General features: G+C 61.0%; 50 protein-coding genes and 1 tRNA gene (2 of these 51 running past the window's edge). 21 read left to right on the top strand and 30 right to left on the bottom strand.

Features of this window, described 5'->3' with window-relative positions; all coding sequences use genetic code 11:
- Positions 1-697, top strand: partial view of an SLC13 family permease gene (locus tag HNQ65_RS20720; protein WP_184342589.1) — the final stretch only. It extends 1,067 nt beyond the left edge of the window; 697 of the gene's 1,764 nt are visible here — the last part of the coding sequence; its start codon lies off the left edge, out of view; it ends in the stop codon at positions 695-697.
- A 447-nt stretch (positions 698-1,144) separates the two neighbouring features.
- Here the strand turns inward: HNQ65_RS20720 and rnc are convergent, their stop codons facing one another.
- From rnc to HNQ65_RS20705, 3 genes are all read right to left on the bottom strand, one after another.
- Positions 1,145-1,852, bottom strand: coding sequence for a ribonuclease III (rnc, locus tag HNQ65_RS20715; protein ID WP_184342587.1), 708 nt, complete (start codon positions 1,850-1,852; stop codon positions 1,145-1,147).
- 49 nt (positions 1,853-1,901) lie between these two features.
- Positions 1,902-1,976: transfer RNA gene (locus HNQ65_RS20710), tRNA-His, on the bottom strand.
- A 379-nt stretch (positions 1,977-2,355) separates the two neighbouring features.
- Positions 2,356-4,743 carry an MMPL family transporter gene (locus tag HNQ65_RS20705; protein WP_184342585.1) on the bottom strand — a complete coding sequence of 796 codons (2,388 nt, stop codon included), beginning with the start codon at positions 4,741-4,743 and terminating at the stop codon, positions 2,356-2,358.
- A gap of 86 nt (positions 4,744-4,829) precedes the next feature.
- Here HNQ65_RS20705 and HNQ65_RS20700 point away from each other — a divergent pair, with 86 nt between their 5' ends.
- The 4 genes from HNQ65_RS20700 to HNQ65_RS20685 all read left to right on the top strand — a co-directional run bounded on the left by HNQ65_RS20700 (position 4,830) and on the right by HNQ65_RS20685 (position 8,200).
- Entirely contained in the window at positions 4,830-6,323 is a 1,494-nt protein-coding gene (locus tag HNQ65_RS20700; protein WP_184342583.1) for a GntP family permease, read from the top strand.
- Positions 6,324-6,565: 242 nt separating this feature from the next.
- Positions 6,566-6,988, top strand: a complete 423-nt coding sequence (locus HNQ65_RS20695; RefSeq protein ID WP_184342581.1) for a PIN domain-containing protein — start codon at positions 6,566-6,568, stop codon at positions 6,986-6,988.
- Between the two features lie 68 nt (positions 6,989-7,056).
- Complete coding sequence (locus HNQ65_RS20690) at positions 7,057-7,659, top strand: nitroreductase family protein (protein WP_184342578.1); 603 nt, start codon at positions 7,057-7,059, stop codon at positions 7,657-7,659.
- Positions 7,652-8,200, top strand: coding sequence for a DUF456 domain-containing protein (locus HNQ65_RS20685; RefSeq protein WP_184342576.1), 549 nt, complete (start codon positions 7,652-7,654; stop codon positions 8,198-8,200). Before HNQ65_RS20690 ends, HNQ65_RS20685 begins: the two co-directional genes overlap by 8 nt.
- Here HNQ65_RS20685 and HNQ65_RS20680 read toward each other — a convergent pair whose 3' ends face one another.
- Both HNQ65_RS20680 and holA read right to left on the bottom strand, forming a co-directional pair.
- A complete protein-coding gene (locus tag HNQ65_RS20680; protein WP_184342574.1) occupies positions 8,201-8,572 on the bottom strand; it encodes a sulfite exporter TauE/SafE family protein in 372 nt (123 codons plus the stop codon).
- Positions 8,573-8,582: 10 nt separating this feature from the next.
- Positions 8,583-9,707, bottom strand: coding sequence for a DNA polymerase III subunit delta (gene holA, locus HNQ65_RS20675; protein WP_184342572.1), 1,125 nt, complete (start codon positions 9,705-9,707; stop codon positions 8,583-8,585).
- 189 nt (positions 9,708-9,896) lie between these two features.
- Here holA and HNQ65_RS20670 point away from each other — a divergent pair, with 189 nt between their 5' ends.
- Entirely contained in the window at positions 9,897-10,397 is a 501-nt protein-coding gene (locus HNQ65_RS20670) for a hypothetical protein (RefSeq protein WP_184342570.1), read from the top strand.
- 168 nt (positions 10,398-10,565) lie between these two features.
- Here HNQ65_RS20670 and pdhA read toward each other — a convergent pair whose 3' ends face one another.
- Positions 10,566-11,651: a pyruvate dehydrogenase (acetyl-transferring) E1 component subunit alpha gene (gene pdhA, locus HNQ65_RS20665; protein WP_184342568.1), complete on the bottom strand. Its 1,086-nt coding sequence runs from the start codon at positions 11,649-11,651 to the stop codon at positions 10,566-10,568.
- Positions 11,652-12,337: 686 nt separating this feature from the next.
- Here pdhA and HNQ65_RS20660 point away from each other — a divergent pair.
- Positions 12,338-14,275 (top strand): tRNA uridine-5-carboxymethylaminomethyl modification enzyme MnmG/GidA, encoded by a 1,938-nt coding sequence (locus HNQ65_RS20660; protein WP_184342566.1) that lies wholly within the window; start codon positions 12,338-12,340, stop codon positions 14,273-14,275.
- Between the two features lie 80 nt (positions 14,276-14,355).
- On the opposite strand, the gene HNQ65_RS20655 is transcribed toward HNQ65_RS20660, so the two are convergent.
- Complete coding sequence (locus tag HNQ65_RS20655) at positions 14,356-14,781, bottom strand: hypothetical protein (protein ID WP_184342564.1); 426 nt, start codon at positions 14,779-14,781, stop codon at positions 14,356-14,358.
- Positions 14,782-14,913: 132 nt separating this feature from the next.
- Between HNQ65_RS20655 and HNQ65_RS20650 the strand changes: the two genes are divergently transcribed.
- On the top strand, positions 14,914-15,387 hold the full coding sequence (locus tag HNQ65_RS20650; RefSeq protein WP_184342562.1) for a hypothetical protein: 474 nt from the start codon (positions 14,914-14,916) through the stop codon (positions 15,385-15,387).
- Between the two features lie 990 nt (positions 15,388-16,377).
- On the opposite strand, the gene HNQ65_RS20645 is transcribed toward HNQ65_RS20650, so the two are convergent.
- Positions 16,378-20,133, bottom strand: coding sequence for a PAS domain S-box protein (locus HNQ65_RS20645; RefSeq protein WP_184342560.1), 3,756 nt, complete (start codon positions 20,131-20,133; stop codon positions 16,378-16,380).
- 667 nt (positions 20,134-20,800) lie between these two features.
- On the opposite strand from HNQ65_RS20645, the gene HNQ65_RS20635 reads away from it, so the two are divergent.
- On the top strand, positions 20,801-21,247 hold the full coding sequence (locus HNQ65_RS20635) for a hypothetical protein (RefSeq protein WP_184342556.1): 447 nt from the start codon (positions 20,801-20,803) through the stop codon (positions 21,245-21,247).
- A 25-nt stretch (positions 21,248-21,272) separates the two neighbouring features.
- On the opposite strand, the gene HNQ65_RS20630 is transcribed toward HNQ65_RS20635, so the two are convergent.
- Entirely contained in the window at positions 21,273-22,388 is a 1,116-nt protein-coding gene (locus tag HNQ65_RS20630) for a Fic family protein (RefSeq protein ID WP_221306234.1), read from the bottom strand.
- Positions 22,389-22,754: 366 nt separating this feature from the next.
- On the bottom strand, positions 22,755-24,038 hold the full coding sequence (locus tag HNQ65_RS20625; protein ID WP_184342552.1) for a family 16 glycoside hydrolase: 1,284 nt from the start codon (positions 24,036-24,038) through the stop codon (positions 22,755-22,757).
- Between the two features lie 219 nt (positions 24,039-24,257).
- On the opposite strand from HNQ65_RS20625, the gene HNQ65_RS20620 reads away from it, so the two are divergent.
- A complete protein-coding gene (locus HNQ65_RS20620) occupies positions 24,258-24,494 on the top strand; it encodes a hypothetical protein (RefSeq protein ID WP_184342550.1) in 237 nt (78 codons plus the stop codon).
- Positions 24,495-24,757: 263 nt separating this feature from the next.
- A complete protein-coding gene (locus HNQ65_RS20615) occupies positions 24,758-25,111 on the top strand; it encodes a hypothetical protein (RefSeq protein ID WP_184342547.1) in 354 nt (117 codons plus the stop codon).
- Positions 25,112-25,129: 18 nt separating this feature from the next.
- Here the strand turns inward: HNQ65_RS20615 and HNQ65_RS20610 are convergent, their stop codons facing one another.
- Positions 25,130-25,519 (bottom strand): MGMT family protein, encoded by a 390-nt coding sequence (locus tag HNQ65_RS20610; RefSeq protein ID WP_184342545.1) that lies wholly within the window; start codon positions 25,517-25,519, stop codon positions 25,130-25,132.
- 112 nt (positions 25,520-25,631) lie between these two features.
- Here HNQ65_RS20610 and HNQ65_RS20605 point away from each other — a divergent pair, with 112 nt between their 5' ends.
- Complete coding sequence (locus HNQ65_RS20605; protein WP_184342542.1) at positions 25,632-26,087, top strand: hypothetical protein; 456 nt, start codon at positions 25,632-25,634, stop codon at positions 26,085-26,087.
- 10 nt (positions 26,088-26,097) lie between these two features.
- Here the strand turns inward: HNQ65_RS20605 and HNQ65_RS20600 are convergent, their stop codons facing one another.
- The 12 genes from HNQ65_RS20600 to dnaK form a co-directional block, all read right to left on the bottom strand.
- Positions 26,098-26,802, bottom strand: a complete 705-nt coding sequence (locus tag HNQ65_RS20600; RefSeq protein ID WP_184342540.1) for a pyroglutamyl-peptidase I family protein — start codon at positions 26,800-26,802, stop codon at positions 26,098-26,100.
- Complete coding sequence (locus HNQ65_RS20595) at positions 26,799-27,317, bottom strand: hypothetical protein (RefSeq protein WP_184342538.1); 519 nt, start codon at positions 27,315-27,317, stop codon at positions 26,799-26,801. Before HNQ65_RS20595 ends, HNQ65_RS20600 begins: the two co-directional genes overlap by 4 nt.
- A gap of 202 nt (positions 27,318-27,519) precedes the next feature.
- Positions 27,520-27,948: a C40 family peptidase gene (locus HNQ65_RS20590; RefSeq protein WP_184342536.1), complete on the bottom strand. Its 429-nt coding sequence runs from the start codon at positions 27,946-27,948 to the stop codon at positions 27,520-27,522.
- A 384-nt stretch (positions 27,949-28,332) separates the two neighbouring features.
- Entirely contained in the window at positions 28,333-29,844 is a 1,512-nt protein-coding gene (locus HNQ65_RS20585) for a Gfo/Idh/MocA family protein (protein WP_184342534.1), read from the bottom strand.
- An 80-nt stretch (positions 29,845-29,924) separates the two neighbouring features.
- A complete protein-coding gene (locus HNQ65_RS20580) occupies positions 29,925-30,401 on the bottom strand; it encodes a hypothetical protein (protein WP_184342532.1) in 477 nt (158 codons plus the stop codon).
- Positions 30,402-30,528: 127 nt separating this feature from the next.
- Complete coding sequence (locus HNQ65_RS20575) at positions 30,529-31,896, bottom strand: arylsulfatase (RefSeq protein WP_184342530.1); 1,368 nt, start codon at positions 31,894-31,896, stop codon at positions 30,529-30,531.
- A 129-nt stretch (positions 31,897-32,025) separates the two neighbouring features.
- Complete coding sequence (locus HNQ65_RS20570; protein WP_184342528.1) at positions 32,026-32,535, bottom strand: hypothetical protein; 510 nt, start codon at positions 32,533-32,535, stop codon at positions 32,026-32,028.
- Between the two features lie 325 nt (positions 32,536-32,860).
- Entirely contained in the window at positions 32,861-34,483 is a 1,623-nt protein-coding gene (gene groL / locus HNQ65_RS20565; protein WP_184342526.1) for a chaperonin GroEL, read from the bottom strand.
- Positions 34,484-34,526: 43 nt separating this feature from the next.
- Complete coding sequence (locus HNQ65_RS20560) at positions 34,527-34,823, bottom strand: co-chaperone GroES (protein ID WP_184342523.1); 297 nt, start codon at positions 34,821-34,823, stop codon at positions 34,527-34,529.
- A 107-nt stretch (positions 34,824-34,930) separates the two neighbouring features.
- On the bottom strand, positions 34,931-35,533 hold the full coding sequence (locus HNQ65_RS20555; protein ID WP_184342521.1) for a hypothetical protein: 603 nt from the start codon (positions 35,531-35,533) through the stop codon (positions 34,931-34,933).
- The gene (locus tag HNQ65_RS20550; protein ID WP_184342519.1) at positions 35,530-36,114 is read right to left on the bottom strand and encodes a hypothetical protein; all 585 of its coding nucleotides are present in this window, start codon (positions 36,112-36,114) and stop codon (positions 35,530-35,532) included. Before HNQ65_RS20550 ends, HNQ65_RS20555 begins: the two co-directional genes overlap by 4 nt.
- 174 nt (positions 36,115-36,288) lie before the next feature.
- A complete protein-coding gene (dnaK, locus tag HNQ65_RS20545; protein ID WP_184342516.1) occupies positions 36,289-38,232 on the bottom strand; it encodes a molecular chaperone DnaK in 1,944 nt (647 codons plus the stop codon).
- Positions 38,233-38,577: 345 nt separating this feature from the next.
- On the opposite strand from dnaK, the gene HNQ65_RS20540 reads away from it, so the two are divergent.
- From HNQ65_RS20540 to HNQ65_RS20510, 7 genes are all read left to right on the top strand, one after another.
- Positions 38,578-38,874 carry an aspartyl protease family protein gene (locus HNQ65_RS20540; RefSeq protein ID WP_184342514.1) on the top strand — a complete coding sequence of 99 codons (297 nt, stop codon included), beginning with the start codon at positions 38,578-38,580 and terminating at the stop codon, positions 38,872-38,874.
- Between the two features lie 66 nt (positions 38,875-38,940).
- Positions 38,941-39,396: a hypothetical protein gene (locus tag HNQ65_RS20535; RefSeq protein ID WP_184342512.1), complete on the top strand. Its 456-nt coding sequence runs from the start codon at positions 38,941-38,943 to the stop codon at positions 39,394-39,396.
- A gap of 75 nt (positions 39,397-39,471) precedes the next feature.
- Entirely contained in the window at positions 39,472-40,008 is a 537-nt protein-coding gene (nuoB, locus tag HNQ65_RS20530) for an NADH-quinone oxidoreductase subunit NuoB (protein ID WP_184342510.1), read from the top strand.
- Between the two features lie 43 nt (positions 40,009-40,051).
- Complete coding sequence (locus tag HNQ65_RS20525) at positions 40,052-40,624, top strand: NADH-quinone oxidoreductase subunit C (RefSeq protein WP_184342508.1); 573 nt, start codon at positions 40,052-40,054, stop codon at positions 40,622-40,624.
- 255 nt (positions 40,625-40,879) lie between these two features.
- The gene (locus tag HNQ65_RS20520) at positions 40,880-42,142 is read left to right on the top strand and encodes a PQQ-binding-like beta-propeller repeat protein (protein WP_246438492.1); all 1,263 of its coding nucleotides are present in this window, start codon (positions 40,880-40,882) and stop codon (positions 42,140-42,142) included.
- Between the two features lie 173 nt (positions 42,143-42,315).
- Complete coding sequence (locus tag HNQ65_RS20515) at positions 42,316-44,037, top strand: LptF/LptG family permease (RefSeq protein WP_184342504.1); 1,722 nt, start codon at positions 42,316-42,318, stop codon at positions 44,035-44,037.
- A 31-nt stretch (positions 44,038-44,068) separates the two neighbouring features.
- A complete protein-coding gene (locus tag HNQ65_RS20510; protein WP_184342502.1) occupies positions 44,069-44,881 on the top strand; it encodes a hypothetical protein in 813 nt (270 codons plus the stop codon).
- 55 nt (positions 44,882-44,936) lie between these two features.
- On the opposite strand, the gene HNQ65_RS20505 is transcribed toward HNQ65_RS20510, so the two are convergent.
- A complete protein-coding gene (locus tag HNQ65_RS20505; RefSeq protein WP_184342500.1) occupies positions 44,937-45,905 on the bottom strand; it encodes a S16 family serine protease in 969 nt (322 codons plus the stop codon).
- 539 nt (positions 45,906-46,444) lie between these two features.
- Complete coding sequence (locus tag HNQ65_RS20500; protein ID WP_184342498.1) at positions 46,445-48,529, bottom strand: S16 family serine protease; 2,085 nt, start codon at positions 48,527-48,529, stop codon at positions 46,445-46,447.
- A gap of 118 nt (positions 48,530-48,647) precedes the next feature.
- Between HNQ65_RS20500 and pyrE the strand changes: the two genes are divergently transcribed.
- The gene (gene pyrE / locus HNQ65_RS20495) at positions 48,648-49,217 is read left to right on the top strand and encodes an orotate phosphoribosyltransferase (RefSeq protein WP_184342496.1); all 570 of its coding nucleotides are present in this window, start codon (positions 48,648-48,650) and stop codon (positions 49,215-49,217) included.
- A 67-nt stretch (positions 49,218-49,284) separates the two neighbouring features.
- Here the strand turns inward: pyrE and HNQ65_RS20490 are convergent, their stop codons facing one another.
- The 5 genes from HNQ65_RS20490 to HNQ65_RS20470 are packed head-to-tail and all read right to left on the bottom strand — an operon-like array spanning position 49,285 to position 56,126.
- Positions 49,285-50,253 (bottom strand): ABC transporter ATP-binding protein, encoded by a 969-nt coding sequence (locus HNQ65_RS20490; protein ID WP_184342494.1) that lies wholly within the window; start codon positions 50,251-50,253, stop codon positions 49,285-49,287.
- Positions 50,250-51,251, bottom strand: a complete 1,002-nt coding sequence (locus HNQ65_RS20485; protein ID WP_184342492.1) for an ABC transporter ATP-binding protein — start codon at positions 51,249-51,251, stop codon at positions 50,250-50,252. Before HNQ65_RS20485 ends, HNQ65_RS20490 begins: the two co-directional genes overlap by 4 nt.
- Complete coding sequence (locus tag HNQ65_RS20480) at positions 51,251-53,311, bottom strand: extracellular solute-binding protein (protein ID WP_184342490.1); 2,061 nt, start codon at positions 53,309-53,311, stop codon at positions 51,251-51,253. The genes HNQ65_RS20485 and HNQ65_RS20480 overlap by 1 nt, the downstream gene beginning before the upstream one ends.
- On the bottom strand, positions 53,308-54,828 hold the full coding sequence (locus HNQ65_RS20475) for an ABC transporter permease subunit (RefSeq protein WP_184342488.1): 1,521 nt from the start codon (positions 54,826-54,828) through the stop codon (positions 53,308-53,310). The genes HNQ65_RS20480 and HNQ65_RS20475 overlap by 4 nt, the downstream gene beginning before the upstream one ends.
- On the bottom strand, positions 54,828-56,126 hold the full coding sequence (locus tag HNQ65_RS20470; protein WP_184342486.1) for an ABC transporter permease subunit: 1,299 nt from the start codon (positions 56,124-56,126) through the stop codon (positions 54,828-54,830). Before HNQ65_RS20470 ends, HNQ65_RS20475 begins: the two co-directional genes overlap by 1 nt.
- Before the next feature lie 177 nt (positions 56,127-56,303).
- Between HNQ65_RS20470 and HNQ65_RS20465 the strand changes: the two genes are divergently transcribed.
- Positions 56,304-56,409, top strand: the start of a protein-coding gene (locus HNQ65_RS20465) for an aspartyl protease family protein (RefSeq protein WP_184342484.1). It continues 812 nt past the right edge of the window; the window shows 106 of its 918 coding nt (coding positions 1-106); the start codon lies at positions 56,304-56,306; the stop codon falls past the right edge of the window.

Genomic DNA, 56,409 nt, shown 5'->3' with positions numbered 1-56,409 from the left:
CGCTGGTGACGTGCTGCTGCTGCAGGGGCCCAGCGACCGCTTCCGTGCCTACGAAGAGGGCAATGACATGCTCGTGATCACCCAGCATCAGTTCAGCGCTGAGACACGCCGTCGCGGCCTGATGCTGCTGGCGGCCTTTGTGATGGCGGTGATCTGCAGCAGCTTTGAATGGGTCCCGGACACCGTGGCCTTTGTATTGGTGGCCATTCTTGCCGTCGTAACAGGCTGCATCAAGCTGGAGAACGCCTACACGAACATCGACTGGCGGCTGCTCATCCTGATCGGCGGCATGATGGCTTTTGGAGAAGCGATGAAGGTCTCCGGTGCTGCACAGATGACGGCGGATTTCATCACCGGCTGGCTGCAGCCGCTAGGGCCCTTTGCCGTGTTTGCGGGCTTCTGCCTGCTGACAATCCTGCTCACGCAGCCCATGTCCAACGCCGCAGCCGCCCTCGTGGTGCTGCCGGTGGCGCTGCAAGCTGCGGCTTCCATGGGGGCCAATCAGCGCGCCTTTGCCATCGGCGTGATGCTCAGCGCCTCTGCCTCCATGCTCACGCCTTTCGAACCCAGCTGCATCCTCGTCTATGGTCCTGGCAAATACCGCTTCTCCGACTTCATCAAAGTGGGCGGTGGCCTGACGCTGGTGATGCTCATCGTCATTCTGGCCATGGTGCCGGTGTTCTGGCCGCTGAAGTAGGAACACGTCCAAGTACGAACGGGTCTGATGACGAAGGCATGAGCCCGACGGAGTGGGATCATCTTGATCCCCCACCTGTAGCATGTTCGCGGATGTGCGAGGGAGCTGGACGATCCCACTCCTCCAGAGCACTGGCTGGCGTCATGGTGCCTGCAGTTTCTCTGTGCTGCCATCCAGATGCGTCTTCAGCAGGATGGCTTCAGGCCATGCGCTCTCATGCGGCTCAAGGCGTGAGTTGTTCCCAGCTCTTATGATTGGATAAGGTGGAGGTTCCTTGAAACTCATATCCGTAAGTACTGCGAACAACTTCAACAAGTGTGTTCCGCCTTTGATTTATCAGGGTTCCACGTGCAGCCGGCCTGTGAAGCAAACCGGCAGAAATTGTGAGCGGGCTGGAACAACCCGGACTTTTCACGGTTGCTCTCAGACTTGGCGGTTTTGTTCATCCTATTGTTCACGAGTTGTTCGCAGCAGTCCTCCCAGGGCGGGGTTTTGCAGGGCGGCGTGAGCGGCCTGCACTTCAGCGTCCTTTTTGCTGCGGCCGCTGCCTTCTCCAAGGCGGCATCCGCGCCAGGATACGGCAGCCACAAAGTTTTTGGCGTGGTCCGGCCCTTCAGAGCCCACGATCTCATAGTGCGGCGGCTCGGTGCCCACGGCCTGGATGAGCTCCTGGAGCTGGCCCTTGGGATTGATGTCCAGTGGGCCACGGTTCAGGGCTTCCAGCTCCTCGGCAAAGAGGCGTGCGGCAAAGGCGTGCGCAGCGGCGGTGCCAGCGTCGAGATGGACGGCTCCGGCCACGGCTTCGAGGGCGTCGGCCAGGTTGGACTCGCGGTCGCGGCCGCCGTTGGCTTCCTCGCCACGGCCAAGCAGCAGGTGGGCTCCCAGTCCGATGCGGCGGGCGATGCGGGCCAGCGCCTTGGTGGAGACAAGCTGGGCCCGTGACTGGGTCAGCACGCCTTCATCGGCCTGTGGGAGGCGCTGAAAGAGCAGGTCTGAGAGTGCGAGCTGCAGCACGGCATCGCCGAGGAACTCGAGACGCTGGTTGTCCGCCTGGGCGCGCTGGCTCTCGTAGCCAACGCTCCCATGGGTGAGGGCGAGCTGAAGCAATGAGGGATCGCGAAAGATGTGACCGATGACTTTTTCCAGCTCTGACATGCGTGCCTTGTTTGTAACCGGAAGTCCGGTGGCACTCCACGAAAAAAAGTGGGGTGATCGACGGGACTCGAACCCGCAACAACCAGAATCACAATCTGGGGCTCTACCGTTGAGCTACGACCACCATTTTATCAGGGGCTGACCATAGTAGTCGGCAGAAGCGATTGCGCCAGCGAAAAATCAGGGTGCGGGGGGTGGAGCTGCCTGGGAGGGGCCGAATGTGACCAAAAAGTCAGTGAGCGAAGTGTCACCGCACAGTTTTTGAGCTGGTTCGCTCTGCGGGCCACGGTGTCTGGAAATGGAGACGCTCATCCGGTTTTTCAGCGCCATTCTGGACTTCTTTGCGGCGACGGGTGCCTTTTTAGGCAAGCTCAACAAGCCGCTGGAGGAGCTGTGGAGCTTTGAGCTTCTTTTCCTGGTGATCCTCCTCATTGCGGCAGCATGCGGGCTGGCGGCTTTTGGCCCTTGGACCCGCAGACGCAGGCGCTCGAATCATCTCTCAATCAGCCCTTTCTTCGGTACCATACCCAAGGGAGCGCGAAGGCGGCAGTGACCAACACGGTGAGCACCCCGATCATGGCCGTCATGCCCAGAGTGATGAGGCCGCGATTGCTGCCCACGGCCAGCGCCCCAAAGGCGAGGCCGGTGCTCAGCCCGCAGTAGGCCAGGGAGCGGCCTAGGGAGGCGATGCGCTCGCGGCTCATGCCGGGCTCCCGCAGCGAATGCATGACGTGGATGGTGAAGTCCAGCCCCAAGCCCAGGCAGAGCGGCACGGCCCCTACGCTCATGAGGTTCCACGTGAGACTCCAGGCCGACATGCCGCCCAGCAGGATCCAGCCGCTGGCAGTGAGGGTCAGCAGGGCAAAGACGCGCTCCCGCCAGCCATGAAACACCAGTAGAAAGAGCACGCAGGCGATGACCACCGTGGGCACGCACACGCGCAGAATCTCCTTCTTTAAAAGAGGCTCCAGCGAGGTGCGTAGAAAGGCCCATCCGGCGGCATGGGCTCCGGGGATTTTTTCCACCGCGTGCAGCACGGGTGCGGTCTCCAGGGTGCGCCCCTGCGCCAGCCTCACAGAGCCTACGGCCATCATGCCGTGCTCCACATGCTGCGAGACGATGTCGCCCAGGTTTTCCAGCACCACAGGCTTGGGCCAGAGCGGCAGCGCTGGCTTGGCAGCGGCCCATTCTCGCCACTGGCCGAGGACACGTTGCGTCAGGGCAAAAGCCACCTCGGTGAATCCGGCGGCATCGATGGCTTGCTTCAGTAACTCTTCACGTGTGGTCAGGGACTGCAACGCAGAGAGATTGGCCTTTTGAGCTTCGGCATCAGGCACCAGTGCAAGCGGCAGCAGGTGGGCTTCGACCTCCTGGCTCTTGAGCGCCTTTTGCGTGGCGACGATGCTCTGGCGCAGGGTGCTGGCATCCTTGGCAGCAAAGACCAGCGGCATATTGCGGCCGGGCTCGCTGCTGCTGTTGAGCATGCGCTGCTCCACGGCCTCAAAGACATCAAAGGCCTCGCTCTTTTCAGGTCGCAGCACAGCGGAGCCGAAGTCCATTCGCGGCAGGCCTTTCCATCCGATGACAACCGTGGAGGCCACCAAGGCCGCAAGCACTACGCCGACCATGACGCCCTGCATCTTGAGGGCCACACGCACGCTGCCATGATGCTCCTCCAGCTTTCCTGCCTTCATGCCCAGCGGCAGAAAGCCGAAGATCATCACTGCCGCACCGATGAGCACGCCCAGCGCCGAGAGGATGCCGAGCTGTGCCACACCGGGAAGCTGGCTGAGGCCCAGCATGGCAAAGATGCCTGCGATGCTGATGGCCGACCACGCCACACTGGGCAGCGCACGGCGGCAGATGCGGCCAAAGCCCTCGCCGGGATGCTCGCGCGCCACGTGCAGGCCCACCACACCAAAGTCCTCGATCAATCCGGTGAGGATGGCGGCAAAGCCCATGGACATGACATTGAGGGAACCATAGATCGCGCCCGCCGTGCCGAGGGTGATGAGATTGGCGCAAAGGATGGCCAGCATGAGCCAGAGCAGCGGCTTCACGCTGCGGTGCAGCAGCCAGAAGAGAAAGCCCACGATGAAGGTCACTGCGCCGATGGACTGCCGCATGTCCCCTTCCATGCCGGTGGCGATCTCCGCCTGAAACGCGGGATCTCCGGTGAAGCCGATCTTCACGCCCTTGAGCTCGCCCTGCTGCGGCAGCCATTTCTCCCGTACCTCTGTCTTGATCTGTGTGAGCCAGGCATTGGCGGCGCGGTAGTCTGCCAGTGCCTGTCCCGGAGGAGTGACAAAGAGCAGGCGCAGTGTGCCGTCGGCGCTGCTGAATTCATCGCCCATGAGGCTGCTCATGTCTCCGCCGCTGGTGTTCATGAGGCCCAGCGCCCCACGCGCCAGGCCTAGGGGATCGTAACCTGCGAGCGTGGCATTTTGCAGATCCAGCGATGATCCGGCGGCCTCTTTCGACTTGGCCAGCAGGGCTGCGATGGATGCGGGATCGAGTGAGGCGATGAGCTTCTGCACCTCCTCTGGTGGCGCATTGAGCCACAGATAAGCCACCACCTCGGCGATGATGGCGGGGTCTGACTGCAGCAGGGACTTGCTGCGCACGCTGGCGCAGAGCTCAGGTCTGGTGCTCAGATGCTCGGCCAGCGCCTCGGCGGTGACTTCCACGAGGGAGGGATCCTCGGCCTGCACGGAGATGATCAGCAGGTTGCGCTTCTGCTCTCTCAATAGGCGCGTACCCTGCAGCCCCGGCAACCCCTGCGGCAGCAGGCTCAGCGGGTCCACATCAAAGTCCAGCCGCGACACCCCAAACACTCCCGCCACGATGACGAGCAGAAGGAAGGAAAGGCGGAGCAGGGCGGGTTTCTTCATGCGTGGCGGAAAGAAGCGGAGCCCAATTGGGATGTCCACCGTCGAATGTCTTGACGCACCCCCGGCCTCCCGCCAGCATCGCGGCCATGTTTCTTCTCGCCGCCACCTCGGCCAGCTACTGGCCTTTCGTCGTTCTCGCTGTCAGCGTTGCTTTCATCATCATTGGCATCAGCAAGCTGCGCATGCATGCTTTTGTGGCTCTGATCCTCGCGGCCATGCTGGCAGGGCTGCTGGCTGGCAAGGACTCCTGGGATATCGTGCAGAAGGACGGCAAGGTGAAGGCGATGTCCTCCATGGTGGGCGTGGTGGAGATGGTGTCCAAGGGGCTGGGAGACACGGCGCGAGACATCGCGGTGTCCATCGCTCTGGCGGCCATCATCGGCATGTGCCTGATGGAGAGCGGCGGTGCGGACAAGGTGGTGCGCCGCTTTCTGGCTTTCTTTGGCGAGAAGCATGCGGGCTGGGCGCTGCTGTGGAGCACCTTCATCCTGAGTGCGCCGATTTTCTTTGACACCATGTTCATGCTCATGGTGCCGCTGGCCATGGCGCTGCGCATGCGCACGGGCAAGGACTACACGCTCTACATCATGGCCGTGTGCTGCGGTGGCACGGTGACGCACTCCATGACAGTGCCGCATCCAGGCCCGGTGGCCGTGGTGGATGACCTGCATCTCAATGTGGGCGAGTCCATCATCGGTGGCATGATCATCGGCGCGATCACCTGTGTGTTTGGCTTTTTCGTGAGCCAGTGGCTGAACCGCCGAACCGATGTACCTCTGCGTGCCACGGGTGGTGTCTCCCTGGAAGACATGAAGGGTGCCAGCACCAAGCCTGAGAGCGAGCTGCCGAGCTTTTTCTGGAGCATGACGCCAGTGCTGCTGCCAATCATTCTGATCAGCCTGACGACGGTGTTTGAGCTGGCGCATAAGAGCGCGGCCACGGGTGCGGGCTGGGGAGCGTCGCTGGTCAGTGCTCTCGGTGGAGAGAGCGGCTTCAACGGCGTGCGTGCCTGGGTGGACTTCATCGGGCACAAGAACATCGCGCTGCTCATCGGTGCCGCCATCGCACTCTGGGTGCTGGCCAGGCAGCGTGGCCTCAGCCTGAAGAAGGTGGAGGATCTCGTGGGTCCGCCGCTGGAGACGGCCGGGATGATCATCCTGATCACGAGCGCAGGCGGTGCCTTTGGTCTGGCGCTGCGCAGCGCAGGTGTGGGCGATGCGGTGCAGTCGCTGGCGCAGGGCTACAGTCTCAATCTGGTCCTGCTCGGCTGGGTGGTGGCCGCCGTGGTGCGCGTGGCGCAGGGCTCTGCCACCGTGGCCATGCTGACTGCCTCCTCCATCATGGCACCGATGCTGGCCAACACGCCGCTGGGCTGCCATCCGGTGTATCTTTTCACCTCCATCGGCTTTGGTGCCATGTGCTGCTCCTGGATGAACGACAGCGGCTTCTGGGTGGTGAACCGCCTCAGCGGCATGACTGAAAAAGAAACCCTCCGCACCTGGACCCTGCAGCTCACTGCAGACTCTGTCATCGGCCTGCTGGTGACGCTGGTGCTGAGCAAGCTGGTGCCGATGGTGTGATCGGCTGCTTCGTAGTTGCCACTGCCGAATGACTGATGCATGTTTGCTTTATGAAAGGTCATACGGAATCCGAGACCAACGCCTCTGGTGCTGCGCCCCAGCCCAAGCAGCGCTATGTCCCGAAGCCAAAAGGCTCCTGGATGAAGCTTTTCGGCAGGGCCAGAAATGATGATCTTTCTCCTGATGCTTATCGGCTTGGCGCTGAATGGCGTGAGCGCATGAACCGTGAAGGTCGTTAAGGCGTGTTCGTTATTCTTGACACCAATCACTACCGTGAGTTTCTGCATGAGTCAGAAGCGGGCCATCGTCTCAGGCAGCGCCTGATTGATACTGCTGCAGATGCTTTCATCACGGTCGTGACTGTGCAGGAAGTTACTCAGGGCTGGACAGCTGAAATCAATCGCAGGACGGCGGGACAGGAACAGGTGCATGCCTACCGGCAGTTTCAAAACGCCATCCATGACTTTGCCGATGTCACTATTTTACCTTTTGATGATGAAGCCGCCGATGAGTTTCAACAGTTGCGCGGGTTACGGCTGATGGTCGGTACCATGGACCTGAAGATTGCCGGCATTGCACGATCTCACGCTGCTCTGCTGCTCACACGCAATCTGGTGGATTTTTCCAAAGTCCCCGGCTTGCTGGTGGAGAACTGGCTCGATTGATGGAAGCACAAACCCGTCGCTTCAAATGTTGAGCAAAGAAGGAAGGATGGTGTAAGGCTGCCGCATTCATGGCAGATCTCCCCTCCCCTTCCCAGCTCAGTGCGCTCATGCGTCATCGTCGGTCCATCAAGCCGGTGGACCTGGATGCGGCGCGTGGGGTTGAGCGGGCGTTGCTGACGCAGATTCTGGAGGATGCAACGTGGGCTCCCACGCATGGACTGACGGAACCGTGGAAGTTCATCGTGCATCAGGGCGCGGCGCGGCAGCGGCTGGCGGAGACGATGCAGCGTGTGTACCGCGACACCACACCGGCGCATGAGTTCCGCGAGGATAAGATGAAGAAGATGAGCGAGAACCCGCTGCTGGCTCCGGTCATCATTGCCTGCGTGATGGAGCGGCGAGGTGGGGCAAAGATTCCTGAGATCGAAGAGATTGAGGCCGTGGCCTGCGCGCTGCAAAACCTGCAGCTCTCCGCCACGGCGGCGGGCCTGGGCTGCTACTGGTCGTCCCCTCCCCTGCTGGGCACGCGTGAGTTTGCCGACTGGCTCGGCATCGGCTCCGAAGACAAATGCGTGGGCCTGATCTATCTCGGCTGGCCGCGTGCCGGACTGAACTGGCCGCGCAGCGTGAGGCAGCCGGTGGAAACCAAAACCCTGTGGCGAGATGACTGAGTGGCTGACCCATTCCTGGAATGCGGTGACGCATTTCTTCACCACCATGCCGTGGGAGATGTGGAGCGTGTGGACGCTGACGATCTGCCTGCTCATCGTGGGTGTCATTGGTTCGGTGGTGCCGTTTCTGCCAGGGCCGATGCTGATCTTTGCCGCAGGCATCGTGCACACGGTGCTGCGCTCTGAATCCGGCATGAGCACTTGGGGCATCGTGTTTTTATCTCTGGAGCTGGTGCTTTCCTATGTCGTGGATTTTGCCAGCGGAGCGATGGGTGCGCGCTGGTTTGGCGCGAGCAAGTGGGGCATCGCAGGCGTGTTCATCGGTGGCATCGCGGGCATGTTCTTCATTCCCTTCGGCCTGGTGCTGGGGCCGCTGATAGGCGGTGTTTCCTTTGAGCTCGTCTTTGCCAAAAAGCAGCTGCAGCCTGCGGCGAAGTCAGCGTGGGGTTCTCTGCTGGGCACGGGCGTGGGCCTGGTGCTGCGCCTCATCGTGGCGCTGCTCATGGTGGCCACGTTTCTGCTGGATGCGCTGGTGTGGTGATCACGCCTTGCCCAGCAGCAGCATGCGCGCGCCGAAGGTGACGAGAATGATGCCGAAGATGCGGGTGAGGGTTTCGTTGCTCAGCGTCTTGAGCCAGCCTGCGCCGAAGTAGGCAAAGGTGGAGGCGGAGATGGCGGTGATGATGACCACCTTCCAATCCACATAGCCGTGCTTCGCGTTCTGCGTGGTGGCCATAAGCGCGGTGGGAATGATGATGGCAAGCGAGGTCGCGACGGCGGTCTTGTGCGGCAGCTTCAGAAAGGTGACAAACGCAGGCACCATGACCACACCGCCTCCTACGCCACACAGCGCGGCTACCACGCCGCTGAGGATGCCGATGGCGAGACAGGTGAGTGCGGTGGAGATGGACATGAAAAAAGAATCAGCGGGCGGGTTTGGAAAGCAGGCCGATGAGCAGACGCTCCAGCACCAGCTTGGGATCCAGCGATGAGGTGACGAGCTTGGCATTGGCGGCAAGGCAGGCTTTGAATCCTGCATGCAGTTCTTCGAGCGTGTAGTTGCCCGCCTCGGGCAGTGCCAGGAACATCGGGTACGCGTTGAAGCCGGTGCCGTCTTTCTTGCGCGGCAGGTGGGAGGTGGCGGTGGATGGCAGGGCTTCCAGCGAGGCGCAGAAGCCGTTGTAGTTCATCTTGTTGAGCTTGTGGCGCGAGCCGAGGTCCTTGATGAGAAGCAGGCTGCGCACCCGTGGCACGATGGCGGCCAGCAGCAGGCCGATGGCGTTCTGCCCCTGATACAAAAGAGTGCCCAGCAGTTCCAGCGCACGAGGCAGGTCGCGCTTGCCGATGGCGTTGCCCAGATCCCACAGCACCCCTGCCCTGCTCATGGAGACCATGTTTTGCACGGTCTTGAGTCCGGCGCGGCGGCGCTCTCCGAGATAGAGGTCGATCTTTTCCAGCTCGTTCTCCATCTGGCGCGTGTCGTCGCCCGCCATCTGCACCAGCAGCTCCAGCGCACCGCTTTCAAAGGTGATGCCCATGTCCCGTGCCTTCTGCGAGGCCATGGCGATCACGGGTCCCTCCCATCCAGCACGCGAGGTGTCAGGCTTGTCGAAGACTTCGATGTTGGCGATCTTGGAGATGCGCTTGTAAGCGCTGCGGCGCTTGTCGATGCTGGTGGTGCTGATGACAACGCGCACGTCAGAACCGAGGCCGCGCTCGATGACATCAATGATGCGCTCAAATCCGTTCACGGCATCCTGACCACGGCCTGCGCCGGACTCGCCGAGGAAGTTGGCGTTCTTGAGCCACACCACCTTGGAGCCGCCAAAGAAGGGCAGCGTCTGCAGCGCCATGCACACATTGGAGCAGATCGTGCCGGCGTGCTCGGAGTTGTCAGCCGTGCCGTCGATGATGTCGTTGCTGAAGTCTCCTGCGTCCGGCGGCGTGAGGCTGCGCACGAGCATGAGCGCGGTTTCCTTCACGCGCGCTTCATCGCTGCCCAGGATGACATTCACCTGGCTGGCGTTGGGTTTTTTAGGCGGCGGCATTCATCACCGATGCAACAGAATGCGCTCTGCTTCAAGGCCTCGTGCTGCCGGACCGGGTGCAGTCTTGACATCCGCACGGCGATTTGGTGAAATCATTCCGAATTCAACCTCCTTCCTATGAAAACATCATTGATTGGGTCTAGGGTTTCGACGGCGGTCAAGGTTTTGACGACTGCCTTGTGCATCTCAGTGAGTGGCCTCCCAGCGCAGGCCGAAGATCTGAATGCCCTGTATCAACAGGGACGCGCCGCCTACTACCGTGGCGATCTTGAAACGGCCCATCGTCTGCTCTCCAGAGTGGCGGCGGTGAATCCCCAGCATGCAGACACGAAGAACATGCTGGCCTACATCCGCGCCAATTATCAGCCGAAGGACATGTCGCTGAAAAATCAGTACGCCTCTGTGACTCTGCCAAAGGTGGATCTGAATGACGTGACTGTGACTGAGGCGATCGAAGGTCTGCGTGCGCTCTCCAAGAATGCCAGCGGTGGCAAGGTGGTGCCGAATGTGATCGTGAAAGGGAACGAGCTAGCCCAGCGCAAGCTCTCCCTCTCGCTCGCCAACGTGCCGCTCTCGGAAGCCCTGAACTACCTGACCCAGCTCGTGGGTGCCAAGGCGACGTATGACAAGCACGCCGTGATCTTGAGCGAGGTGGCCGATGTGATCACCTCGACGGCGGACGCGAAGTAGGAAGCTTGCCACGTCCTTTTTCCACACCTCTGCTGCCGAAGTGGTGGCAGAGGTGTTTTATTTTATTGTGGATGAGTTGATTAAGGTGGTCTCTGCCAAGAAAAAGCCGGAGACTTGCTGAGCAAGCTCCGGCTTTGAAAAGACTCCGTGGTGGAATCGGACTGTGGATCAGTCGTTGAAGAAGTGGCGTCCGGTCTGGCCGGCTTCGGTCTTGTTGTCCACTTCCCAGTACACATCTTCGAAGATGGTTTCCGGTTCGGGATAGGGGCTGCTCTTGGCGAACTCGGCTGAGTCTTCCGCTTCCTTCTGAGCTTCCTTGTCGATCTTCTTCAGCTCTTCTTCGGTGGCCACACCTTCGGTAAGGAGGTTGCGCTTCCACACCTGGATCGGGTCGTGGTCGTTCTGGAACTTCTCCACCTCCTCCTTGGTGCGGTACTTGAACTTGTTGGCGTCAGCGACGGAGTGGCCTTCCCAGCGGTAGGTGGCGATTTCGAGGATGCTGGGCTTGGACTCGTTGTGAGCGCGGGCGATGGCGCGGCCTACGCCGGCGCGAACTTCATAGACGTCTTCGCCGTTGAACTGCTCCCAGGCCATGCCGTAGCCTTCGGCGCGCTTGGCCAGGAAATCCTGATAGGCCGAGGAGCGCTGCTGGCTGGTGCCCATGGAGTAGCCGTTATTTTCGATGACGTAGATCACCGGCAGGTCCCACAGCTCGGCGAGGTTGAGGGATTCATGGAAGGCACCCTGGTTCACGGCGCCGTCGCCGAGGAAGCAAAGAGCGGCACCTTTGAGGCCGCGATACTTCAGGCCGTAAGCGAGGCCGAGACCCAGCGGGGTCTGACCCGCCACGATGCCGTGACCACCCCAGTAGTTCTTGTCGGGGGCGAAGTAGTGCATTGAACCGCCCTTGCCGCGGGAGCAGCCGGTGGCCTTGCCGAAGAGCTCGGCCATGCACTCGTTCATGCCCATGCCGACAGCGAGCGCGTGGCCATGGTCGCGGTAGGCGGTGATGACGTGATCGTTTTCGCCCATCACGGAGACGGTGCCGACAGCCACGGATTCCTGGCCGATGTAGAGGTGGAGGAAGCCGCCCATGCGACCGGCTTGATAGTGCTGCAGGGACACCTGCTCGAACTTGCGGATGCGGACCATCTTGCGGTAGAGCTCCACCTTGTCGGCGGCGGTCAGCTTCTGATTGATGGGATCGGCGGCGTGTTTTGCCAGGGCGTTTGAGGGGGCGGTTGCAGTGGCCATGTGATAGGGTTCGATACTAGCTGGATGCATGCCGGAAGCAAGTGGGGTGTTTAGGCGGCGGGATGGGATAAGGGGTGTCCCTTGTGTGGGTGGGCAAAGTAGGCCCGGCAAGTGGGTAGGACGCCTTGTCCTCGGGTCGCCGTGGTCTATCGCGCCGAAGGCTGCAATGTCATGGCGCAGCTGCCTTGTTCCTCTTCCTCTTGGAAAGGGAGGAGGAGTAAGAGCAGGAGGAAGAGGAGGAGTGCTGGCTCGTAGGGCGGGTGGGTTTCAAGCACATGTGTGGCTCCTGCGGAGGAGGCTGGAGGGCCAGCCTCCCTACCCTGCGCTACGCTTCTCGTAAAGCTCACCGCAGGTAGACCCCGCCAAGGGTAGCGCGGACTGTCCTAAGCCTGTCGTGACTGTGGCGCTGAATGACTCCAAGGACGAATCGGCTGCTCCTGCGGCTATGGACTGCGCAGCCATCCAACCCATTCCGCGCTCTACTCCACTCATGGCGGAGGCTTATTGCCCGCCTTCCCTACCCCGCGCTGGATGCTCGGAGCGTCCTGCACCCCGCCTTTTCTCCCCATCTCCCTGTCTGATTGTCCCCTTATCTCTGCCCTTCCCCACCCCTGTGAAACGCTACCCGCGATTCCCATTTGTTCCACATGGAACATTTTAGCGGCCTGTGCTACCCTCTCACCCCCATGTCTTCCAGCCTCTTCACCTTCCCCAAACACTATGACGTCATTGTCTGCGGAGCCGGCCATGCCGGTGTGGAGGCGGCGATGGCTGCCGCGAGGCTGGGCTGCCAGACGGCCATCCTCACCCAGAACCTCGACACCATCTCCCAGATGTCCTGCAACCCCGCTATCGGTGGTCTGGCCAAAGGGCATGTGGTGCGGGAGATCGACGCCCTCGGCGGAGTCATGGGTAGGAATACCGACGCCACGGGCATCCAGTTCCGCATGCTGAATGCCCGCAAGGGGCCCAGCGTGCAGGCTCCCCGTGCCCAGTGCGACAAGAAGGCCTACCAATTTCGCATGAAGTGGCTGCTCGAAAACCAGCCCAATCTGGACATGCATCAGGGCAATGCCGCCGAGATCTTGGTGGAAAACGATGCCGTTGTCGGCGTGCGCACCAGCCTTGGGATGGTCTATCGGGCCAAGGCGGTGGTCATTTCCTCCGGCACTTTCATGCGTGGACTGCTCCATGTGGGGCAGCAGAATCAGGCTGGCGGGCGCATGGGGGACAGTATTTCGACCCTCTCTGACAGCCTGCGCGCCCTCGGTTTTGACGTCCAACGCTTCAAAACCGGCACCCCCTGCCGCCTGAACAGCCGCAGCATCGACTTCTCCAAGTGCGAGCTACAGCCCGGAGACGAGCCTGCTCCGCGCTTCAGCTACCTCTCTGGCACCCTCCCTGAGGACGAACCGGAGGCCCAAACCGAGGGTGCTACCCCCCTTCCTGGCACCGGCCCCAGCCAGTTTACCCTCAACTCCTGGGGGCCTGTAACGTTCCACGTGGAACAAATTCCCTGCTGGATCACCTACACCACCCCCCAAACTCACGACATTATCCGGGCCAACATCCACAAGTCGGCCATGTATTCCGGCAAGATCGAGGGGGTGGGACCTCGCTACTGCCCCTCTGTGGAGGACAAGGTGGTGCGCTTTGCGGAGAAGGAACGGCACCAGATTTTCCTCGAACCCGAGGGCCGTCATACCCGCGAATTCTACGTGAACGGCGTCTCCACCTCCCTGCCCTTCGAGGTGCAGTATGACTTCATCCGTTCCATCCCGGGACTGGAAAAGGCCGAGATCATCCGCCCTGGCTACGCGGTGGAGTACGACTACTGCCCCCCGACCCAGCTTCATCCCACCTTGGAGACCAAACGCGTCTCCGGCCTCTACTTCGCCGGGCAGATCAATGGCACCTCCGGCTACGAAGAGGCCGCCGGACAGGGCCTTATCGCGGGGGCGAATGCCGCCCTCAAGGCCCAGGGCCGCCCCCCTTTCCTGCTCCAGCGCAGCCAGGCCTACCTGGCCGTGATGATCGACGACCTCGTCACCAAGGGCACCACCGAGCCCTACCGCCTCTTCACCTCCCGCGCCGAGTACCGCCTGCTCCTCCGCCAGGACAACTGCGACCTCCGCCTCACCCCGCTGGCCGCGCAGGCCGGGCTCGTCTCCCCCTTCCGCATCCGCCACACGGAGGAAAAAATCGCCGCCATCGCCGCCGCCCGCACTCTTCTGCAGGAGGCTCGTATGGGCGATGTGACCTTGGAAAAATGGCTGCGCCGCCCCGAAAGCACCCCCGCCCAGCTCCCCGCCGAGATGTATTCCAAGTTCACGCCCGAGGTCTGGAGCCTGGTGGAAAACGACGTCAAATACGCCGGCTACATCACCCGCCAGGAGGACATGGTGGCCAAGACCTCCCGCATGGAGGAAAAGATGATCCCCGCCGACTTCGATTACCATGCCATCCCCGGCCTCAAGACCGAAGCCAAACACCGCCTCACCGCCCTCCGCCCCGCCACCCTCGGCCAAGCCGCCCGCGCCCAAGGCGTGAACCCCGCCGATATTGCCCTGCTGGCGGTGATGCTGAAGCGCGGGAGCAAGGAACCTGAGGGTGCGGAAGCATAGCTCTTCCTTCTCGTCAGACTCCTGCTCACTCCCTTGTTGGAATTGCCCGGTTAGCCTTGGTCAACGGGTGTCCATCTTGTTCAGTCTTCCGTTAAGCCCGCGTAGTCTTCGGGTACGTGTCCTATATAGCCCTTCGGCAGACTCCGCCCCGCTAGCCATGGAGACAGACCTTTCAACTCTCGCCGTATCTCGGCAAGGAGGTTGAATGGCAGAACAAAAGACGCGAACCACGATTCATCGTCATGGCCGATGAGGATCGATAAAACCTCGTCCTCAGCGCTCCAAAAAACCTTGCTCTCATCGCAATGTCCAAGCCGCAGAGACTGCCGGTCGTCCCAATTGCCAGGATCATTCTGCTGTAGCTGATCCACTTCGTTGGCTGTCAGCAAAATGACCAGCCCATAGTGTTCGGTCATCACATTGAGTGATGCGCTTTGCAGCCCAGTCTCGCTCGTCGTGGGATTGGCGAAAATCTGGTATTTGAGAGCAGGGCTTGGAGATTTCATTGGCTAGCTACGTTTCGCGGCAGGGAACCTATTTTGGAACGTTGAAACGGAAGACGAAAGACAATCCTTGTTTCAGCATTCCGAGGTGCAGAGCGAAGATTGATTTCCGGCTCCATTGCAGCAGCTTGCACCATGACCTCCCTTGCCTGCCTGGCACTGGCTGCGCTGCTCTGTCTCATGCTATATTTCGGCATGAGAGCGCTTGGTTCGTGGCTGGCAGATCGTGCAGTGGCGCGTGCCCTGGCCCGGTCTGTGGACGCACCTCAGGCCCGGCTCATGCCGGAGAGTCAGTTCGTCGTCCGCCTCAGCGAGTCGGAGGTTTCCTGCCAGCGGCCCGATGGCGGCATCGAAACAGTCCGCTGGGATGAGCTGGAGCGGGTCGTGATTCATACGACGAGCGATGGTCCCCTGCTGCCGGATTGCTTCTGGCTGCTCATCGGCTCCGGAACCAGCGGCTGCTGCATTCCGTGGGGAGCTAGCGGAGGAGCTGAGCTCCTGGCCCGCCTGCAGCAGTTGCCGGGCTTTGACAACCAAGCCGTGATCGGGACCGGAACTCAGGAGGCTGTTGTCACCTGCTGGCAGCGTCAGACGAACGCTGGCGAATAACGCGACCACACAGCCGCTCCCCTGCCCCGAGGTATCCAAAGCCTAACTGCAAAGCCTATTAGATCATGTCATTTAATAGCATGATCTGTGATGGCATGGCATGGAGCCACTGGCCAGATGCAAAGGGGGGCGTGTCACAGCCCGGTACTCCCAGGAGAAACTTCCGCAAATTCCCCAAATTCCTCGGGGGGGTATGCACGCAGGACAGCCTCGCCGGAGGGCCTGAGTGTTCGCCCTGGATCGACTCGTCCTCCAAGGGGTAAGCCAGGAGGTGAAGTACAGGCTTGCAGGCATGGTCGCAGGATGAATGTGGCGACAGCTGTCGTGGTCGGATTCCGGCGGGTGCGTGAAGTCCCTCTGCGAATACGCAGGAAAGCAGGTCATTGGGAGTGGGGGCGCGCAGATGCTTGGGCGGAAGACAGCATCGCGGCTACCGCTTTCGAACGTTTCCTGCCGGCTGTAAACACAGGAGCTGACCTTGCCCTGGGTGGTCCTGTGCTCGTTTGCTACATGGCCTGCTCAATATCTTCCTGCCTGCGAAAGCGGTAGCTGCGGTCGTTCCTCCCTCCGCGACCGCACTCCAAATCGGCGCAGGGCGCACGCAGTCCCAATACAGGTAAGGCGGCTTTGTCCTCAGTCCGCCGTCGCCGTAAGCCCAAGGCTTTCTCTACTGGGTGTCAAAACTTTTGAGGCAACAGGTCAGTTACCTTATATTAAACATTGGAATTCAATCATCTATGCTGAACTGCTAAAATAATGCCTGGCATTTAGTACGTCTAGTTCGCGTCCGCGTGATGGGAGAGCTTGCGCCCTCTTTCTGCGCATACCCCCCCGAGGAATTTGGGGAATTTGCGGAAGTTTCTCCGCTGGCAGGCATGGTAGAAACTACTGGCTTATGGTATGAAGAAAGGTGTTCTAGACGCAGGGCTTGATCGTGCAAAGCCCCTCCCAAAAAAGCGGAGCTGGGACGGAGGGCTGAGGGGGCGGGCGTCAGTTCAGCGCCCCTTTCAGCGCGTTGAGCAGTGTCTCGGCAGTGTAGGGCTTGGGCAGGAAGCGGGTGGCTCCGGCGCTGCTGGCGCGGGCCACGTGGTGCTCGGTGCTGATGCCGCTGGCGGCGATGATGGGCAGCCCCGGGCTCATGTGCCGGAGCACCTGGATGGCGGTGGGGCCGTCCATCACGGGCATCATGAGGTCCATCAAAATAGCGGCCACCTGCTCCTTCTGGCTGCTGTAAAGCGCGATGGCATCGACACCATGATTGGCTACCACGACCTGGTAGCCAAAGGTTTCCAGCGTGTGCCGTGTGATCTCCCGCACGGCCTCCTCGTCATCCACCACGAGCACGAGCTCGCCGTTGCCTTGCGGCAGCATGCTCGGGCCGGGGGAGTCCGTGCCGGCGGCTGTGGAGGTCTGCGCGGGCAGATAGAGGCTGAAATTGGTGCCCCGCCCCGGCTCGCTCTGCACCCGGATGAAGCCGCCGTGGTGTTTGATGATGGAGAGCGTGGTGGAGAGGCCGAGGCCGGTCCCCTTCCCCACCTCCTTGGTGGTGAAAAAGGGCTCAAAGATGCGCTCCACCACCTCTGGCGGCATGCCGGTGCCGGTGTCTGCCACCGTCACCTGCACGTGCGGGCCGGTGGTGGCCTCGATGTTCATGCTCGTGTACTGCTCGTCGAGCATCACGTTTTTGGCGCTGATGGTTATGGTGCCGCCAGCGCGCATGGCATCGCGTGCATTCACGCAGAGATTCAGCAGCACCTGGTGCAGCTGAGTGGGGTCTCCCTTCACCATCCAGAGATCCGCCGCCACGTCCTGCTGCGCATGGATGTGCTGCATGAAGGTCTCATTGACGATCTTGATGATTTCATCAATCAGGTGCCCGAGGTGCACCTCCAGGTTCTGGCCCACCACGCCGCGTGCAAAGGAAAGCACCTGCTGCACCATGTCCGCACCACGCCGCGCACTGCCTTCGATGGTTTCCAGCATCTCCAGGCGCTGAGGATTGGTCTCCCGCAGCCTCAGCACGTCGATGGACATCATGATCGGCGCCAGCACGTTGTTCAGGTCATGGGCTATCCCGCCCGCGAGCGTGCCGATGCTCTCCATGCGCTGCGCGCGTAAAAACTGCTGCTCCAGCTGCCTGCGGCCGGTGATGTCTGTATTGATGCACAGCAGGGATTTGGGGCGGCCGTTTTCTTGGCGGATCAGCGTCCAGCGCCCCTGGATCGTCAGCGGCCTGCCGTCTTTGGTCCACTGCTGCAGCTCGCCCACCCACTCGCCCTTGGTCATGCTCTGCTCCCAGGCCACATGAAATTCCGTCGCATCGCGGTAGAGCAGTTCTTCTGCGGCGCGCCCCATGGCCTCGGAAGCGGTCCAGCCGTAGAGGCGCTCGCAGCTTTTGTTCCAGTAGAGGATGCGGTCCTGCAAGTCGCGCACCATGATGGCGTCCTGCGCGCTGTCCAGCAGCGTGGCCTGCTCCCGCAGGATCTGCTCGGCATGCTTGCGTTCATCAATGTCCAGCACCACGCCGATGATGTGGGCGATGCTGCCGTCCGCATTCCGTACGCAGCCCACGCCGATGCTCGCCCAGACCACGCGGCCGTCTTTGCGGATGAAGCGCTTCTCCATCTCATAGCTCTGGATGGTGCCTGCCAGCAGCTGCTCAAACTGGTGCTGGTCAGCCGGCAGGTCTTCGGGGTGCGTCAGCTCCGGCCAGCTCAGTTTCATGAGCTCCTCGCGCTCATAGCCTAGAATGGAGCACAGCCGGTCATTCACCTGCACCCAGCCCTTCTCGGGTGTCGTCACTGCGATGCCATGCAGGCTGAGCTCAAAGTAGCTGCGGAAGCTCGCCTCGCTGTCGCGCAGTGTCTGCTCTGCGCGTCGTTGCTCCGTCACATCCATCGCCAGTCCGCCGATCATGGGTGCCTGCCCGGGTGTCAGGATGGGAAAGCACACCACGTGAAACTCCCCCTGGGTGCCGTCCACACGCCTGCCTGGCATCACACGGGTGATGGCGCGCTGCTCCTCCAGCACCTGGCGGTTTCGGCTCTGGTAGGCTTCCGTCAGTTCGGGGCCAAAGACCTCCAGCGCGGTCAGGCCGGTCAGGTCATTTCTTCCCAGCGTGTCAAAGACACGGTAGTAGCCGGGGCTCACGTAATGATAGCGGCACTCCTCATCCACGATCCACCCCGCCACGGGGCTGTGGGCCATGAAGCTGCTGAAGCGCTCTTCGCTTGCCTTCAGCGCCTGCTCCGCCTGTCTCCGCTGCTGCTCCCGCTGCCGGGACTCCACGGCATAAGAAAGGTTTTCGGCGATGGCATTGAGAAACTGGCACTCATCTGTGGAGAAGTAATGAGAAGCATCCCCATAGACGGCAAAGATGCCGATGGGCCGCCCCTCCACCCGCAGCGGGAAGCACGCGCAGGCGTGGTAGCCGCGCTCCAGTGCCGCCTGCCGCCATGGCTCCATCATCGGGTCTGTGGCGATGTCCTGACAAAACACGGCTTCATTCTCCCGGTAGGCACGGCCGGAGGGGCCCAGCCCGCGAGGCACTTCTTCCAGCGAGACATTGGCATTTTCCAGGTAGCCATCTTCGCAGCCGTGACTGGCCACGGGCACCAGCCGCTGACTGGCCACATCTGCCACGCCTACGCAGGCCATGAGCAGTCCGCCCTCCTCCACCGCGATGCGGCAGGCCTCCTCGTAGAGCTGCTGGGTATTTGTCATGCGCACGATGGCCGCATTGATGCCGCTGGAGATCGCATAGAGGCGGTTCAGCCGCTGAAGGCGGTGCTCCGCCAGGATGCGCTCTGTCACATCCTGGCTGGTGCCGATGGCCTGGTAGGGCTCCCCGTTCCCGTCCCGCATGGCCTGCCAGCGCTGCTCGATGTGCCTCACCCGTCCGTCCCGCATCACCATCCGGTGGATGTAAACACGTGGCAGGCACTCTTCGATGGACTGCCGGAAGATCTCGTTCACCACCTCCACATCCTCCGGGTGCACTCGCTCTTCAAACGACGCGTAGCACTCCGGTGTGGTCTGCGGGTCAGTGCCAAAGACGTAATGCGTCTGCTCAGACCATTCTGCCTGAAAGGTGCGCAGGTCCACCACCCAGCTGCCGATGCCGCCAGCCTCCTGCGCGGCCTCCAGGCGCTGCGCCAGCCTGCGCTGCTCCTCTTCACTTTTGCGCAGTGCCGCCAGCGTCAGTTCGCGCTCCAGCCTGATGTGTTCCTCCTCCTCACGGAGGTGCTGCAGCTCCATCACCGAATGCCGCATCAGCATCAGCCGCATCACCTGCCGTCCCAGCACAGCCAGCGCCGCCTGCTGTTCCGTGGTCAGCTCACGCGGCACGCGGTCGATCACACACAGAGTGCCCAGCACGGCACCCTCCGGGGTCCGCAGAGGTGTGCCGGCATAAAAGCGGATGTGCGGCTCCCCCGTCACCAGCGGGTTCTGCGCAAAGCGCGCGTCCTGCAAAGCATCCGGCACCACCAGCATCTCGGTGCCTTCCAGCGCATAGGCGCAGAAGGCCCAGCTTCGCGGGGTCTCGCTCACCTCCACGCCCACCTTGGATTTAAACCACTGTCGGTTCTCATCGACGAGGGAGACCAGGGAGATCGGCACTGCGCAGATCTCCGCCGCCAGCTTGGTCAGCTCGTCAAACATCTCTTCCGCCCCAGTGTCGAGAATGTCATAGGCGCGCAGGACATCCAGACGCTGGGTTTCGCACAAAGACGGGGTCGGATTCATTCAAAGGCACGTCGGAAAATGGCAGCAATCAACGCCCGTTGTCGCAGATGGGGCACAAGATTTCTGTTGGGGAGAAATCGTTCACAGACAGCTTGGTTTATATCGCAAGCTAGTAAATGTTTACTTGTTCGGTCTTAGGCTATGTCCCTTTCGTAACAGACGATCACATTTCAATACAACGAAGCTCGGTGCTAAAACGAAACAAATAGCCCAGATTGTTGAGACGTGATGGACGGAATATGAGCTTGCCTGCAGGGGCACTGTTTTGGTAATCATCCTTAATGCTAGGTCACATTCTCATAAGCATGGATACACCCGCGATGAGCCCGGAGTACTCGCGCTTTCTGAATGCCGCCTTTTATCTTTGGGGTGCTGTCCATTACACGTTCGGACAGCGGCTGTATGGGCGTGCGCCGCTCTGGCCTTGCCCCTGGAGGCTGTATCCCATGTCCGCGTTTTCGCGTTGGGCGCTGTTTGTCATTTTTGTGTTGCAAGCGGTTTGGCAGATCGTGCGCGGCCTCTACCACGTGCGGTCATCTCAGTTTATGGGTTTCGCATTCCTACCCTGCCTGCTCTTGCTGGTCGTCTCCTTCCTGCAGGACCGCCGCCGTGAGCGCGCGCGGGGTGTCTGGCGGCTCCCGGAGTTCCCACCTTACAAATCCAGACCATGACTCGCTTCCCACAAATGCGGCGGCTGATCCGCGCCACGGCCATCGCCGCGCCCTGTCTGCTCTTTCTCTCGTTCTTGCTCTTTGCCCGGGGGTTGAGGCTCTGGAGCGGGCTGGTTTTCTTGCTCGCGTTCATTCTCTTCTTCGCCTTTCCGCCTTTCCTCACGGTGCCTCAAAACACGCAGCCTGATTCCGCACCTGGCGGCTGGATCGCAAGGTTCTCCAAATATGCGGTGTTGATGTGGGTCATCAGCCAGCCGGAGTTTACCGCCTTTGAAAACCGCGTTATGAAGGGTGGTGCGCTGTGGGACTGGCGGCTCATCACACCGCTCGCGGTGCTCACCGGCTACGTCATCTATCTCGGTCTCAGCCGCGTGTCCGGGATCACCGATCGGGCTATTTATCACTACCTAGATGCGGCAGCAGTGCCGAAGCAGGAGGGGTAGGCGATAGTCCATACTGAGCCGCAAGTTATGCCCAGTTCGCTTTCCAGGCTCGGAACTCCGAGGGTCGAATTTGGAACCGCGCGAAATTACCTTCATGCAGTGCGGCGAGCTCACTTTCCGCCAGTTCCATGAACCGGGTTTTGTCCCGGGCTTCCACTAGCTCCGGAATGCGTTTTTTCAGAAAATCCACCGCAGCTTTTTGGTTTAGCCCCTCACGCACAACATGGCCCACCACCTCCGCTAGCGCTCCTCGATGCCGCAGCCTGAAGGGATCTGGTTCTCCCAGGGACTGACGCACGGCCGCATAACGTGCGCAGGAGCGCTCGTAGGCCCAGACATAAACCTCCCGCAAATACTCCACCCGGTTCAGTTCATACACCACCAGCGTCGCGCTCTTGTAGTCGTCTTCAGGCACATCCACAAAGGAGAGCGGTCCCAGATTGTGCTTGATGAGAGGAATGTTTGCCGCCAGCCGTGAAGTGCGTTTGTTTACATCCTCAAATGGCTGGAGATAAGGCAGGTGCACCATGATGAAAAACGACTGCTCAAAGGCGTCCTCGATCTGCTCTGCTTTTGTCAGCATCTCCGCAAATTTCTCCTCGATCCGTTGTGGCATCTCCAGCGGATGAAACACCGAGGCCCCAATACTCACCGCATGGTCGCGCAGCCGTCCGCCAGCGGCTGGATCTGGCAGCAGGTTGTCGGACAACAGCGCGTGTAGGCTGCAAATCGTATAGCGGTTGAATCCGATGTCATCGGATGGCTCCGCGAGCAATTCGATGGCCGCCTTGTGATTCAGGATCATCTGCGTCTCCTCCGCCTTTCTGCCGTCGGCGCTTTCCCCCAGCGACAACAGACGATGGGTTTCCAGGAGAGAGTAAGTGTTGCCTTCCAAACGGCTCGAATTCCAAGAAAGGTCGATGAGCAGACGGTCCAGCACCTTCCTCAAATGGGTTCCGGCAGGCAGAGGTTCGTCCATTGTCCGACCCATCGCCGCCAGTTTCTGCCGCAGTGCTTTGGAGAGGTAGCTGGATACATTGGGCACGTAGTCGTCTAAAAAGCCCGGCTGGTAACCCACTGGCCGGCGCATGGCCTGCGGGCGTTTGATCTGGTCACGCAGTTCCAAAACTGCTTGTGGCAAGGGGATGATTTGTTCTGCTTGTGACACTCCCACGCCGGTGGTGGCAGAACCTCCTGAACTCCTCGGCAACGAGAAGCGTCTCGCCCGTGTTGCGCCCTGTGCCTGCACTCTCCCGGTAGAAACGAGCAAGGAAAGCCTGCGTTGCAGGGTCCTTCTGGGTGGGCAGCATGCCAGTAGTTTGCTGATTTCTTCTTGTGAAAGCGGATGCGTGCCTTCCCGGAGGACTTCCAGTATAGGTGCAAGTTCTGTTTCGGTGACCCCCTTTGGCATGGGATATAGTGGCGCAAAAGCCGAATTCGCGCCACCAAAACCCGTGTTAGTGGCGCAAATGCGCTTTTCGCGCCATAAAAAGCACTCCGAGCCTCCTCACTTCCCCACCTGCACCTGCACCTTCCGCACCTCCACCTGCTCTCCGGGCCGGAGTTTGAAGCAGAAGTAGCCGCTCATGCCGTTGATGTTGCCGCTGCTTTGCAGGGGCAGCTCGCCGTCTCCCACCCATGAGGACTGCTTGCCCTGCCAGCGGCTCAGCATCAGTGTGCGCCATTCTGCACCCTGCGGTGGTTTGGCGCAGGTAAGACGGCGGCTGCCACCATCGGCGGCCTGAAGGTCAAAGGACTCCAGCTGTCCGCGATATTCCGCCGAGACGATGAAGTCGCCCTCAAACCGTGACTGGTGGTAGAGCAGGATGGCGCGCTGCCAGTTGTCGTTGGTGGTATTGCGTGCAGTGAGGACGCCGTTTTCGATCTTCGCCGTCATCTTGTCCAGCGGGTGCTCGATCCAGCGGTTGTCGGCTTTGGACCAGCACCACACACGCCAGTCGCTGGCCTGCATGGCGAGGCTTCCCGAAGCGGTGGCCTGCGTGGTTTTGGCGGGCGCTGCGGCAGGTGCCACCACTGCGGCAGGTGTGGCAGCGCGGCTGGCATCTGGGCTCAGCTCTCGCAGTTTCAGATTCCGATAGGCCACCTCGGTACCATGGTCCTGCAATGCGATCGCGGTGGGGCGCTTTACGCCCACGCCGTTGTAGTACTTGTACTTGCTGGTGGCGATGATTTGCTGCAGCGCGGGGCTGCCCAGCTCACACTCCGCCACCTTGCGGCCATTGAGCCAGTGTTCCACGTGGTTGCCATCCACCACAATGCGTCCTTGGTTAAACTCACCCACCGGGCGCAGCATTTTGCCGACAGGGGTGATCAGTGAGTAGATGGCGGCCGAGAGCCGGTTTGCCGCATTGCCACCATGCGCCGTGTCATCCAGCACCTGGTATTCAAAACCCACCGGGCTGTCCCCGGTGTCGCCAGGGTAGAAATTGGCAGCGCGCTTCTCGCCTTCGGTAAAGAGGTACTCCACACCGCTGTTTGCTGCGGCGCCCACGCGCCATTCGAATTCAAACTCAAAGTTGGTAAACTTGGCGTCCGTCACCAGATCTCCGCCGTGTCCGTTCGGGCGCCCGTTGCCTTGGGGCAGGACGAGACAGCCATCCTTGATGCTCCATGAGCCGTTGGCCACGTGCGTCTTGCCGTAGGTGTGCCAGTTTTTGGTGCTGCGCCCATCAAACAGCAGCCGCCAGCCAGCCGCCTGCTCCTGCGGAGTGAGCGTGTTGGGTTCAGCGGCGCTGCTGCTGGAGGCCAGAAAGAAAACAGCAGCAGACACTGAGGCTAGGTGGGAAATAAGCGGGGAGGTCCGGTACATGGCCTACGAGGTTTGCGGAGGTAAGCGGAAGGTTGTCAAAAAGGCAAGCACAGACGCCCGGCCAGCGGCTTCAAGGCTCCGGAGACAGTTTGTTGCCTTCGGCGTGAGCGGGGCTGAAAAACATCGCGGCGCGATATTTTATTGCATCAATGTCCTCAGCGCACACGTTCCTTGCCAACCATGAAGTGCCCAAACCTCGCCTCAATCACACTCACTGTCAGTGTACTGCTAGCGGTTTCCTGCAGCCATGTTCCGGATGAAACCGGAAGCCACAATGGCCGGCCAGTGGCGGCCCGCTCCAGCCACCCGTCCGGGGCAGCCACAGCACCAGCCAAAGGCACCTACCTCGGCCGACGCTACTTCACACCACCAGGGTCCAAAGGCGGACTGCAGTGGACCGATGTGTATGCGCAGTGAAGGGACTGAAACCGTGAAGCAGTCTTGGTCACCTGAGCTGCTGAATGTGCCTCACGAAACAAGATCCTAGTGATTTTCCTGCAAGCCAAGCTTAGCCTGGCATGGGACTTTCTGCATTGATCTGGGCAAACTCCACGCAGCTGCAATTCCTTGAGGTTCAAAATTTGTCCATCCACATCTGAGGAGATGAAAAAGTACTGACAAACATCCCTGTTTTTAGGAATATCGGTCCAGACCATCCAGAAATCAGGAAAATGTTTGTCATGAAGAGCGCCTCAATCGTCCATGCATTGATCACTGCCGCATTCCTCGCGCTGGCAGGCATGTCGTCTGCCAATGAGCCGACCACTGATCCTGACAGCAGCTACCTGCGTGCAGGCGCTCTTTTTGAAGCAGGCATCAAGGCAGTGCATGCCGGGCGCGTGGAAACCGCCATCGGCAACCTGCAGCTGGCACGCTCCCTGATGCAGAAGATCAGCCAGAGCCAGCCCGGCTGGCAGCCAGCGCTGGTGGCCTACAAACTTCAAAAGATCGAAAACACACTCAAAGACCTGGCTGCCTCTCAGGCTTTGCAGCTGGTCGTGGATGACGATCAGCCGGAAGTGACCGCCCGCTAGAAAGCGGCTGTCAGAACCTCACTCGGCATCAGCATCGGCGACATCGCTCCAGCGGATGTTCCGCCGCACGCCCATATTGTGAAAGTGAGTGTCGGCACTTTGGATGTAGCCGTCTTTGCTGATGCGCAGACCCTCCGCATTGAGCCGCCGACGTTGCTTGCGCGAGAGCGCGGCGTCCATGTTGGGGCTCAGGCGTGCCTCTGCAGACACCACGCGGTGCCACGGCAGGGCGGCAGATTCCTCGGGTGTCAGGCGGCTGAGCACCGTGGCTACATGCCTTGCCATCACATTCATATGAATGGCGATGCTTCCATAGGTGGTGAACTTCCCCTCAGGGATCAGCGCCACCAGACGGATGACCTCCGCGCGGATGCGGGCAAAGGCGACGGATTTTCCACGGGCGGCCATGAGATGAGGCAGGCAGCATGCGCAGCTTGGGTCCTTTGTCGATGGAGACAAGAGATGCTGAATGAATGGAGAAGGACTGCCGTCCAATCCGGTGAACCAACCCCTCAATCGTATGAAAGCGACACTCCTCAGCCTTCTAGCTGCGTTCAGTGTGTTTGGTGGCGTCACTTCTGCCTCAGCCCAGATCGTTACCCCGCTGCCGATGGGAGTGCAGCCGTATCCCGGCGAGCGCCGCATTGTGAGCTACCTGACCAACGGCACGCCTGTCTATGCCGTGTATCAGGCAGTGGGCTTTGATGCCATGGGCTACCCCATCTACCAGTGGGTCACTCAGCCCTTCACCACCTATGTGCGGCCCTATTACGGCGGCTATGGCTACCGCAGCTATCACTACCGGGCCCCCGTCTATGTGAGACCTACTTACGTGAGGCCCAATGATGTCATTCTGCATCCGGGCTGGCATGGAAGCCCTCCGGTGCACCATGGCGGTACAGTGCCTCATGGCAGCATGCACATGGGGCATAGCGGCGGCGGCCATTCGGGGCATGGTGGTGGCCATCATCGCTGATGCCGCCTTTTCAAGGCGACGTCGCAGGCAGCAGTTCCAGCTTCTTCATCGAAGCCAGGAGTTCCCTGCCAAAAGCCTGCAGCCAGGCCGCGTCCACTTTCTGCTGTGAGGCCGGGAGCTTCACCGTTTGTCCCAGTGTCGGCACGTGGATGAAGAGCGCCAGCTTCAGTGCTTCGGGCTGCTGTTTCTGCACATGCAGCAGGGAGTAAAGCATCTCCTCGCACAGGTAGCGCCCGGCGCTCTCGGACACATGCGTGGGAAATCCCGCCTGTGTCAGCGCCTGTGCCAGGCCTTCCACTTTCGCCGTCTGGCGCAGTTCACGTTCTGCGTCCTTCACGACCTCGGGTGTCGCGGGCTTCATGCCGGTGTTGTCCGGGTAGCGGCCGCGCAGATTGTGTGCCACGATCTCGATCTGAAACTCCGGCGTGCCTTCACCAAAGGCGATCCACACTTTGGGCAGGGGTTTCTCCTTGTTGATGGACTCCAGCGGCGCGCCCCAGATCACCGGGATCTGGAGGGTCCGAACCTCATTCGGGAAGGCTTTCCCGATCTCTTGAGCCAGCACCCATGAGGCGTTTTCCGAGCGCCCGCCAAAGGCCTCGAAACCGCTCACGAGTACGTCAGATGCAGCGGGCGCAGGCGAGTTTTGCGCCCTGAGTGTGGGGCCTGTCAGGCAGAAGACTGCCAGCCAGACGAGCATGGGGGTTGCTTTCATTGAGCATGCAGATTGCTGATTTGAAACATTCCACTGTCGCTTGTCTTGTCCGGAAAAAACCAGGTGCCCGTGAGCAGCGTGGAGCCGGGTGGCAGGGAGCCGCTGTAGCTCACGGAGGGGTGCTTGAAGTAGCGGTAGCTTTTGGTGAATTTAAGATGGATGTAGCCGTTCTCCTCCTCGCAGGTGCCCGTCAGATCCGCCCACAGGAAGCCGTTCTTCATCGTGCCAAAGCCGGTGTAGGCTTCCTTGATCACGCCTTTGATCTTGTTGGAGCCGCGCGCCTGCTGGATGGCGATCTCAAAGTTCATCGCCTCACCGGCCAGCTTATCATAGGAGCTGCCGTAGCTGTACGAGCCCTGGTAAATGCCCTGTACATTCGGGATGCGGTCGCCATGGAGGCCGCCGGTTCCCTGCATGTCTGAGCAGGAGGCCAGGAGCAGCATCAGGCCCACGCCGCAGAGCCATGTCCAGAAGCGCTGGAGGGAAGATGAGCTCGGCAGGGACGGCTGGTTCATGTGTGCGCAGTGTGTCCGTTGTGGAGCTGCACTGTCAATTGGCAGAACCCCTATCTTCTTTAGACCGGGCGCAGATGTGAAGACGGTATATGGCTGAAGCGGGGTGTATGGCAGGTTCATGGCGGGGAAATCATGGCATAGATCAGGTGCGGGCGCTCTGCACGTCGTGACATCTGTTTTGAAAAACAGAGGCTCGTTGAAATCATAACCAAGCCGGATGCCGGGCATGGAAGCCCGCATAGGAGCGGCTTGCCAGCCGCCAGCGAGGTCCCTCTCCGGCGTATGAGCCCGAGGTGTCAAACCGCAGGCCGCAGATCTGAATGAAGACATGGTGGCCCGGATTTACAAAGAGAGTCACATAATTGCCCGGCCCAGCCAGGGCGTAGCTGGCAAAGGCGGTGGAGCTCAGCGGCCTGGTCAGGAGTCGTGCGCGGTAAAGCACATGAGAGACCGAGCCTGAGCAGTCAAATCCGTTGTCAAAGAGGTATCGGTGGCCGCCGCCCCACTTGTAGGGCTTGCCTACAAGTTCATTGGCGGCGGCCACCAATTGATGAACAATGGGTGGATGGCTTTCGTGGGCGTAGGCGTAAAGCCCGTTGAAGTAGAGCGGCACCACGGCGGGAGTGGTCATGAAATAACCCAGCCCACCGCCAACAGCCCCCAAGGCACCCCACATACCGAGTTTCAGCCAGCGCCTGCGCCCGTCCAACAGCCGCACACATTCAGCTTCGGGCGTTTCACTCAGAGAGTTCGGTATGGGGGTGTCAGCCTCATGCTTGTCCACGCAGGTACCCTAAGGCGCAGTCTGAGTTCCTCCTCTAAATGGGCGCTTAAATGAATCCCAAGCAGTGTTTAGGCATGGTAAAACATTTAGCAGGGGGCGGGGCTGTTGTCTTCACTCAGCGGACAGGTGCCGCTCAGCCGTCCTCGCAGTGTCGTCACGCTCATTGTAGGGCACAAAAAAACCGCCGCCCGGTGAGGGGCGGCGGTTGGGTGGACAGTGGGTACTTGAGCTTTAGGCCTTCTTGGCTTCCGGCTTCTTCGCAGCGGGCTTTTTGGGGCGCTCCGGCGGGGAGAGAGGTTCGGGGGCGGCTTCCGGCGGGAACTGGATGAGCGGGAAGGGATTGGCCTGCGGCTCCATGGCGTACTCGCGGTCCTTGAACTGACCGGCTTTCGGGAAGGGATAGTTGCCATCCTTGTCGGCCACGAGCGGCGGCGGGCCGTCGAGCGTGAGCTGATCCACGTTCGGAGAGAATTCGAACGCGCTGTTGATGTAGTCGTTGTAGCGCACGACTTGGCCGGTGTGTGCGGCGGCGCGGCCCATGGCGGTGGTTACGCTGGACTTGATGCCGCGCTCCACTTCATTGTAGGGCTTGTCCTTGATGATGGCCTCGATGAGGTCCTGCCACTCCAGGTCATACGGATTGGGCTCAGGCTGCTTGCCGCGCCAGATGATGTTGGAGCGCACCATGTTCTGGCCCTTGAAGGTCATGGCCTTGGAGGGGAAGTGGCCGGCGGTGGAGACGATGGCGCTGCCCTTGGTGCCATGCACCTGGGTGGCAAACTGCGTGTGCGTGTTCAGTGCGGTGCGGCCTTCCAGGTAGAGCTTGGCGCCGTCCTTGAAGGTGTACTCGCAGGAGTAGTGGTCAAAGTTCTGGTCCACATTGTCGCCACGGTCGCTGCGGCCGCCGCTGGCCTGCACTTCCACCGGCCAGTCGTTCTTCATCCAGCAGGCCTCGTCGATGTTGTGGATGTTGAAGTCGCTGAAGCCGCCGCCGGAGGCCCAGAGGAAGCTGTGGAAGTTTTTGATCTGCCAGAGCAGCTCGTTCGGATTGCGGGTCACATCACGGCGCGGGGTGAACACGCTGCCGATCACGCCCTGCATGCGGTAGGCGCGCATGAGCATGAGATCGCCGATTTCGCCGTCCTGGATGCGGTTGAAGAGCTCGCCACGCACGCGGCAGTGGCGGCACATGAGACCGACGCCGACTTTCAGATTCTTCTTCTTGGCTTCTTCATTTAGCGCCAGCAGGCGGCGTGCGGTGGGGCCGTCGGTGCAGATCGGCTTTTCCATGAAGATGTTCACGCCCTTCTCGATGGCGTACTTGAAGTGCACCCAGCGGAAGGCCACTGGCGTGGTGAAGATGGCCACGTCTCCTTTGCGCAGGGTGTCGATGGCGTGCTTGTAGGCGTCAAAGCCGATGAACTTGGAATCTTCAGACACGGACATGCGGTCCGGGTGCTTTTTGGAAAGGCCTTCAAAGCTGGCGTCGAGGCGGTCTTTGGAAACATCTGCCATCGCCACGAGGCGGGTCACGCGGGACTGCACGCCCATCGCATTGCTCGCAGCGCCGGTGCCGCGGCCACCGCAGCCGATGAGGGCCGTGCGGATTTCATCACTGCCAGCGGCGTGCACGAAAGGAAGGTTGATGCCGGAGAGAACAGACAGACCGGCGACTGTCTTCGTGGTGGTTTTGAGAAATTCGCGGCGGGACGCTTCGAGAGGGTCGGTTATAATGGTATTCATGAGGAGCACTTTTGTACGTTGCCTCAGCAGCATAGCTTGCCGAAGAATCTTGCACCAGTCTTGTTGTTACCTGCTTCTGTTTAGCAGGCTTCGCGGTCCAGCATGCCACCGCGTGCGGAGATCTCCGCAAAGGCGCGTGAAAGAGCATTGTTCAGCTCGTGCAGCGTGGCCTGCTCCAGCTCTGGATCCAGAGAGGCTGTCAGCGTGGGCTGCAGCACAAAGGTCTGTGGAATGACAGGCACTGTTCTGGGCGCAGGTGGAGGCATGACCGTGGCCTGGGCCTCATGGGCGGGGGCGCTGCTGGCAGTCAGCAGCAGCTCAGGGTGCGGCTCTTGAAACAGCATGGCTGTGGACAGGCCAGCGGCAGCCTCTTCAGTCCTGGTTGCAGCGCAGAGTTTTTTAAGGCGGGCGAGTTGAGCATCCAGCTGGTGATTAAACCATTCGCGGGTGCGCTGAATTTCCTGTGCCAGCGCTGTCAGCTCATTGGCAAAAAGTTCGTCGGAATGAGCAGGCAGGCCAGGAGGCGGCAGAGTGGCGTGGGACGATGGAAAGCTCATGCAGGTCTAAACCTATTAAAAATTTCATAGATTATCAAGCCCTCTTCACTCTCAATCTCACGGAATTTCAAAATATACCGTTTTTGACACTCTAAAATTTAAATTTTATCGTATTTTAAATATAGGTTCAGGGTTTCTTCTTCCCCTTCCCCGCCCTTTTCTGCACCAGCGGCCAGTCGGGGTCGGCGGTGCGGGAGGATGTCATGAGCTCTTCGGCCTTGGCCACCAGATCGGGACGCTCTTTGGCCAGATCATGTGCCTCGGCAGCATCGGTCTTGAGGTCATAGATTTCGATGGGTGTCTCCGGTCCGTTGCGCACGGCTTTCCAGTCGCCCCAGCGCACGGCCTGCAGCGAGGCAGCCTCGTGCAGCTCCCAGTAGAAATGGTCGCGCTTGGGAGCCGGACCGCCTTTGAGAAAGGACACGAGAGAGAAGCCGTCCGGTTTGCAGCCTTCGGGGATCTTGGCACCAGCCAGCTCGGCGGCGGTAGGCAGGAAGTCCCAGAAGGCCCAGGGCTCGTCCGTCACACGTCCGGCGGGCACTTGGCCGGGCCAGCGCGCCAGGGCGGCCTGCCTCAGCGCTCCTTCATACAGGCCGCGCTTGTAGCCGCGCAGACCGTTGGAGGCTTGGTCAAAGATCCTGCCCATTTCTGAGGTGGGATCAAACGAGGAGCCATTGTCGCCAGCGGTCATCACCAGCGTGTTGTCATCAATGCCGCACTCCTTTAGCGTGGCCAGCAGCCGGCCCACATCGCTGTCCAGGCGCGTGACCATCGCCGCATAGTTCTTCTGCAGCTCGGTCCACGGCTTGTCCTTGTAGATGCCCTGGTCGTCGATCTCAAAGCTTCCATGCGGCAGCGTGATGGAGAAGTAGAGGAAGAAGGGGCCGCCTTTATGCTCGCGTACCCAGCGCACCACTTCATCAGAGATGAGCTGCTGCGCATAGGTCTGGCCCACGCCCTTGCCGGTGTTGCCGGGCAGGTTGAAGGGCTTGTCGTCGTTGTAGAGATAGGTGGGGAAGTAGCTGTGCGCGTGGCGCTGGCAGTTGTAGCCGTAAAAGTGGTCAAATCCCAGCTTCAGCGGGCTGCCCGTGGTGTCGAACATGCCCATGCCCCACTTGCCCATGCAGGCGGTGGCGTAGCCCGCATCGTGGAGGATCTGCGCCACAGTGATCGTGCCCGCAGGCAGCGGCTTCTGTCCTTCCTTGCCGATCTCGCGGTTCGCACGGATCGGGCAGTGGCCGGTGTGCAGGCCCGTCATGAGGCAGGAGCGCGAAGGGGCGCACACGCTGGTGCCGCAGTAGCCCTGCAGGTAGCGCGTGCCTTCTTTCGCCATGCGGTCCAGATTCGGCGTCTGGATCAGCTTCTGGCCATAGCAGCCCAGGTCTCCCTGCGCCAGGTCGTCGCTGAGGATGAAGATGATGTTTGGTTTCTGCGCCGCAGAAGCGGAAAGGGAGAAAGCGCAGGCGGTGAGGAGCAGAATGAGAGAGCGGAACATGGCTGGGAGCATGGGAACGCACGCGGCGTCGGCTTCTTCACGCCATTGTCAGCACAAGCCCGCAGGCAAACAAAACGGCCCGGAGTTTCCTCCAGGCCGCCTGTGGTTTTGAAGATGCAGGATGAGCACTCAGCGCACCTGGCACACAGTCTTGGCTACAGCCTGCGCAAAGGTGTTGGCGATCGTGTTCATGTTCACCGACACACCGTAAAGGCCGCCGATCATGAAGGACTTGTTGATGATGAACTCGCCCACCTTTTCGCGCTTCGGCATGCGATAGACGGACACCACGCCATCCAGCTGGATCTGCCCCATGCCCGGCAAGGCCGTGCGCACCAGACCATTGCCACGGGCATAACGGGTGATGTTCACCTCCAGCAGATAACGATGGGCGATGCCGGAGCCGGGCTGCGCCAGCGCCATCACATCCTGGGTGATCCTGTCTGCCAGCACCGCGCGGTCTGCTTCAGGCATGCGTGCGTCCGTGGTGGAGACAGTGGTGCTTACGCGGTCGCCTTGCGCGATGGCCGCCGTGAGAGGCGTGACGTAAACGGCATTCGGCGTGCGCGTGGCACAGCTGGCCAAAGTGAACGCAACAGCGAGAACGGAGAGGCGGCGGAGGATTTGTGGGATGTTCATGAGAGGAGAGCGTGGAGAGCAGACAGGACGCTTTAAGATGCCTTAGCCTCGGATGTTATTCAAACGGTGTCCCAAATTCCGTGAGCAGGCTTTTGAATGCGGCCTAGGCTGAAAGCCTGCGGAAGGAAGACCAAAGTGGAGGAGGGAGCGAAGCTGCCGCTTTCGAGCATCTTCTGGTATTCGCCTGCGTTCCAGCCTGCAAAAAAATGCGGCCCGGAATTGCTTCCGGGCCGCGGTGGGGGTTTTGGGTTTTCTGAGCCGCCGGGTGGGTTGGGTCACCCGACGGTTCAAAAGGGATGAAGGGACAGGAATGTCCCGACGAAGATTACATCATGCCGCCGTGGTCGTGGCTGTGACCGGCGTCAGCTTTTTCTTCCTTGGGGATGTCTGCGATGAGGCATTCCGTGGTGAGGAGCAGGCCGGAGATGGAAGCGGCGTTCTGGAGAGCGCTACGGGTCACCTTGGCAGGGTCAACGACGCCAGCCTTGATGAGGTCCACGTATTCGCCAGTGGCGACGTTGTAGCCGCTGTTGCCCTTGCCCTTCTTGACTTCGGACACGATCAGCGCGCCTTCCACGCCTGCGTTTGCAGCAAGCTGGCGGAGGGGGGCTTCGATCGCACGGGCGATGATTTCAGCACCGGTCTTCTCGTCGCCGACGAGCTTCAGATCGCCAACGGCGGCCTGAGCGCGGATGAGAGCGACACCGCCGCCAGGGACGATGCCTTCTTCCACGGCTGCACGGGTGGCGTGCAGGGCGTCTTCCACACGGGCTTTCTTTTCCTTCATCTCGGTTTCGGTGGCAGCACCGACGTTGATGACGGCCACGCCGCCGGCCAGCTTGGCCAGGCGCTCCTGGAGCTTCTCGCGGTCGTAGTCGCTGGTGGTTTCGGCGATCTGGTTCTTGATCTGGGAAACGCGTCCGGCGATCGCGTCGGAAGAGCCTTCGCCTTCGACGATGACGGTGTTTTCCTTGCCGATGGTGATGCGCTTGGCACGGCCGAGGTCGGAGAGCTCGATGTTCTCAAGCTTGATGCCGAGGTCTTCGGTGATGCAGCGGCCACCGGTGAGGATGGCGATGTCTTCCAGCATGGCCTTGCGGCGGTCGCCGAAGCCAGGAGCCTTGACGGCCACGATGTTGAGGGTGCCGCGCAGCTTGTTCACCACGAGGGTGGCCAGGGCTTCGCCTTCCACGTCTTCAGCGATGATGAGGAGGGGCTTGCCGGAGCGGGCCACCTTCTCAAGCAGAGGCAGCATGTCCTTCAGGTTGCTGACCTTCTTCTCGTTGATGAGGATGTAGGCGTTCTCGAGGTTGCACTCCATCGTTTCCGGATTGGTCACGAAGTAGGGGGAGAGGTAGCCCTTGTCGAACTGCATGCCTTCCACCACTTCCAGAGTGGTTTCGATGCTCTTGGCTTCTTCCACGGTGATGGTGCCTTCCTTGCCCACTTTGTCCATGGCTTCGGCGATGATGTTGCCGATGCTGGCGTCCCAGTTGGCGGACACGGTAGCGACCTGGGCCACTTCCTTGCTGTCCTTCACGGGGGTGGAGATTTCCTTCAGCTTGGCCACGATGGCCTCGGTGGCCTTGAGGATGCCGCGCTGCAGGGAGGTCGGGTTGGCGCCGGCGGTCACGTTGCGGAGACCTTCGGAGTAGATGGCTTCGGCCAGCACGGTGGCGGTGGTGGTGCCGTCACCAGCAGTGTCGGAGGTCTTGGAGGAGACTTCCTTGATGAGCTGAGCGCCCATGTTTTCATAGGGGTCCGGAAGCTCGATTTCCTTGGCCACGGTCACACCGTCCTTGGTGATGGTGGGGGAGCCGAATTTCTTTTCCAGGATCACGTTGCGGCCGGCAGGGCCGAGCGTGGCCTTCACGGCCTTGGCGAGCTTGGTGACGCCGCGCAGAAGGGCCTGGCGTGCGTTTTCGTCGAAGTTGAGTTGTTTAGCCATAACAGTTTAAGAGGTGGGTTTGAGGATGGGTTTGTGGAGGGGATTAGCCGATGATGCCGAGGATGTCGGTCTCGTTGATGATGAGGACGTCTTCGCCGTTGAGCTTCACTTCCGTGCCGCCGTACTTGGAGATGAGGACCTTGTCGCCCTTCTTCACGGTGAAGAGGGTGGAGACGTCTTTGCCTTCGTCATCCTTGCCGGTGCCGAGGGCGAGCACTTCGGCCTCCTGCGGCTTTTCTTTGGCGGTGTCAGGAAGGAAGATGCCGCCAGCGGTCTTTTCTTCGCTGCTGGAGCGCTTCACGAGGACACGGCGTCCGAGGGGTGTGATGGAGTTGGCCATAGTTGGTCTGCTTTATGCTTTTAGGGTTTGCGGTTCTGGTTTGGTTTCGGGTTGTCTGCCCGGCCTGCTGTCACACGGTTGGGTGTGCCGGCTGGCCGGGCGGAAATTCATTCGGGGTCGCTGGGGGGCGCAGTCGAGGCTGCGGGAAGGGTGTTGGGTACGATCGCCACTCCGTTCGGCGCGCGGTCCAGGCCGCCGTAGCTGATGTCCGGGGTGGCTTCTCCGATCTCGGAGACGAGGAAATCGACGATGCGTCCTGGCTGCTCGGAGAGCACGGACTGCAGCATGCGGGAGGTGCGGCTGCGGTCATAGCCCTTCATGTCCAGGTCCAGCTTGGCAGCGCCTTCCAGGCCTTTGACCTGGGCGGCCAGCTCCACGGTGGAATTCACGCGCTTCATCAGCACGGGATCAACGGCCAGCTTCTTCATGGCGGCGGCCAGCTTGTCCTTCACCTCCGGGGTGTTCAGCAGTTCGGTGGCGGTCTTGCCGGGGTGGCGGGAAATGATCTCGTCAGCCTCGGCCTTGAGCGCCTCGTCACCCGTCGCCTTCGCGGGCTCGGGTGTCAGTGCGCTGGAGATCTCGGACTGAAGCTGCGCCTCACTGACAGCAGGCTTGGCCGCAGGCGCAGGGGCGGCTGTCTTGGGGGCTTCGGATTTGCCGCAGGCGCTGAGGGCCAGCGCTGCGACGAGGGGCAGTGGGCTGGTTTTCATTGGGCGCGTGGGGCTATGGCAGCGTTGGAGATTTCACGCAGAGCGGTCTTCACCGCCTGGTCAAAGGTCGTGAAGGATTCATACGGTGCGCCCAGCAGGCCGGTCATGCCGCGCAGCTCGTTGGGGTTTTCCAGGCGGCCCATGACATACCACTGGTCCGCCGCATGGCTGCTGATCAGGGACTTCAGGTACTCGATCTCCAGCTTCTTGTTGGTGATCTGGTCGTTCGTGTCGGAGCTCTGGTTGGCAAACTGCACCATCGGCTGGCGGCACAGCAGGATGCCGTAGGCGTGGTTCGGGGCCAGGGAGCAGGTCACCGTGTACTTGGCCTGGGAGTCCACCAGGATGTGGGAGGGGTCCGTGCAGCTGATCGCCAGCTCCGTCTCGGAGAGGCGGGCACTGGCACCCATGGGATCGCGTTTGATGATGAAACCCTCCGCTTCCGTCGTCATGGCAAAGCACTCCACGATCTGGTGCAGAAACCGCCTGCGCATGGCGAGCAGCTGCTCGTCATGACGCTGGAGCAGGGCCTTGGCCTCTCCATCGAGTGCAGACAGTTCTTTGAGGGCTTCGAGACTCATCGGGAAAGTGGGTTGAGGTTGAATTTGGCACCCACAGATGTGCTGGGGGGGAAAGACAGAACGCCGCTTGGCGACGAACCGTACAGGCTCGCCACCAAGGCGGGAATCATTCTGGCTTTCGGAGACAACATCAAAACAGCTTGATGAGTTGAGGTTCGTTAGCGTGAGGTCGGATTACTTGTCCTTGTCCACGACTTCGAAGTCGGCATCCACCACCTTGCCTTTGTCCTGGGACTTGGCTTCGGAGGCGGAGGCTCCGGCGGCGCCCATGTCGGGCATGCCACCTTCGGCTCCGGGGGCACCGGCAGCTCCTGCAGCGGCAGCGGCCTGATAAGCGGCGGCAAAGAGCTTCTCGATCTCCTCCGTCTGCGACTTCATCTGGTCGATGTCGTTCGCTTCGATGGCGGACTTCAGGCTGGCGAGCTTGTCGGTGATCGGCTTGGTCTGCTCGGCGGGGACTTTGTCTCCCCACTCCTTCAGGGTCTTCTCGATCTCGTAGCTCAGGCTGTCGGCCTTGTTCTTCACTTCCACGCCTTCCTTGCGCTTGCGGTCTTCCTCGGCGTGCTCTTCAGCGTCGCGCTTGGCCTTCTCGATCTCGTCCTGGGTGAGGCCGGAGCTGCCCTGGATAGAGATGCGCTGTTCCTTGCCGGTGGTCTTTTCCTTGGCGGAGACGTGCAGGATGCCGTTGGCGTCGATGTCAAAGGTCACTTCGATCTGCGGCACACCACGGGGCATCGGCGGGATGCCGTCGAGCTTGAAGGTGCCGAGGGTCTTGTTGTCGCGGGACATCGGGCGCTCGCCCTGCAGGACCACGATTTCCACGCCGGGCTGGTTGTCGCTGTAGGTGGAGAAGGTCTGGCTGTGCTTCTTCGGAATGGTGGTGTTGCGCGGGATCATCGGGGTGGCCACACCGCCGGCGGTCTCGATGGCGAGCGTCAGCGGGGTCACGTCCAGCAGGAGCACGTCCTTCACGTCGCCTTTCAGCACACCGCCCTGGATGGCAGCGCCGATGGCCACCACTTCGTCCGGGTTCACACCCTGGTGCGGGTCTTTGCCGGCCAGCTTGCGGGCGGTTTCCACCACCTTGGGCATGCGGGTCATGCCACCCACGAGCACGAGTTCGTCGATCTTGCTAGCGTCCAGCTTGGCGGCGGCCAGGCAGTCACGCACAGGCTTCATGGTGCGCTCAAAGAGGGAGTCGCAGAGCTGCTCCATCTTGGCGCGGGTGAGGGTCTTCATGATGTGCTTCGGCCCGGTGGCGTCGGCGGTGATGAAGGGCAGGTTCAGGTCGTAGCTCTGGCTGGAGCTGAGGGCGATCTTGGCCTTCTCGGCTTCTTCCTTGATGCGCTGCAGGGCGTCCGGCTGGCCGCTGAGGTCGATGCCGCTGTCGCTCTTGAACTCGTTGACGATCCAGGTGATCAGCGTGTTGTCCCAGTCGTCACCACCCAGGTGGGTGTCGCCGTCCGTGGCCAGCACTTCAAAGACGCCGTCGCCGATTTCGAGGACGGAGATGTCGAAGGTACCACCGCCAAGGTCATACACGGCGATCTTTTCGTCGGACTTGCTTTCGAGGCCGTAGGCCAGGGAGGCGGCGGTAGGCTCGTTGATGATGCGGCGCACGTTCAGGCCGGCGATTTCACCAGCAGCCTTGGTGGCGTTGCGCTGGGAGTCATTGAAGTAGGCGGGGACGGTGATGACAGCGTCGGTGATGGTTTCGCCCAGCTTGGCCTCAGCGTCGGCCTTCAGCTTGGAGAGGATCATGGCGCTGACTTCCTGAGGGGAGTAGGTCTTGGTTTCGCCGCCGACTTCCACCTGCACGTGGGCGTCGCCGTTGCTGGCGGCCACGATCTTGTAGGGCATGCGCTTGTCGGCTTCGGTGAGTTCAGCAAACTTGCGGCCCATCAGGCGCTTCACGGAGAAGACGGTGTTGCGGGGGTTGGTCACGGCCTGGCGCTTGGCGGCCTGACCGACGACGCGTTCGCCGCTTTTGGTGAAGGCGACGATGGAAGGCGTCGTGCGTGCGCCTTCGCTGTTTTCCAGCACCGTGGCCTTGCCGCCTTCGAGGACGGCCATGCAGGAGTTGGTGGTGCCGAGGTCAATGCCGAGGATTTTGCTCATGGTTTTGGGGTTGGGGGAAAAGGGTGTGACTGAGGGTTTTGGTGGTTATTCCTTGGCTAGAGCCGTGCCAAGTGGGGTTTTGGAGATGCAAAGCACTGATAATCAGCGATTTGATCGGCTATCTCGAAAAGTGACACAGAGCCAAAAATTGTGCCAAACTGTGCCAAAGTGCCAAAGCGTGGCACAATTGCGCTGGCATTTGGCACATTTGGGGACATGGAGCGCACGCGTCCCGCGTGCCGTTTTCCGCGTCCTCGCGGGAAACAGGCCCAGGGAATGCGCAGGGTTTGTCGCTGCGCAGAAATCAGCTTTCCAAACCACAGGCATGTTTGCATGGTTCACACCATGGGAATCTGCCGTGCCGCAGCCAAGATTGAAAACGTCGTGGATCGTGAGCAGGCGGCAACGATCCCGAAGATGCTTGTGGACACCGGCAGCGAGTCCACCTGGGTGCCTGCGACCACGCTGGAAAAGATCGGCGTGAAGCGGGAGAAGAAGGATCTGGCCTTTGTGATGGCGAACGGACAGCAGATCACCCGCAGCGTGGGCTTTGCCAAGGTGCGGGTGGACAAGGCTGTCACCGTTGATGAGGTCGTCTTTGCTGAGAAAAGGCGATCTGCTGCTCGGAGCACGCAGTCTTGAGGGGCTGAATCTGGCGGTGGATTCGCGCCAGAAGAAGCTGGTGGCCGCCGGGCCGCTGCCTGTGGCGTGAATCCAGATTTCGATGTTCCTGGGCAACGGTCTGACCTTGTGAAAGAGGAGGTGAGGGGCATCATGCGCGGTATGTTTCTCCTCAAGACAGCTTTGGGTGGCGCGGTTATGATGCTCTGTGCCTGTTCCTCCATCGGCGGCTGGGTGGGGAAGGTCGGGGGGCGTGCGGATGCGCGAAGAGATTTGAGAGCTGGCAAACTGGTGTTGGAGGTCATGGGACTGCCTACTCCGTGGGACAACACCTACAGCAGGCTCTTGAAGGAACGGTATGGCATCATGCAACGTGGGGTGGGCGGGTGCATGGTGGGCAGTCGTGTGGCAAGCCACGCGCAATATTATAATGAAATCATGGAGGCCGAGATTACCCGCCGGTTTGGGAAAAATGTCTTTGAGAGAACACTCCATGAAGCCGTGAAGATGACCCCCCGCCGTCGCCCTAACCCTCCTTTGTGAAATATTTCACAATCTGTTTGCCGCCCCTGCGCCGGGGGCGTAATTCTCAAGGTCCCAAAATCTCCCCTGACTCCCATGGTCGCCCCTGCTGAATCCACCGTTGCTGCCTACGATTCCAAAGTCGAAGGCAATGTCATCTTCACCAAGATGGACGCCGCCATCAACTGGATGCGCAAGAACTCCATGTGGCCGATGCCGATGGGCCTGGCCTGCTGCGCCATTGAGATGATGGCCGCCGCTTGCAGCCGTTATGACCTCAGCCGCTTCGGTGCGGAGGTGATGCGCTTTTCCCCCCGCCAGGCCGACGTGATGATCGTGGCCGGCACGGTGACTTACAAGATGGCCCTGGCGGTGAAGCGCATCTGGGACCAGATGCCGGAGCCCAAGTGGTGCATCGCCATGGGTGCCTGCGCCTCCAGCGGCGGCATGTACCGCAGCTACGCCGTGCTGCAGGGCATCGACCAGCTTATTCCGGTGGACGTTTACATCTCCGGCTGCCCTCCGCGCCCCGAGGCGCTGCTGGAAGGCCTCATGCGCCTGCAGCACAAGATCGAAACCGAGCACTCCTTTGTGGAGCAGAAAAAGGAGCTCATCGCCGAACTGACGGCCTGATCTGCGCGCCGGAACGACGAACCCCTTTCCTTTTCATCCACTCATGAATGCCGCCCAAATGGTCGAAGCCCTGAAGCAAAAGTTCGGCGATGCCGTGCTGGAGACGAAGGAGTTCCGCGGAGAGCACACCCTCGTGGTCAAGCTGGCCAGCGCCAAGCCCCTGCTCTGCTACTGCCATGACGAGCTGAACTTTGACTACCTGATCGACGTCTCCAGCCTGGACTACATGGGCAAGGAGCCGCGCTTTGAGATGGTGTATGAGCTCTATGGCTACGGCCACCTGCAGTACCTGCGCGTACGCACTCCGGTGGCTGAAGACGTGGAAGTGCCCACCGTGAGCGACATCTGGCCCACCGCCAACTGGCACGAGCGCGAGGTGTACGACATGATGGGCATCAAGTTCAGCGGCCATCCCGACATGCGCCGCATCCTGATGTGGGAAGGCTACCCCTTCTTCCCGCTGCGCAAAGACTTCCCCCTGGAAGGCAAGCCGAGCGACATGCCGGACGTGGGCTTCACCCGTGTGGCTCCGATGGCCGACGGCCCCTTTGTCACCACCGCCGGTGCTCCCGACACCCAGGCCCGCGAGCCGCGCTCACGCAAGCCGGTGGAGTGATGCCGCTGCTTCGCTGACCTGATTGGCGAGGAAAGTACTAAGGCACGAGTCTCATACAAGCAGCAGGGCCTCCTGCCGCGAATGACGAGGCATACCCGTGAATTTTCACGAAGATCGCTGGTCGTCTGCGCGCTCACTCGTGGACATTCGCGCTCGTTCGCGTTTTAATACAAATCTTCCGCAGCCTTGTTCATTCTTGTGACGATGCTGCACGATAGAGCCGCACCACCTCCCCCGTTCCCCTTTTTTCCTCGCATGACACGCACCCACATCACCACCGTACTCGGTCTGGCCATGGCCACGACCGCCTTCTCCGCCGACTCCTCTGACTGGGGCACCTTCCGCGGACCTTCCGGCAACGGCATCGTGCCCGCCGTGGCTAATTCCAAATGGAGCCTCAAGCAGGTCTGGAAATCGCCCACAAACAATGGCTTCAGCTCCTTTGCCGTGGCAGGCGGCAAAGCCTACACGCTCGTCACTGGCGAGAGCGATGGCAACAGCGGGGAAATGCTCGCCTGCCTGGATGAAAAGACCGGCAAGCAACTCTGGAGCAAGCCCCTGAGCGTGGTGCCCAAGTATGACGGCGGCGGCGACGCCGGCACGCCTGATAACAAAGGCGGCGACGGCTCCCGCTCCACTCCCGTGGTGAATGGCGGCAAGGTCTATGCCATCGATTCCATGCTGGGCGTCTTCTGCTTTGATGCCGCCACCGGCAAGGAAGTTTGGAAGCACGATGTGATGAAGGAAAACGCCGGCGTGCAGATCAAGTGGGAAAACGCCGCCTCTCCGGTGATCGATGGCGATGTGCTGCTGCTGGCCGGCGGTGGTGCAGGCCAGGCGCTGATCGGCCTGAACAAGAACACCGGCAAAGTGGTGTGGAAGGGCGAGGACGACAAGATGACCCACGCCACCCCCGTGCTGGCAGACATCCTGGGCGTGCACCAGGCCATCTTCTTCACGCAGACCGGCCTCGTGGCCGTGAATCCACAGAAGGGCGATGTGATCTGGCGCGCCGCCTTCCCCTACAAGGTCAGCACCGCCGCCTCCCCCGTGGTGTTTGAAGACATCGTATACTGCTCCGCCGGCTACGGCGTGGGCGCTGGTGCCTTCAAGATCAGCAAGAGCGGCAGCAAGCTGGAGGCCACTCAAATTTGGCGTCGTGAAAACCAGTGCTTCAACCACTGGAGCACCCCGGTGGTGAAGGACGGCTACCTCTACGGCATGTTCAGCTTCAAGGAATACGGCGCGGGCCCCCTGGCCTGCGTGGACATCCGCACTGGCGAAGACAAGTGGGCAGAGAAGGGCTTTGGCCCCGGCCAGGTCATTCTGGCAGGAGACAAGGTCATCGCCACCAGCGACAAGGGCGAGATCGTCGTCGCCGAGGCCTCCCCCGCCGGCTACAAGGAAGTGGCCCGCAAGGACGTGCTGGACGGCAAGGTCTGGAGCTACCCCATCCTGGCCAATGGCAAGATCTTTGCCCGCAGCACCGTCGAAGGCGTTTGCCTGGACCTGAACTGATCTGGCCGCATCCGTACAAGATCCAACTCATCCGAAGCCCGGAGCACCGCGAGGTCTCCGGGCTTCTTTTTAGATTCATTCTCAGGGGAAGAATCCGCACCAGAACCACTCATGGCAGGACCGTGCAGCTTGACGCATCGGGGGCTTTAAACGACTCTCCGGGCTCCCTTGGCATGAAGCAGTGGCTGCAAAAGATCAACGAGGCCTGGCAAAAGGCGCGTGAACTCCCCTACATCGGGCGGAGCTCGTTTGCGGTGGCCATCGTGCTGCTGGTCATCTCCATGATGACGGGCTGGCACCGCACACACCCGGATGACGGTGTGGACATGGCCATGCAGCAGGCCCAGCAGGCGCAGATGGATGTGCCGGAGGGCATCCTGGTGCTGTCCCGCGTGCTGCCTTACCTCAACCTGTGGGTGCAGCTGGGCGTGCCGGTGCTGCTCTTGGTGGTCTGGCGCCGCTGGGGAGATCTGCGCCGCCTCATGCTGCCGGCCACCATTTCCTCCGTGTCCATCGCGCTGTGGTCCATCGCCAGCGAGCTGGTCGATTACATCGCCCATGCGCACATGACGGAGATCGGCGAGCCGCCGGTGCCGGTGGCCTTTGCGTTCAAGCTCGCGTGCATCGCGCTGGTGTACCTCTCGGTGCCCTTTGTGCTGCACTACTACCGGCGTATCGGAGTGCTGGAGCGCTACACGCTGCGTACCTTCCTGCACCCGCTGGTGTTCTGCTTTGTGTCCTTCTTCACGCTGTGGATCATCATGGATCTGCTGGACAACATGAAGGACTTCCAGGAGTCGAAGGTGGGCCCGCTGCGGGTGATCTCCTTCTACCTGAGCATGATCCCCTTTGTGTACACGCAGATCCTGCCGGCGGCGTTGCTGCTCGCGGTGCTGTACTCGCTCACGCGCATGTCCCGCGCCAATGAGCTCATCTCCATGCTGGGCACCGGGCGCAGCCTGCTGCGCGTGCTCAGCCCCATCTTCCTGTGCGGCATCTACGCCTGCCTGCTGAACATGGCGGCCAACTACTACTGGGGCCCGCGTGCGGAGGGAAACCGGGAGGCCGTCTTCCGCGCCATGAGCGTGCATGCGGCTGACTCCATCATGGCCTCCCAGATCATGTTTCATGACGAGCAGAGCCACCGCACCTGGTATGTGGGCACCTTCCCCTTCTCCATGCGCAGCGGGGCGGAGCGCATGCACGAGGTGCAGATCCGGGAGGAAACCAAGGACGGCCAGCCCCTGCGCACCATCATCGCCCCCTCGGTAGGCTGGTCCTCGCGCAACGGCTGGCGCTTCTACGACGGCAAGGAGCTCATCTACGAAAACGGCAGCGTGGTGGACATCCGGACCTTTCCCAAGGACCGAAACGGGCAGCCTGTGCTGCAGGTGCCGGGCATCGAGGAGACTCCCTGGAGCCTCGTCAGCTACGCGCTGCGGCCGGACTTCATGGGCGTGCCTGAGCTGCTGTCCTACCTGCGCGCGCACCCCAAGGCCGCAGACGACAAGCTGGCCCCCTTCCGCACGCACCTCTGGCACCGCTTTGCCCTGCCTTGGCAGCCCATGGCGCTGCTGCTGGTGGCCGCGCCGCTGGGTGTGGCCTACTCCCGCCGCGGCTCAGTGGGAGGCATCGCCGTCAGTGTCTTTCTCTTCTTCATCTTCATGTTTACCAACAATCTTTTCCTCAACCTGGGCAAAGGCGGGCATCTGCCCACCTGGCTGACGGTGTGGATCCCGCATATGATCTTCGGTGGCCTGGGGCTGGTGCTCTTCTACTACCGCTCCGCCAACCGCGATCTGCCCAGCTTCAAGCTGCGCCTCTTCAAAAAGAAGTCCGCCCCGCAGATCGCCCGCCCGCGCAACCGCCGCACCGCCGGAGCCTCCGCTACTTGAAAGTCCGCGCCTGAAACTTTAAAGAAAGCCGATGCAGCAAAACTGGTCCATCCGCAGCCGCGCCCACACCTGCGCCGTCACCCAGCGCCCCTTTGAGGACGGCGAGCTCTTCCACACCTCCGTTTACTTTGACCCCGAGGAAAACGGATACGTGCGTCGCGACGTCTGCGCCGAGGCCTGGGCTCAGGAGCAGGAGCAGCGCAAGCCCATCGCCGCCTGGAAGACGCGCTACCAGAAGGTGCTGGCCGAGGCCAAGCCCGAGATCGCCCCCAAGGAGAGCGCCCAGGCCCTGCTGCAGCGCTTCATCGAAGAAGGCGACCCCCGCACCGAAAACGCCCGCTACATCCTAGCTCTCATGCTGGAGCGCAAACGCCAGATCACCCAGACCGCCGAGAAGGAGGTGGATGGCGCCAAAATGCTCTTCTACGAAAACAAGAAGACCGGCGAGATCTTCATCGTGCGAGATCCCGAGCTGCGCCTCGACGAGATCGCCGACATGCAGGATGAAGTTGCCACCCTCCTCGCCTTCGGTGGTCCTGCGGCCGATGCCGCCAAAGCTGTAGGTGTGACCCTGACCGTGGACGGCGTGGTGCCTGCTGCTGATCCCGCTGCGCCTGCAGATGCTGCTGCCGAAAGCGTCGATCCTGTCCCAGAGGAAGCTGCTGCCAGTCTGGCAGAGGCAGAAGAATCTGAAGCCAGCGAGGAAGCCGCAGAAGATCAGACCACCGACGAATCCGCTGCGGAGGCGGCGGCTGAATCAGAAGGCGCGGAGGCACCGGCAGATTCCGACGCCGAGACGGCAGCTGCTGCGCAAAGCGACGACGGCGAGCCCCAGGCGGAATAATACCACGATCCGTGAAAGCAGGTCTGAGGGCGTAGGCTGGAGCCGAGGAAGAAGGCTACAGTCCGAGCTCTTCTCTCACTTGCGGATCATTCATCAGCTTTTCATGAGCGGCCTTGGCACCGCCAGCCGCGCTACGCACACGGCTCACCATGTCAAGGAAGCGGGCGCTGCCCCGAGTGGGCGGGTTGCTCATGGAGGTGCGGATGACGTCGGCAAAATTGATCATGTGATCCACATAGGGCCATACCCGCGAATCAAGCATGGGCCGCAGACGGCGGAGCTTGTTCAGGCTGCCGCCAAGCTCGTCTCCATTCAAGCGGCTGATGCCATTGCCATCGATGTCATGACTGATGGCTGTGATGATGAACTTGGCGCTGTTTTCCGCAGCCTCGATCGAGCCAGCAATGGACAGACTACGGGGTGTGTTTCCCTGCAGATACATCAGCAGATATTTGGCGGACAGGCAGTTTGGCGCTGCCGCGTAGAGCGCCTGCAGGCGTTGCACTGCGTGCGGATTGCGCAGAAGCGGCACGAGCTGCTGCGGATTGCGCATCATCACCGCGCGCATGCTGTCAAAGTTGGCCAGCGCCGTTTGCAAAGCCGCGGGGCGTTCGGGATTGGCCAGCGCCAGGGCATCGTCGAATTTTGACAGGCTGAAAACGGCGATGGCCACCAGCGGTGTCGGGCCGTCTGTGACAAGGACATCTGCCACGGCCTTTTCGTTTTTTGCGGGCACTCCCACGATTTTGCAGGCGCCCTTCGTTGCGCCACGGATTTTGGCGGCCACGCCGCCGATAGGCTGCACACTGCCGTCGGAGTTCATGTCTCCCGTGACTGCAAAGCTCGGATCCCACTCCTTGCCGGTCAGGGATCCTTCCAGCAGCAGAGCGCAGGCTACCGCCGCAGAAGGTCCGTCTTTGGGCACATACTTGTCATCAAAGCCGATCTCAAGGACATGGCCCAACGGCCAGCCGTTGTGGCGTAGCTTGGAAAACCTGCTCACCTCATTCAGGGCTTTGAGCATGTCATTCCCCACGTCTTGGTTGAACCTCAACGTTGAATTTGCGTCACCCAGGGTAGGCAGGGCCGTGAGATTAATTCGCGTAAGTTGTCCCGCCTCTCCGCCGCTCAGCTGGGCAATCAGCAGTCCATTCACGCTCGTCTGGCGGGAACGAAAAGCGGGCACTCCCTTCTCAGCTGGAGCAGGGGTAGGAGCAGGGACCAGGGGCTGAGGTGATGCCAAAGCCTGGCTGGCTGGCGCAGGGGTGTTCCCTCCTCCAGTAGCAGGCGCTCCATCCGTATGAGCTCCTACGGGATTCCACTTCCGCAATGACTCGGGCAGCATGTCCCTCTTCCAAGCCAGCATCAATAAAAGAACTAAAGCGAAAAGAATAAATCCAATTTTCATGCGGAACGCGCATTAGGCACTTCTGTGAAATAATCGTCAATCTCAAAGAATGGCCAGTTTGCGATCAAATACGAAATCTCAGGCCACGGCCACGGCGGTGCACCAGCAAAGGATGCCGCCAAGATCTCACCGCCATTTCTTGCCAGAGCCGGAGCCTACAGCCCCAGTTCCTCACGCACCTGCGCGTCGTTGATCAGCTTGTCATACGCGGCCTTGGTGGCCCCTGCGGCTTTGTTGGCCTTGCTGACCAGGTCCGTGTAGCGGGCTCCGGAGCGCACCGGGTTGAGCAGCGCACCACGGATCACCTCGCCATAGGCTATCAGGCCATCCACATACGGCCACACGCGTGCATCCAGCAGCGGGCGCAGCTGGCGCAGTTTATTCAGGCTGTTGCCGAGTTCGTCGCCCTTGAGGCTGGAGACGTTGGAGTCCACGTCATGGTCAATGGCGGAGACGACGGCCTGGGCGTTGTTCTGCGCCGCCTCGATGGAGCCGCCGATGGAGAGCGTGCGCGGGGTGCGGCCCTGCAGGTACATGAGCAGGTACTTGGCGGAGTAGCAGTTGGGGGCGGCAGTCAGCAGAGCCTGCAGGCGCTGGGCGGCATGCGGGGTGCGCAGCAGCTGGGTGATCTGGCGCGGGTCCCGCATCATCACCGAGCGCATGTTGTCAAAGTCGGTCAGCGCATTCTGCAGAGCCAGCGGCTTCTCGGGATCGGCCAGAGCCAGGGCATCGTCAAAGGTCTTGATGCCAAAGACGGTGATGCCCACCAGCGGAGCCGGGCCCTGCTGAACCAGGATGTCGGAGACGGCGACCTCATTCTTCACAGGCACAGCCACGATCTTGCAGTCGCCCTTGGTGGCGCCGCGGATCTTGGCCTGGACGCCGCCGATGGGCTGGACGCTGCCGTCGGCATTCATGTCTCCGGTGACGGCAAAAGCAGGATCCCATTTCTTACCGGTGATGGCCGCTTCGAGAAGCAGGGCGCAGGCCACGGCAGCGGAGGGTCCGTCCTTGCCGACATACTTGTCCTCAAAGCCGATCTCCAGCGAATACCCCATCGGCCAGCCGCCATGACGCAGCTGCGAAAACTTGCTGACCTCGTTGAGCGCTTTGAACATGCTGTCGCCCACGTTCTGGTTGAACTTGAGCGAGGAGGGCGCTCGGGACTGAGAAGTAGGCAGGGCCGAGAGGCTCATGCGCGTGACCTGCCCGGCCTCGCCACCGGTGGAGAGCTGGGAAATGAGCAGGCCGTTGACCTGGGTCAGGCGGGATTTGAAGCTCAGACCTGCGACCGCCACTCCGGCAATCGCATCACTACCCATCTGTTGGGAGGCAGGGATGTTCACGGGCACCATTTCTGCGACCTCGGTCAGGCTTTTGCCCGGGGCCGGAGAGGAGCTCAAGGCCGGCCCACCTTTCGTGGTCCCGGCGGCTTCGAGCACCGCAGTCACATCGATGGATCGAAAGACGGCCATTCCTGCTCTGTCCGGCAATGTGACGGGATGGATGCCTTGCCACGAAACCAGCACCAGCACTGGTTTGGGCAGGTACATGGCAAAATCCTGCGGAAAGTCCGTTGTGAGCTCACAGTCTCTGTAACAGCATTTGTTGGTGCAGACGATGAACTCGGGGGAGAAGATCTTGCATGCGGAAAAGACACTCTCGCCAAAGTTGGATCTCTGGTTGGCAGCATCCTTGTCAGTGCCATAAAGATCGCTTTGCGTGATGCGGCAGTTGGTGGCTGCCACGCCTACGGCCGTCGGTGATTCCATCGTGACCTGGCTGAGAGTGCAGTCTTTGAGCCTCACATAAGGCTTGGCTGTCTGTGTGCCTTCCGGGCCGGTGCTGCTGGCAAAATAGACCTGCACCATGGCGCAGTTTTCAAAGTGGATCTCCCCGCCCGGCTGGCATGATATCGCCACCTGGTTGAGCTGACATTCGCGGAAGACCAGCCGCCCTCCCGCTCCGACATCAAAGGTCGTCGCCGTGATGTGTGTGCCTTTGCCAAATGACATCTCCAGCGTCGATGGCTTGGAAGCCGCCAGCTCAGGGCGCAGAACGATCTTCCCGGCCGTTTGGGAGTAGTGTCCTGCGGAGGTCACCGCCGTGTCACGCTGCAACCGCAGCTCGCCGACAGGAGGTTGATACCATGAGGGAGGCGCGGCTCCGAGGGTGGACACGGAGAAAAAGCCTGCCAGCAGCAAGAAAAATAAATACTTCGCTTTGGTCAGAAAAATCATCTCTCTTAGAAGTAGCGTTGAAAGGTTTTTCGTGTCAATCGCAGAAGGCATCTGATGTAAGTCATCTTTTTCAAAGCACTTGTCATTCCAGGGCATCCCCCCTTATTTGGAGGTTCCTATGTCCCTCCAGAAAGACCGCGAAGAACTCCGCCAGATCCTCAAAGCCAAGTCCGTCAAGACAGGTAAATTCACCCTCGCCTCCGGCCAGGAGAGCGATCTCTACGTGGACTGCCGCGTGACCACCCTGGACGCACGCGGTGCGGTCCTCGTGGGCCGGGTGCTACATGATCTGCTGCGCCAGGAAGAAGCGAAGCGCGGCCTGAGCATCGGCTCCCTCGGCGGCCTTACCATGGGCGCCGACCCCATCACCCTCGCAGTGGCCATGAGCTCCAGTCTTGCCGGAGACCCGACACCGGTGCAGGCCTTTGTGGTGCGCAAGGAGCCCAAGGGCCACGGCCGTGGCAAGCGGATCGAGGGGAATTTCATCACCGAGCAGCCCGTTGTGGTGGTGGATGACGTCATCACCACCGGCGGCTCCACCCTGAAGGCCATTGAGGCCATTGAGGCTGAGGGCGGCAAGGTGGCCTTCGCTTTGATCCTGGTTGACCGCTCCGAAGGCGGCCGCGCCGCCATCGAAGACAAAGGTTACCCTGTGGTGGCTGCGTTCACGCGTGCGGATCTGGTCTAATACGGACTGCACCCCAATCTGATCCCAGACTTTAGCTGCGGGCAGGATAGGCCCGCAGCACTCTGCCTCAAGTGCAGCACGGACACGGCTGCACAAAGTGTCCTGGAGAGATCTCTTTGAGCGTGAGATCCATGCTCACGCTCTGCTGCCAGCTTGGGTGCTTCATGCGGTGGCCGAAGGCGCAGCCGGCCGGCGGATTGATCGGAGAGGGCACGTCGCCGCGCAGGAGCTGGCGCACACGTCGCTGTGTGGGGTCCGCCACCGGGATGGCATCCAGCAGCGCCTTGGTGTAGGCGTGGCGCGGGTTTTGATACAGCTCGGCGGCTGGAGCCAGCTCCACGATCTTGCCCAGGTACATGACCGCCACGCGGTCGCTCATGTGCTTCACGATGCTGAGATCGTGGGCGATGAAGAGGTAGGCTAGGCCAAAGTCGCGTTGCAGTTCCAGCAGCAGGTTCAAAACTTGCGCCTGCACCGAGACATCGAGCGCCGAAACGGGCTCGTCACAGACAATAAGCTTGGGCTTGAGAGCCAGTGCACGGGCGATGCCAATGCGCTGGCGCTGACCGCCGCTGAACTCAAAGGGATAGCGATATGCGGCGTCTGTTGGCAGTCCCACACGCTGGAGCAATTCAGCCACCCACTCGCTGCGCTCCGCACGGGTGCCCATTTTTTGAATGACAAAAGGCTCCTCCAAAATCTGGCCGATGGTGTGACGAGGATTGAGAGACTCGGCCGGGTCCTGGAAAACCATCTGCATCTCGCGCCGCACAGAGCGCAGCGCGCTCTGGGAGAGCGTGGAGATGTCGGTGCCGTTGAAATTCACGCTGCCGGCGGTCGGCTTGAGCAGCCGCACCACGGAGCGCGCTACGGTGGATTTGCCGCAGCCGCTTTCGCCCACGAGGCCGAGCGTTTCGCCCGGCTCCAGGGCAAAGCTCACGCCGTCCACTGCCTTGCACACCGCCTGGGTGGTGTAGAAGACGCCGCCGCGCACGGGGAAGTGCATCTTGAGGTTTTGTACGGTCAGGAGGCTCATGAGGCTGAGGCGGAGAGTTGGGACGCAAAGCAGGCGCAGGCTTCCACGCCGTGGCCGCTGCCGCATTCCTTCCAGGGCTGGCGGGCGGAGGTGACGTCGCTGCTATGCTTGTTGGGACAGCGCGAGGCAAAGCGGCAGCCAACGGGCATGTCGCGCAGGCTGGGAACCATGCCAGGAATCACCGGCAGTGCGGTCTTGGGCGGATGGTCCAGCTTGGGCAGGCAGCGGATGAGGCCCTGCGTGTAGGGGTGCAGTGGCCGCGCAAAGATGTCCTGCACCGGCCCGCGCTCCACAATGCGCCCGGCGTACATCACGGCCACATCATCGCAGGTTTCGGCGATCACGCCGAGGTCGTGGGTAATGAGGATGACCGCCATGCCGGTCTCCTTTTGCAGGCGTTTAAGGAGGTCGAGAATCTGCGCCTGCACGGTCACATCCAGCGCCGTGGTGGGTTCGTCGGCGATGAGCACTTTCGGGTGGCAGGACAGTGCCATGGCGATCATCACGCGCTGGCGCATGCCGCCGCTGAGCTGGTGCGGGTATTCGTTCACGCGTTGCTCCGGCGCAGGAATGCCCACCCACTCCATCAGCTCCACGGCACGCTTCAGCGCCTTGTCCGGTGTGGTGGGCTCATGGAGCTGGATGGCCTCTATGATCTGTGTACCCACGCGTTCGACGGGGTTCAGCGCGGTCATCGGCTCCTGGAAGATCATGGCGATGTCGTTGCCGCGTATCTTGCGCATGTCCTCGATCGGCAGCGTGGCCAGGTCCCTGCCCTCCAGCAGCACCTCGCCATTAAGGATGCGGCCCGCAGGCTGGGGCAGCAGGCGCATCAGGCTCATGGAGGTCACGCTTTTGCCGCAGCCGCTTTCGCCCACAAGGCCAAGCGTCTTGCCGGCTTCGAGGCTGAAACTCACATCGTCCACGGCGGTGAGCAGGCCGTTGTCGGTTTGAAAACCGACGCGCAGGTTGCGGACATCGAGGATCGGGGCAGGCATCACTTGGCTCCTCCTGCTTTGAGGTTTTGGTCAAAGACCAGGTCGGTTTCCGGAAAGGATTTGCCGCTGCGCATGGCGGCCTCGGTTTCGCGTTTCACATCTTCGTCGATCCAGTGCACGTGGTTGGACATTGGCAGCTCGCTGACGGCCACGTTGAAGGTCTTCTCCGGCCACTTCACCCAGCGCCAGTAGGCGCAGCGGTAGTAGTTCTGCTCGTAGGCCGGGATCCAGGGCGCTTCGTCGTAGATGATCTGGTCCGCGCCCCAGGAAGCCTTGCGGATCTCCTCGATCGTCGTCGCGTGGCGTTCATCCTCACAGAATTTGTCCATCCGTGGATCGGCAAAGCAGGAAAGGTTGTTGGTGTTGGGTCGCGGCGTCTTGCCGTCTTCCATGAGCGCATCTTTGGAGTGCCAGGCTTGGTAGTGATCCGGAATAGGCGGCGTCACGCTGAAGGCCACGGAGGCGATCTGGTGCTTTTTCTGCGTGGCCTTCTGAAAGTAGGCGGTGCTTTCCAGGCCTTCGAGCTTGTATTCCAGGCCTGCCTTCAGCGCCTCTTCCTTGAGGCGCTGCATCACCCGCTGAACGATCTCGGTTTTACGGTGAAGGATCGTCAGAGACAGGCGCTCTCCTTTGTCATTCACCAGCACGCCGTCATTGCCCAGCTTGGTGTATCCGGCCTTGGCAAAGTGCTCGCGCGCTTTCTCCACATCAAAGGGACGGGCAGTGATGGGTGGATCTCCGATAAGCGGAAACCCCTTGCTGAAGCAGGTCAGGCGCTGGAAGTCGCCGCGCAGGTCAAAGTCGATGACTTTCTGGTAGTTCGTGGCGTAGCTCAGCCCGAGGCGTACGTCCTTATTGTTCAGCGGTGGCATGGCGCAGTTCAGCCACAGCCCCGCATGGGAGCCCGGCCAGATGTTGTAAAACTTGGTCTTCTGGATGTAGCCCTTGTGCACCTCGGGAATCTCCATCCGCTCATACCAGTATTCCGGGATGCCCATCATGAGCTCCTCCACGTCGATCTCTCCCTGGCGGAAGAGCTCCATCACCTTCTCCTGCAGCCGCACCACTCGGTACACGATGTGATCGACATTGAAGCGGTAACGCGTAAACTTCTTGTCTCGCGCCCACCAGTCTTTCACGCGGCTCAGGGCGATGTCTCTGCCGAAATGAATGTCCTCCTCGCGGATGACATAGGGGCCCGAGGTGGGCCGGCAGCGCCACTGGTAGCGCTGCTCAAAGTCCGGGCCAAACTCCGCGTAAAAGCGCCGGGACATCGGCGAGGTGTTCACGTAGTAGGCCGCGAGCGGTTTGGGCTCCGTGAGAGAGATGGAAAGCGTGCGCGCATCGTAACGCGTGATGTTGGCGTAGTTCTCCGAGTACCACTGGTTGCCGAAGGGGTTCTTCGGGTACTCGCTCAGCTGCATGTAGAACTGGTTGAAGAAGTCGTCCGCTTCGATCGGCGTGCCGTCGGAAAAGGTCGCGTCCGGGTCGATCCGGAAGTACACCGTGCGGTTGTCCGGCGCCACCGCCCACTCCTTGGCGATGCCGGGGATGACGCGCCCGGTTTCCGGGTGCAGATTGATCAGCCCCATCTCCACATCGTCGTACTGATAGCCGCGGAAGGAGCTGTTGCTGTTCTCTCCCAGCACGCGCAGCGTGGGTGGAAAGGAGAGGATGTACAGGCGCATGGTGCCGCCTTTTTTGGCGTTGGGGTCACCGATCTCCGGTTCGGCCATGCCGTTCTCCCATTTCAGATCCGCCGGGATGTCCTCTGGTTTGGCAAAGGTGAAGTACTCCGGCTTTTTCAGACGTTCGCGCACGGTCTGCAACTGGGTCTCTAGCTCGGCCTTTTTGGCGGCATCGGCTTCCTTGGCAATCAGGCTTGGCAGGTCTTTTTCCTGACCTTGGAGATCGGCGAGCACCTTCTTGTTGTAAAAGCTCCAGAAGGCCTCGCGCTCCTTGGTGCCGTCATAGGGTGGGAAGTCTGCGGCATGCAGCGCACCGCCGAGCAGCAGCGCGGCGGAGAAGGCCAGCAGAGAACGAGGAACGAAAAGCTTCATTGATAGGTGGTGAACTTCTTCGGATCAAAGGCCTCGCGCAGTGCCTCTCCCACAAAGGTGACGAGCAGGAGGATGAAGACCATTGCGGTGAACATCGAGAGCGAGATCCACACGGCGGAGAGATGGCTGGTGCCGTCGTCAAACAGCCAGCCCCACTGCGGGTAGGTCTCCGGCAAGCCAAAGCCCAGGAAGGCCAGTGCGGTCAGGGAGGAGATGATGGCGGCCACACTGAAGGGGATCTTTGTCACGATGGTGGCCAGCATGTTGGGCAGCAGGTAGCGCGTGAGGATGCGCCAGGTGCTGGCGCCCTGCAGACGCGCGGCGGAGACGTAGTCGCGCTCCTTCTCCTTGTAGGCCAGCGCGCGCAGGGAGTAGGTCAGGCTCGTCCAGGAGAAGAAGCAAATCACTCCCAGCAACACCAGCAGGTTCATGTTTGCCACGCCAATGATGCTGATGAGGATCATCACAATGTAGAGGAAAGGCAGCTCATCGAGGATCTCGATGCAGCGTTGCATGGCGATGTCGAACACCCCGCCCAGATAGCCCATGAGCAGGCCGATCAGGGTACCCACACCATAGGTGAAGAGAACGTAGAGCAGGATGGCCTTCAGATTGAGCTGCCAGCCGCCGTAGATCTGCGCCAGCACATCCCAGCCACGGCTGTCGGTGCCCAGGTAGTGGCCTGCCTTCCACAGCGGCGGAATGGCCGGGTAAACAATCATCTGGTAGGATGTGGTCGCTGCTTTCTCAAATTCCTCCTGTGGCATTTCGCCCGTCCATCTTTCGCGCTCCTTGGTGCCCGCCTTGTAGAAAGCGGAGACGGCCAGCGCGCCGTTGCGTGTGTAGCCGAGCGATTCGCCATCCGGCACGCCGCGGCGAAAGCGGCTGTCCGTGTGCTTCTGCACCGGCGTGTCGTTGTAGAATTTTTGAGCGCGGCCTGAGTAGGCCTCGGCATCGCCAGGCTTATACCATTTTCCATCCCGTTGCTCCAGGGAGATGGATTGCAGGGAGTCGGTGTCCAGCACGGGATCCCACGGCACCAGCGGCATGAGGACAAAGCCGCGCTTCTCAGCCGCCAGGCGTTCCTTGAGCTCGCGGTAATTGGCCTCCTGCTCTCCGGTCAGGCCAAAGTCCTTCGCCTGATAGCGCTTCTGTACAAAAGCAGGGAAATACGTTTTGCCATCGCAGCGCACCATCAGCGCGCGCCTGCCCACCAGCGCCTGATCAAGCAGCGCCAGCGCGATGAGCACCAGCAGAATGCGGAACGACCACCAGCCACGGCCGATGCTGCGGAAACGGCGGAAGCGCTGCAACGTCACCGGCGTCCAGCGGATTTCACGTGGTAAAAACCGCAGGCCGAGAATGCCTCCTGCGATGAGCAGCACAGAACTGGCCCAGCCAAACTTTGGGCCAACGCCAAAGAACCAGGAAACGGTGGGAAGCAGCAGCCCGCACAACTCGCCAAGAATGGCAAGTGCACCGACGATGATGGCAGCGATGGAGAGTTTGCGGTTCATCACTCAAAACGAATGCGGGGGTCCAGCCGCGCGGTGATCATGTCGGAGAGCACGTTGCCCAGCATGAGCAGCAGCCCGCTGACCGTGACGGTGGCCATGACGATGGGGTAATCTTTCTCCAGCAGGGCGTTGAAGCCCATGAGGCCGAAGCCGTCGATGTCAAAGATGCGCTCCACCAGGAAGCTGCCCGCCACCAGCACTGTCAGTGCCTGGCCCATGGTGGCACCCACGGGGATGAAGGAATTCCGCAGCGCATGGCCGATCACGGCGCGCTTGTACTCCACGCCCTTGGCCACGGCGGTGCGCACGTAGTCGCTGGCCAGCTGATCCAGCAGGTTGTTTTTCACCAGCATCGTCAGCCCTGCAAAGCTGCCCACCATGTAGCAGCACAGCGGCAGAAAGGCGTGGTGCAGGAGATCGTAGATTTTGCCGAAAAAGCCCAGCTCTGAGAAGTTCGCGCTCACAAAACCCTCCAGCGGAAACCAGCGCAGCCGAGCGGCAAAGATCACCATCAGGAACACGCCCAGCACAAACTCCGGGATGGCGTAGCCAAAGAAGATCAGCACTGAAGTGGCGGTGTCCGTGGGCGTGCGGTGCTTGATCGCCTTCAACACACCCAGCGGGATGCAAACGAGATAGGTCAGCAAGATGGAGACGATGCCGTAGAAGAGCGAGATGGGAAAGCGGCGCTTCATCATCGTCCACACCGGCTCGCTGTAGCGCGTGGAGTCGCCCAGGTTGCCCTCCAGCACCCCGGCAAACTTCGGCTGATAAATCAGCGCCACATAAGGCTGCGGCTTGTCGAGCTTCTGACCGGGGTTGGCCTTTTCCCATTCCACCTTCTGCTGCTCCGGGGTGATGATGCGCGCACGCCAGGAGGAGAGGTCTAGGTCCTTGTCAGGCAGGATTTCCGCACGGTTGTCGCCGGTGCGTTTCACCTTGGCTACGCTCGCGGTGCCGGGGATTTTCACCTCGGTTTCTGTCTTGCCTTCAGGAAAATCAGCGCGTGACCGGTTCATCTCCTTGGGCCAGGCGCCCAGCCATGCGGCGTAGGCAATGAGGAAGGGCTTGTCGTGACCGTACTGCTCCTGGAGCTTCAGCAGCTGGGCGGGGGTGAGTCCGCTGGACTGCTGACGGCCGGCTCCGCCGCGCTGGCCGTCTGTCTTCATGCGTGCCTCCAGCAGCGCCTGCTCCATGGGGCCGCCCGGCGTGAAACGAATGATGAGGAACACCACCAGCGTCATGCCGATGAGCGTCGGCGGAATGAGCAGAAGGCGGCGGATCAGATAGGCGGTCATTCAGATCAGGAGAAAATGGAAGGAACTGAAAAAACGAAAGTCTCCGACAGTACGACGCATGGCACAAGAATTTGTGTGCGAATTGCAAAAGGATCGCCACATCGACCCCGCCATGATCCAAACCAGCGGATGCGTCGCAGGCGTAATGGTGGTAACGCTGCACGCGCCCTGCCCTGCATGAAAACGCCGCTTGTCCTCCTTACCGCGTGTCTTCTGACCTCCTGCGAGATGCCCTACATGCCGCCCATGGCACCGATGAATGGCGGCGCTGGGAGTGGTGGTG

The sequence above is a fragment of the Prosthecobacter vanneervenii genome, assembly GCF_014203095.1.
Classification (GTDB): domain Bacteria; phylum Verrucomicrobiota; class Verrucomicrobiia; order Verrucomicrobiales; family Verrucomicrobiaceae; genus Prosthecobacter; species Prosthecobacter vanneervenii.
Note: the sequence above shows the minus strand (reverse complement) of the source record. Positions and strands in the feature narration are given on the sequence as shown.

Excerpts from the sequence above, each read along its gene's own strand:
- HNQ65_RS20590 (WP_184342536.1), bottom strand. The coding sequence starts at position 27,948 with ATGACCACTCCCGCCGTGGTGCCGCTCTACTTCAACGGGCTTTACGCC.
- HNQ65_RS20635 (WP_184342556.1), top strand. The coding sequence starts at position 20,801 with ATGACTCGCTTCCCACAAATGCGGCGGCTGATCCGCGCCACGGCCATC.
- holA (WP_184342572.1), bottom strand. The coding sequence starts at position 9,707 with ATGCCGCCGCCTAAAAAACCCAACGCCAGCCAGGTGAATGTCATCCTG.
- HNQ65_RS20600 (WP_184342540.1), bottom strand. The coding sequence starts at position 26,802 with ATGAAAGCAACCCCCATGCTCGTCTGGCTGGCAGTCTTCTGCCTGACA.
- nuoB (WP_184342510.1), top strand. The coding sequence starts at position 39,472 with ATGGTCGCCCCTGCTGAATCCACCGTTGCTGCCTACGATTCCAAAGTC.
- HNQ65_RS20560 (WP_184342523.1), bottom strand. The coding sequence starts at position 34,823 with ATGGCCAACTCCATCACACCCCTCGGACGCCGTGTCCTCGTGAAGCGC.
- HNQ65_RS20700 (WP_184342583.1), top strand. The coding sequence starts at position 4,830 with ATGTTTCTTCTCGCCGCCACCTCGGCCAGCTACTGGCCTTTCGTCGTT.
- HNQ65_RS20660 (WP_184342566.1), top strand. The coding sequence starts at position 12,338 with ATGTCTTCCAGCCTCTTCACCTTCCCCAAACACTATGACGTCATTGTC.
- HNQ65_RS20650 (WP_184342562.1), top strand. The coding sequence starts at position 14,914 with ATGACCTCCCTTGCCTGCCTGGCACTGGCTGCGCTGCTCTGTCTCATG.
- HNQ65_RS20575 (WP_184342530.1), bottom strand. The coding sequence starts at position 31,896 with ATGTTCCGCTCTCTCATTCTGCTCCTCACCGCCTGCGCTTTCTCCCTT.
- rnc (WP_184342587.1), bottom strand. The coding sequence starts at position 1,852 with ATGTCAGAGCTGGAAAAAGTCATCGGTCACATCTTTCGCGATCCCTCA.
- HNQ65_RS20505 (WP_184342500.1), bottom strand. The coding sequence starts at position 45,905 with ATGCTCAAAGCCCTGAATGAGGTGAGCAGGTTTTCCAAGCTACGCCAC.
- HNQ65_RS20470 (WP_184342486.1), bottom strand. The coding sequence starts at position 56,126 with ATGACCGCCTATCTGATCCGCCGCCTTCTGCTCATTCCGCCGACGCTC.
- HNQ65_RS20680 (WP_184342574.1), bottom strand. The coding sequence starts at position 8,572 with ATGTCCATCTCCACCGCACTCACCTGTCTCGCCATCGGCATCCTCAGC.
- HNQ65_RS20685 (WP_184342576.1), top strand. The coding sequence starts at position 7,652 with ATGACTGAGTGGCTGACCCATTCCTGGAATGCGGTGACGCATTTCTTC.
- HNQ65_RS20510 (WP_184342502.1), top strand. The coding sequence starts at position 44,069 with ATGCAGCAAAACTGGTCCATCCGCAGCCGCGCCCACACCTGCGCCGTC.
- HNQ65_RS20655 (WP_184342564.1), bottom strand. The coding sequence starts at position 14,781 with ATGAAATCTCCAAGCCCTGCTCTCAAATACCAGATTTTCGCCAATCCC.
- HNQ65_RS20520 (WP_246438492.1), top strand. The coding sequence starts at position 40,880 with ATGACACGCACCCACATCACCACCGTACTCGGTCTGGCCATGGCCACG.
- HNQ65_RS20620 (WP_184342550.1), top strand. The coding sequence starts at position 24,258 with ATGAAGTGCCCAAACCTCGCCTCAATCACACTCACTGTCAGTGTACTG.
- HNQ65_RS20690 (WP_184342578.1), top strand. The coding sequence starts at position 7,057 with ATGGCAGATCTCCCCTCCCCTTCCCAGCTCAGTGCGCTCATGCGTCAT.
- HNQ65_RS20585 (WP_184342534.1), bottom strand. The coding sequence starts at position 29,844 with ATGAATACCATTATAACCGACCCTCTCGAAGCGTCCCGCCGCGAATTT.
- HNQ65_RS20580 (WP_184342532.1), bottom strand. The coding sequence starts at position 30,401 with ATGAGCTTTCCATCGTCCCACGCCACTCTGCCGCCTCCTGGCCTGCCT.
- HNQ65_RS20525 (WP_184342508.1), top strand. The coding sequence starts at position 40,052 with ATGAATGCCGCCCAAATGGTCGAAGCCCTGAAGCAAAAGTTCGGCGAT.
- HNQ65_RS20490 (WP_184342494.1), bottom strand. The coding sequence starts at position 50,253 with ATGAGCCTCCTGACCGTACAAAACCTCAAGATGCACTTCCCCGTGCGC.
- HNQ65_RS20515 (WP_184342504.1), top strand. The coding sequence starts at position 42,316 with ATGAAGCAGTGGCTGCAAAAGATCAACGAGGCCTGGCAAAAGGCGCGT.
- HNQ65_RS20475 (WP_184342488.1), bottom strand. The coding sequence starts at position 54,828 with ATGAACCGCAAACTCTCCATCGCTGCCATCATCGTCGGTGCACTTGCC.
- HNQ65_RS20555 (WP_184342521.1), bottom strand. The coding sequence starts at position 35,533 with ATGAAAACCAGCCCACTGCCCCTCGTCGCAGCGCTGGCCCTCAGCGCC.
- pyrE (WP_184342496.1), top strand. The coding sequence starts at position 48,648 with ATGTCCCTCCAGAAAGACCGCGAAGAACTCCGCCAGATCCTCAAAGCC.
- HNQ65_RS20480 (WP_184342490.1), bottom strand. The coding sequence starts at position 53,311 with ATGAAGCTTTTCGTTCCTCGTTCTCTGCTGGCCTTCTCCGCCGCGCTG.
- dnaK (WP_184342516.1), bottom strand. The coding sequence starts at position 38,232 with ATGAGCAAAATCCTCGGCATTGACCTCGGCACCACCAACTCCTGCATG.
- HNQ65_RS20705 (WP_184342585.1), bottom strand. The coding sequence starts at position 4,743 with ATGAAGAAACCCGCCCTGCTCCGCCTTTCCTTCCTTCTGCTCGTCATC.
- HNQ65_RS20595 (WP_184342538.1), bottom strand. The coding sequence starts at position 27,317 with ATGAACCAGCCGTCCCTGCCGAGCTCATCTTCCCTCCAGCGCTTCTGG.
- HNQ65_RS20540 (WP_184342514.1), top strand. The coding sequence starts at position 38,578 with ATGGGAATCTGCCGTGCCGCAGCCAAGATTGAAAACGTCGTGGATCGT.
- HNQ65_RS20605 (WP_184342542.1), top strand. The coding sequence starts at position 25,632 with ATGAAAGCGACACTCCTCAGCCTTCTAGCTGCGTTCAGTGTGTTTGGT.
- HNQ65_RS20570 (WP_184342528.1), bottom strand. The coding sequence starts at position 32,535 with ATGAACATCCCACAAATCCTCCGCCGCCTCTCCGTTCTCGCTGTTGCG.
- HNQ65_RS20485 (WP_184342492.1), bottom strand. The coding sequence starts at position 51,251 with ATGCCTGCCCCGATCCTCGATGTCCGCAACCTGCGCGTCGGTTTTCAA.
- HNQ65_RS20550 (WP_184342519.1), bottom strand. The coding sequence starts at position 36,114 with ATGAGTCTCGAAGCCCTCAAAGAACTGTCTGCACTCGATGGAGAGGCC.
- HNQ65_RS20645 (WP_184342560.1), bottom strand. The coding sequence starts at position 20,133 with ATGAATCCGACCCCGTCTTTGTGCGAAACCCAGCGTCTGGATGTCCTG.
- HNQ65_RS20615 (WP_184342547.1), top strand. The coding sequence starts at position 24,758 with ATGAAGAGCGCCTCAATCGTCCATGCATTGATCACTGCCGCATTCCTC.
- HNQ65_RS20610 (WP_184342545.1), bottom strand. The coding sequence starts at position 25,519 with ATGGCCGCCCGTGGAAAATCCGTCGCCTTTGCCCGCATCCGCGCGGAG.
- HNQ65_RS20500 (WP_184342498.1), bottom strand. The coding sequence starts at position 48,529 with ATGATTTTTCTGACCAAAGCGAAGTATTTATTTTTCTTGCTGCTGGCA.
- groL (WP_184342526.1), bottom strand. The coding sequence starts at position 34,483 with ATGGCTAAACAACTCAACTTCGACGAAAACGCACGCCAGGCCCTTCTG.
- pdhA (WP_184342568.1), bottom strand. The coding sequence starts at position 11,651 with ATGGCCACTGCAACCGCCCCCTCAAACGCCCTGGCAAAACACGCCGCC.